The sequence below is a fragment of the Citrobacter youngae genome, assembly GCF_003818115.1.
Lineage (GTDB): Bacteria > Pseudomonadota > Gammaproteobacteria > Enterobacterales > Enterobacteriaceae > Citrobacter > Citrobacter youngae.
In genome coordinates this window covers 1-57,671 of record NZ_RPOI01000006.1, presented here as the reverse complement: position 1 = coordinate 57,671, position 57,671 = coordinate 1, and the positions used below count along the sequence as shown (strand labels likewise).

51 protein-coding genes (1 of these 51 running past the window's edge) are annotated in these 57,671 nt (G+C 49.4%); 30 read left to right on the top strand and 21 right to left on the bottom strand.

Going from position 1 to position 57,671, the window contains the following annotated elements; all coding sequences use genetic code 11:
* The 4 genes in view from EHN13_RS05765 to EHN13_RS05750 are tightly spaced (at most 40 nt apart) and all read left to right on the top strand, a layout consistent with a single transcriptional unit that may run on beyond the window.
* Positions 1-173, top strand: partial view of a DeoR family transcriptional regulator gene (locus EHN13_RS05765; RefSeq protein WP_124021033.1) — the 3' end only. The gene continues 529 nt to the left of window position 1, outside the view; the window shows 173 of its 702 coding nt (coding positions 530-702); the start codon falls outside the window, past its left edge; its stop codon occupies positions 171-173.
* Between the two features lie 40 nt (positions 174-213).
* Positions 214-450 carry a protein YpjK gene (gene ypjK, locus EHN13_RS05760; protein ID WP_015063050.1) on the top strand — a complete coding sequence of 79 codons (237 nt, stop codon included), beginning with the start codon at positions 214-216 and terminating at the stop codon, positions 448-450.
* Positions 450-893 (top strand): YfjS/YafY family lipoprotein, encoded by a 444-nt coding sequence (locus EHN13_RS05755; protein WP_057064437.1) that lies wholly within the window; start codon positions 450-452, stop codon positions 891-893. Before ypjK ends, EHN13_RS05755 begins: the two co-directional genes overlap by 1 nt.
* 24 nt (positions 894-917) lie before the next feature.
* Positions 918-1,385 (top strand): hypothetical protein, encoded by a 468-nt coding sequence (locus EHN13_RS05750; protein ID WP_015063048.1) that lies wholly within the window; start codon positions 918-920, stop codon positions 1,383-1,385.
* A 301-nt stretch (positions 1,386-1,686) separates the two neighbouring features.
* Here the strand turns inward: EHN13_RS05750 and EHN13_RS05745 are convergent, their stop codons facing one another.
* Positions 1,687-2,610, bottom strand: coding sequence for a phage exclusion protein Lit family protein (locus EHN13_RS05745; RefSeq protein ID WP_226999296.1), 924 nt, complete (start codon positions 2,608-2,610; stop codon positions 1,687-1,689).
* A gap of 573 nt (positions 2,611-3,183) precedes the next feature.
* On the opposite strand from EHN13_RS05745, the gene EHN13_RS05740 reads away from it, so the two are divergent.
* From EHN13_RS05740 to EHN13_RS05705, 8 genes are all read left to right on the top strand, one after another.
* Positions 3,184-5,493, top strand: coding sequence for a tellurite resistance TerB family protein (locus EHN13_RS05740; RefSeq protein WP_108168718.1), 2,310 nt, complete (start codon positions 3,184-3,186; stop codon positions 5,491-5,493).
* A gap of 3 nt (positions 5,494-5,496) precedes the next feature.
* The gene (locus tag EHN13_RS05735; RefSeq protein WP_015063045.1) at positions 5,497-6,813 is read left to right on the top strand and encodes an ATP-binding protein; all 1,317 of its coding nucleotides are present in this window, start codon (positions 5,497-5,499) and stop codon (positions 6,811-6,813) included.
* Complete coding sequence (locus tag EHN13_RS05730; RefSeq protein ID WP_124021032.1) at positions 6,810-9,005, top strand: DEAD/DEAH box helicase; 2,196 nt, start codon at positions 6,810-6,812, stop codon at positions 9,003-9,005. The genes EHN13_RS05735 and EHN13_RS05730 overlap by 4 nt, the downstream gene beginning before the upstream one ends.
* A gap of 853 nt (positions 9,006-9,858) precedes the next feature.
* Positions 9,859-10,338, top strand: a complete 480-nt coding sequence (locus tag EHN13_RS05725) for an antirestriction protein (protein WP_081014411.1) — start codon at positions 9,859-9,861, stop codon at positions 10,336-10,338.
* Between the two features lie 15 nt (positions 10,339-10,353).
* Positions 10,354-10,830, top strand: coding sequence for a RadC family protein (gene radC, locus EHN13_RS05720; protein WP_057064440.1), 477 nt, complete (start codon positions 10,354-10,356; stop codon positions 10,828-10,830).
* A gap of 8 nt (positions 10,831-10,838) precedes the next feature.
* On the top strand, positions 10,839-11,060 hold the full coding sequence (locus EHN13_RS05715) for a DUF987 domain-containing protein (RefSeq protein ID WP_001548165.1): 222 nt from the start codon (positions 10,839-10,841) through the stop codon (positions 11,058-11,060).
* Between the two features lie 17 nt (positions 11,061-11,077).
* Entirely contained in the window at positions 11,078-11,395 is a 318-nt protein-coding gene (locus tag EHN13_RS05710; RefSeq protein WP_007870247.1) for a type IV toxin-antitoxin system YeeU family antitoxin, read from the top strand.
* 20 nt (positions 11,396-11,415) lie between these two features.
* Positions 11,416-11,745 carry a TA system toxin CbtA family protein gene (locus EHN13_RS05705; protein ID WP_057064441.1) on the top strand — a complete coding sequence of 110 codons (330 nt, stop codon included), beginning with the start codon at positions 11,416-11,418 and terminating at the stop codon, positions 11,743-11,745.
* A gap of 334 nt (positions 11,746-12,079) precedes the next feature.
* Here the strand turns inward: EHN13_RS05705 and EHN13_RS05700 are convergent, their stop codons facing one another.
* Both EHN13_RS05700 and pdxR read right to left on the bottom strand, forming a co-directional pair.
* The gene (locus EHN13_RS05700) at positions 12,080-12,805 is read right to left on the bottom strand and encodes a GNAT family N-acetyltransferase (RefSeq protein WP_121584942.1); all 726 of its coding nucleotides are present in this window, start codon (positions 12,803-12,805) and stop codon (positions 12,080-12,082) included.
* Positions 12,806-13,033: 228 nt separating this feature from the next.
* Positions 13,034-14,503, bottom strand: coding sequence for a MocR-like pyridoxine biosynthesis transcription factor PdxR (gene pdxR / locus EHN13_RS05695; RefSeq protein WP_116360818.1), 1,470 nt, complete (start codon positions 14,501-14,503; stop codon positions 13,034-13,036).
* Positions 14,504-14,629: 126 nt separating this feature from the next.
* Between pdxR and EHN13_RS05690 the strand changes: the two genes are divergently transcribed.
* A complete protein-coding gene (locus EHN13_RS05690; RefSeq protein WP_048212960.1) occupies positions 14,630-15,088 on the top strand; it encodes a GNAT family N-acetyltransferase in 459 nt (152 codons plus the stop codon).
* A gap of 864 nt (positions 15,089-15,952) precedes the next feature.
* On the opposite strand, the gene EHN13_RS05685 is transcribed toward EHN13_RS05690, so the two are convergent.
* The 4 genes from EHN13_RS05685 to dpaL form a co-directional block, all read right to left on the bottom strand.
* Positions 15,953-17,239, bottom strand: a complete 1,287-nt coding sequence (locus EHN13_RS05685; RefSeq protein ID WP_048212961.1) for an MFS transporter — start codon at positions 17,237-17,239, stop codon at positions 15,953-15,955.
* Between the two features lie 78 nt (positions 17,240-17,317).
* Positions 17,318-18,910, bottom strand: coding sequence for an N-acyl-D-amino-acid deacylase family protein (locus tag EHN13_RS05680; RefSeq protein ID WP_061068407.1), 1,593 nt, complete (start codon positions 18,908-18,910; stop codon positions 17,318-17,320).
* A gap of 68 nt (positions 18,911-18,978) precedes the next feature.
* Positions 18,979-20,163, bottom strand: a complete 1,185-nt coding sequence (locus tag EHN13_RS05675; RefSeq protein ID WP_048212963.1) for a YgeY family selenium metabolism-linked hydrolase — start codon at positions 20,161-20,163, stop codon at positions 18,979-18,981.
* Positions 20,164-20,196: 33 nt separating this feature from the next.
* Positions 20,197-21,411: a diaminopropionate ammonia-lyase gene (gene dpaL, locus EHN13_RS05670; RefSeq protein WP_124021042.1), complete on the bottom strand. Its 1,215-nt coding sequence runs from the start codon at positions 21,409-21,411 to the stop codon at positions 20,197-20,199.
* Between the two features lie 380 nt (positions 21,412-21,791).
* Here dpaL and EHN13_RS24270 point away from each other — a divergent pair, with 380 nt between their 5' ends.
* From EHN13_RS24270 to galE, 8 genes are all read left to right on the top strand, one after another.
* Positions 21,792-22,406 (top strand): PAS domain-containing protein, encoded by a 615-nt coding sequence (locus tag EHN13_RS24270; protein ID WP_232034679.1) that lies wholly within the window; start codon positions 21,792-21,794, stop codon positions 22,404-22,406.
* 6 nt (positions 22,407-22,412) lie between these two features.
* Complete coding sequence (locus tag EHN13_RS24455; RefSeq protein ID WP_269149343.1) at positions 22,413-23,540, top strand: sigma-54 interaction domain-containing protein; 1,128 nt, start codon at positions 22,413-22,415, stop codon at positions 23,538-23,540.
* A gap of 335 nt (positions 23,541-23,875) precedes the next feature.
* The gene (gene melR / locus EHN13_RS05660) at positions 23,876-24,814 is read left to right on the top strand and encodes a transcriptional regulator MelR (protein ID WP_048212965.1); all 939 of its coding nucleotides are present in this window, start codon (positions 23,876-23,878) and stop codon (positions 24,812-24,814) included.
* 194 nt (positions 24,815-25,008) lie between these two features.
* A complete protein-coding gene (gene nhaC / locus EHN13_RS05655) occupies positions 25,009-26,469 on the top strand; it encodes a Na+/H+ antiporter NhaC (RefSeq protein ID WP_124021031.1) in 1,461 nt (486 codons plus the stop codon).
* Positions 26,470-26,610: 141 nt separating this feature from the next.
* The gene (locus tag EHN13_RS05650; protein WP_124021030.1) at positions 26,611-27,783 is read left to right on the top strand and encodes a MalY/PatB family protein; all 1,173 of its coding nucleotides are present in this window, start codon (positions 26,611-26,613) and stop codon (positions 27,781-27,783) included.
* A 155-nt stretch (positions 27,784-27,938) separates the two neighbouring features.
* Complete coding sequence (locus EHN13_RS05645) at positions 27,939-28,574, top strand: carbonic anhydrase (protein WP_005122990.1); 636 nt, start codon at positions 27,939-27,941, stop codon at positions 28,572-28,574.
* Positions 28,575-28,727: 153 nt separating this feature from the next.
* Positions 28,728-29,666, top strand: a complete 939-nt coding sequence (locus tag EHN13_RS05640; RefSeq protein ID WP_124021029.1) for a glucosamine inositolphosphorylceramide transferase family protein — start codon at positions 28,728-28,730, stop codon at positions 29,664-29,666.
* A gap of 65 nt (positions 29,667-29,731) precedes the next feature.
* Positions 29,732-30,748, top strand: coding sequence for a UDP-glucose 4-epimerase GalE (galE, locus tag EHN13_RS05635; RefSeq protein ID WP_061068412.1), 1,017 nt, complete (start codon positions 29,732-29,734; stop codon positions 30,746-30,748).
* Positions 30,749-30,795: 47 nt separating this feature from the next.
* Here galE and EHN13_RS05630 read toward each other — a convergent pair whose 3' ends face one another.
* From EHN13_RS05630 to tctD, 13 genes are all read right to left on the bottom strand, one after another.
* A complete protein-coding gene (locus EHN13_RS05630; protein WP_115601614.1) occupies positions 30,796-32,187 on the bottom strand; it encodes a DUF4832 domain-containing protein in 1,392 nt (463 codons plus the stop codon).
* A 31-nt stretch (positions 32,188-32,218) separates the two neighbouring features.
* Complete coding sequence (locus EHN13_RS05625; protein ID WP_101742956.1) at positions 32,219-32,626, bottom strand: hypothetical protein; 408 nt, start codon at positions 32,624-32,626, stop codon at positions 32,219-32,221.
* Between the two features lie 2 nt (positions 32,627-32,628).
* On the bottom strand, positions 32,629-33,741 hold the full coding sequence (locus tag EHN13_RS05620; protein ID WP_048212972.1) for a glycosyltransferase family 4 protein: 1,113 nt from the start codon (positions 33,739-33,741) through the stop codon (positions 32,629-32,631).
* A 1-nt stretch (position 33,742) separates the two neighbouring features.
* Entirely contained in the window at positions 33,743-34,954 is a 1,212-nt protein-coding gene (locus EHN13_RS05615; protein ID WP_124021028.1) for a glycosyltransferase family 4 protein, read from the bottom strand.
* 14 nt (positions 34,955-34,968) lie between these two features.
* The gene (locus EHN13_RS05610) at positions 34,969-35,958 is read right to left on the bottom strand and encodes a glycosyltransferase family 2 protein (RefSeq protein ID WP_048212974.1); all 990 of its coding nucleotides are present in this window, start codon (positions 35,956-35,958) and stop codon (positions 34,969-34,971) included.
* Positions 35,948-37,333 (bottom strand): hypothetical protein, encoded by a 1,386-nt coding sequence (locus EHN13_RS05605; protein WP_048212975.1) that lies wholly within the window; start codon positions 37,331-37,333, stop codon positions 35,948-35,950. The genes EHN13_RS05610 and EHN13_RS05605 overlap by 11 nt, the downstream gene beginning before the upstream one ends.
* Positions 37,330-38,541, bottom strand: coding sequence for a lipopolysaccharide biosynthesis protein (locus EHN13_RS05600; RefSeq protein WP_124021027.1), 1,212 nt, complete (start codon positions 38,539-38,541; stop codon positions 37,330-37,332). The genes EHN13_RS05605 and EHN13_RS05600 overlap by 4 nt, the downstream gene beginning before the upstream one ends.
* On the bottom strand, positions 38,538-40,655 hold the full coding sequence (locus EHN13_RS05595) for a GumC family protein (protein ID WP_124021026.1): 2,118 nt from the start codon (positions 40,653-40,655) through the stop codon (positions 38,538-38,540). The genes EHN13_RS05600 and EHN13_RS05595 overlap by 4 nt, the downstream gene beginning before the upstream one ends.
* A gap of 2 nt (positions 40,656-40,657) precedes the next feature.
* Positions 40,658-41,215: a polysaccharide biosynthesis/export family protein gene (locus EHN13_RS05590; protein ID WP_048212978.1), complete on the bottom strand. Its 558-nt coding sequence runs from the start codon at positions 41,213-41,215 to the stop codon at positions 40,658-40,660.
* 1 nt (position 41,216) lies between these two features.
* Positions 41,217-42,503 carry an outer membrane beta-barrel protein gene (locus EHN13_RS05585; RefSeq protein ID WP_048212979.1) on the bottom strand — a complete coding sequence of 429 codons (1,287 nt, stop codon included), beginning with the start codon at positions 42,501-42,503 and terminating at the stop codon, positions 41,217-41,219.
* Positions 42,493-43,908 (bottom strand): undecaprenyl-phosphate glucose phosphotransferase, encoded by a 1,416-nt coding sequence (locus EHN13_RS05580; RefSeq protein WP_061068418.1) that lies wholly within the window; start codon positions 43,906-43,908, stop codon positions 42,493-42,495. The genes EHN13_RS05585 and EHN13_RS05580 overlap by 11 nt, the downstream gene beginning before the upstream one ends.
* A 450-nt stretch (positions 43,909-44,358) precedes the next feature.
* On the bottom strand, positions 44,359-45,771 hold the full coding sequence (locus EHN13_RS05575) for a sensor histidine kinase (protein ID WP_124021025.1): 1,413 nt from the start codon (positions 45,769-45,771) through the stop codon (positions 44,359-44,361).
* Entirely contained in the window at positions 45,758-46,432 is a 675-nt protein-coding gene (gene tctD, locus EHN13_RS05570) for a transcriptional regulator TctD (protein WP_048212982.1), read from the bottom strand. Before tctD ends, EHN13_RS05575 begins: the two co-directional genes overlap by 14 nt.
* Positions 46,433-46,585: 153 nt before the next feature.
* Here tctD and EHN13_RS05565 point away from each other — a divergent pair, with 153 nt between their 5' ends.
* From EHN13_RS05565 to EHN13_RS05555, 3 genes are read left to right on the top strand one after another with little or no spacing between them, the layout of a single operon-like run.
* Positions 46,586-47,563, top strand: a complete 978-nt coding sequence (locus tag EHN13_RS05565; protein WP_061068421.1) for a Bug family tripartite tricarboxylate transporter substrate binding protein — start codon at positions 46,586-46,588, stop codon at positions 47,561-47,563.
* A gap of 14 nt (positions 47,564-47,577) precedes the next feature.
* On the top strand, positions 47,578-48,012 hold the full coding sequence (locus tag EHN13_RS05560) for a tripartite tricarboxylate transporter TctB family protein (RefSeq protein ID WP_086523429.1): 435 nt from the start codon (positions 47,578-47,580) through the stop codon (positions 48,010-48,012).
* A 10-nt stretch (positions 48,013-48,022) separates the two neighbouring features.
* Positions 48,023-49,537, top strand: coding sequence for a tripartite tricarboxylate transporter permease (locus tag EHN13_RS05555; RefSeq protein WP_115601608.1), 1,515 nt, complete (start codon positions 48,023-48,025; stop codon positions 49,535-49,537).
* A gap of 91 nt (positions 49,538-49,628) precedes the next feature.
* On the opposite strand, the gene EHN13_RS05550 is transcribed toward EHN13_RS05555, so the two are convergent.
* Positions 49,629-50,525 carry a LysR family transcriptional regulator gene (locus EHN13_RS05550; protein ID WP_124021024.1) on the bottom strand — a complete coding sequence of 299 codons (897 nt, stop codon included), beginning with the start codon at positions 50,523-50,525 and terminating at the stop codon, positions 49,629-49,631.
* Positions 50,526-50,623: 98 nt separating this feature from the next.
* Here EHN13_RS05550 and EHN13_RS05545 point away from each other — a divergent pair, with 98 nt between their 5' ends.
* The 6 genes from EHN13_RS05545 to EHN13_RS05520 form a co-directional block, all read left to right on the top strand.
* A complete protein-coding gene (locus EHN13_RS05545; RefSeq protein WP_048212986.1) occupies positions 50,624-51,226 on the top strand; it encodes a short chain dehydrogenase in 603 nt (200 codons plus the stop codon).
* Between the two features lie 259 nt (positions 51,227-51,485).
* Positions 51,486-52,463 (top strand): glutarate dioxygenase GlaH, encoded by a 978-nt coding sequence (gene glaH, locus EHN13_RS05540; RefSeq protein WP_048212987.1) that lies wholly within the window; start codon positions 51,486-51,488, stop codon positions 52,461-52,463.
* Between the two features lie 19 nt (positions 52,464-52,482).
* A complete protein-coding gene (gene lhgO / locus EHN13_RS05535) occupies positions 52,483-53,751 on the top strand; it encodes an L-2-hydroxyglutarate oxidase (RefSeq protein WP_124021023.1) in 1,269 nt (422 codons plus the stop codon).
* Positions 53,752-53,774: 23 nt separating this feature from the next.
* Complete coding sequence (gabD, locus tag EHN13_RS05530) at positions 53,775-55,223, top strand: NADP-dependent succinate-semialdehyde dehydrogenase (protein WP_048212989.1); 1,449 nt, start codon at positions 53,775-53,777, stop codon at positions 55,221-55,223.
* Positions 55,224-55,248: 25 nt separating this feature from the next.
* Positions 55,249-56,532: a 4-aminobutyrate--2-oxoglutarate transaminase gene (gene gabT / locus EHN13_RS05525; protein ID WP_124021022.1), complete on the top strand. Its 1,284-nt coding sequence runs from the start codon at positions 55,249-55,251 to the stop codon at positions 56,530-56,532.
* A 142-nt stretch (positions 56,533-56,674) separates the two neighbouring features.
* Positions 56,675-57,671, top strand: a 997-nt coding sequence (locus tag EHN13_RS05520) for an amino acid permease (RefSeq protein ID WP_124021021.1), incomplete at its 3' end; no start/stop codon positions are given.

Sequence of the window (57,671 nt, the reverse complement as noted above, 5' to 3'; positions counted from 1 at the left end):
TATTCACCCTGGATGAGATCCATCTGGTTCAGCTCCTGCAGGAGAGTTTCCGGCGTAACGACAGTCTGTGTCGTCTTGTTGAAGACCCGGTCTTTATTCAGACCTTACCCCATTTTCGCTTTATCCAGCAGTCACTGCTTACGTTTTTTCCGGCCGACAGCCCACCAGAATAGCGTAAGCGTTGTTATCAACCCGGCAACAGGGAGGAGCCCTATGCCCGTAATTGCCATTATCGCCATTGTTGCCATCGTCATCATTCTGAACAAAACCGGGGTGTCCGACAGCCTCACGGCCCTGACACTTGCCACCGTTGCTGCACTGTTGACGGGCGGAGGTGCAGCCGGTGCTGCCAGTGTTGCACTGACGCCGTTCGCCGGTGTACCGGTGGGTATTTTTGTGGGGATTTATGTCTTTGCCAAAGTGGTTCGTCTGATTTCAGGAAAAAAATAATGAAACGTAAAACACTACCTCTGCTGGCACTGGTTGCCACCACTCTGTTTCTGAGCGCCTGCGATGACAGAAGTGATGAACTGAAGGCCATCAGCAAGTTCAAGGATCTCACCCCGCCGCGCTTCAGCGATGTGGTCAGTCGTCAGGATGATGTCAGCGAAGAATGGTCACAGGTTGGCTTCTCATCCGGTCTCACCCTGCAGGTCTTACGTACCCGCCAGTCGCCCGATGGCTGCGAGGGCGGTAGTTACTACTACCTCGTGGATATGCAGGAAAAAACCGTCCAGCCGCTGATGAATGCGCTTTGTATTGCCGACAATATCAAACTGGAATACCACGAGGTTACGGACCGGTATACGAAGGAAAAATACTTTGAGTACTCCCATGACGGAAAACTGATGGGTCGGCTGCTGATACCCTCAAACCCTGAGAACCACGAATAAAAAACAACGATAAAGGAGACAGAAATGACAATAGGTTCACTAAGCCGGTTTGTACTGGCATGTTCACTGTTTACCAGTTTTACAGCCTCTGCGGTTCCTGGACTCTGGCAGCAGGGCTATGGACAGGGCAATACGGAATACAACGTGACGGATGCCAGTGGGAAAATGTTTACCATCAATTGCACGGGAAATCCGGACCAGAACGGTTTCTACCAGCATTCTGTTTTTCTGACCCAGACGGATAACAGGATGGTCAGTTCGCACGATGACGGCACCACGATCACCGTGGTAATGAATCACCAGCAGTACGTTATTCCGTCCAGACTAGGCTGGCGAAATGGGGATAACGCCTGGTATGACTTCATCAGCGATATCCGCAAAGCCCGACAGTTTGAGGTCTACGTCAATGACCGCAAAGCGGGCTCTTTCAGTGCTGACTCGACGAATGCAGCGAAGGTCCTGCCCACTCCCGGAGAGTGTGGTAACGACTGATACCCGCATTTTCTCCCACAAACCAACCCCGACAACCTCCTGGCTGCCGGGGTTTTCTTTTACCCATAGCCTGAAATGTCCCGACCGGTATTATTTACATTATAAGAATGAGCTTTGACCCGTTGAACTCACAGCACAGAGCGGACAGAAATCAAGGTCAATAAGGTCTGCTTCAGACAAAGAGCGGTCATTCAATGATAGAAGATTCTATTTCATTTTTGTGCCAGAAGCTGCCGCTCAGTAACTCCCGCAATAAACGGCGCGAGGAATGAGCGTCCGGCGACCGAATTTGATTACCTTGTTATATGCCATTTTCAAGATCTGCGATTAGGTCAAAGCATAGCGATTTATAATCCTTTACGATCTTCGGCTGAATGGTTATTGAATGATATTTCAGCAACGCAAGGGCGAATGAGGAAAAATACAGCCAGAACCAGTCATCTTCCGGTAAATTGACATCTTGCACAGTCGCCGACCAACGCCCGTAAATGGGATGATGAGTCTCTGAACCCGCGAGGCGGTTTCTTCCTGTTGCGAAAAGGATAAAGGCGGATGCTAGAGTGATCCCCATCATACGCTTCATCCTAACCTTTTCCGGGGGATACCCACTGCTTGCGGCGTACTGATCGATCTTGGATATCATCATATCTTTAGCGAACTGATCACACAGATATTCTTCGTCCTTCGCGTCTTCCGGTGCATTTCCTTCAGCTGAGAAAATTACGTGCTTCAGTTCATGTAAAAATACATATGCCGTAGCCATGCACGTGAGATCATATACTGCAGCGCGCTCTGAATCTGACGGCCTACCCTTCTCAGGATCAGGAATAGCCACTGGCCATTCAAAGTCGTCTTCATGAAATGCAGTGCTCAGGTCTTTCACTGCATCAAGTATCGACTTGAAGGCTTCATCTTCTGCTGCCTGATCTGGAATCTTGTTGATTTCGTTTATGTCGAGAGTGGTACCGAATGATTTGAACAATACGATCAACGAAGAATAACAATGTAACGCCTGCCTTCCCGCATAACCGAAAAGCCACATTTGACGCATTGATCTGCTGGTGTACTGGATTGCGGAGAACCCTCCAGCATCTAAGTTAAATCCTTCGCGGTCAGCAATCAGTCGGAACTGGGCATCATAATCGTTAGCGATAGATTCAATCTCTGATGCTCTCTCAGGAACAACACCGTCAAAAAGTTTTCGAACAATGTCTGTCGTTTCCACTAGTCCTCCTATAGCATATAACAGTGCGTTATACCGGTCCCGCAAGGTCGGCTTCCTTGCAAGCCAGATTACTTTGTAAGGTCAGAAAGTCCAATGACAGCTTTATGTACGAAGCAGTCATTGAGCTACTACGTATAAATGACCGCTCCTGGCCCACAGCAGACAAGCTTAGGATGCTGAAGGTCTGCTGAGAGCGATAAACGGAAATTCGAGACGGTATAGTCTCTAAAAGCTTCCCTGCCATAAAGTTGCCGACATTCTCAGCGAATAGGTAAGTATCATCATACAGTGGTCAGATGTGCATCCGCAGTACATTTGCTCGCATGTTAACGTAGCAGTAGTACAACATCATTTAGAGACGAATGGCCTAACAGGTTTTAACACCTTAAGATTTCACTGCTGGTTAAACACATTATTAAATGATTTTTATCATTTAAATCATTGGGTTAATTTTAATTGTGATTTGCTTTTAACCCTCGCAATTTAGAAGTATTATTTTGAGATTAATCCACTTGCCCTGCCTTCATCACTGCTTGTAAATATGCGTGAAGAATGATTTTAAGGTTATATATCATGGAGTTATTGAAGTTTTTGGCGGTGATTTTTGTCATTTACTTGTTGTTTTTTAGAAAGAAAAAACGTAAATCTCCAAAGTCTTATGCTTCAGACCCCGTGAAAGCACCGCCAAAAGAATGGCTCGCTGACATCAAGAAAAAAGAGGCGGTTGTGCGAAACGATGATAGTGAAGACGATAACCTTGCAACTTTTACATTGAGCGGTGGCCGGGGTGTTGAACTTCGGGTGACAACCAATCATTACCGCAACACCTCAAAGTCAGCAGGTGCTCTAGCTCGATGGGTACTTCCGGGTGAGATGATAACTGTAGCTGGTGTAGCAATTAGCGGTGGCCACATTTACGTGGGGCAACGTATGAAGCCCTCCGGTCAGGAATCAGGCGGCTATTATGACGATGGAAGTGAGGCATCATTAATTGATGACACATGTAAGATAAAACCTACTTCTTATCTTTACGAGGACAGTTCATTAGGATACTGGCCCAGTTTTTCCTCTCTTTCCCCAGAAGCACGCGGTGCGTATGTCAGTTGGCTTGCCAGCGATAGGTCTGATCCATCGTGTCCTATCGGCTATGTTTTTATCTACCTCTACGGCCTGGAAAGAAAAGCGCTCGTAGATTCCACTGACCCAAAATTCCCTGATGCTGAGTTCCGTAATCTGTTCAATGAAGTCGCTCGGTTAAGATCGGTATTCATTGAGAACCGCTCCTTCCGTGGATATTCGACCCAATTACTCGAAGCCATGTCTATTCTGCGCCCGAACATGGGCTTAGCCACTGAGCTCGATAGCAATTCAGGTTTCAGCAACAGCATGCAATTTAAGCTGGCTCTGGCAAAAACTGTACATGAAGGAGTTCCTGTATCAGCTGAACTGGCGTTGAACTGGGTAATAAACCACACCGAGTATTCGCTGCGTACCCCGGCTCGCCGCTGTGCTAAAGAGTTTGCTGCGCTTTTCAAACGGCGTTACACCCTCAAATATGGTGAAGGGATGGTCGTTAAGGCGAATAAAACACGCCTAAGGTTAGATTACACACCAGCAAGTCTTAGTTTGCGAGGTGTTCGACTTCCTGTTCCCGACCTGCCTGATCCAAGTGCGTTGAAGAGCCCTGTCCAGAAAATTATGGCTCTTGCCGATATATGTACAGATGAACTTGATGCTTATAGTCGCTACCTTGGTAGGAAAGGTACGTCAGTCAATGATACGGCTGCAATTATGCTGCTCCCTTCAGAGATCGTTAATGAAAGCGCAGAAAAAATATTAAGCTCATTCAAACGCTGGGCTGATGAGGCGATCCTCGTCAAGGAGGGGCTAGTCTCAGTTGCTGACTTTTGGGCACATATGAATGCCAGTTGCCCCAATAAGATCAATAAAAAAGAGGCCGATTTGATGCAGGCCTTTGCTCTGAAGATGGGTTACGGTCTGGCACCTGACCCGTATTATCACCATGTAAAGGCGGATGTTGATGGGACACTTGTTCTATTCCCTGCCGCCGAAGGTGGACGCTTCTCACCTTCTCCTGAATTTATCTCAGCCGTAATGACGCTCAGATTAGGGGCGATGGTCGCCTTGATTGACGATTCTCTTGATCAAGCTGAACAGAAAGTGCTTGAGAATGCCATCAACAACAATCCTGGCTTCACCGATGATGAAAAACGCTCTCTACATGCGTATTTAACGTGGCAACTTCATACCCCAGCCAATATGACAGGAATGAAAAGTAGGATTGAGTTGATGGGGGCCGCGGAAAAAGCTGCTGTGGGTAAGGTTATCGTTAGTGTTGCCTGTTCGGATGGGACAATAGCGCCTGCCGAAATCAAACAGCTTGAGAAGATTTATTCAAGTTTGGGGCTGGATCCCTCATCTGTCTCGAGCAATATCCATCAGCATTCCGCAACTGAACATGATCTCGTCTCGTCTGTACCAACTGATCAGCCAGCAGCAGGGTTCACACTGGATGCTAATGTACTTGCCCGCCACGAATCTGCCACGGATGATGTTCGTAAATTGCTGAACACAATTTTCACCGAAGAAGAACCGGAAGAGCCAGAAAGAGCTCCAGCCTCATCAACGGAGGCGGGGGGGCTTGACTCCGCACATAGCCAGCTTTATCGCAGTTTGCTGGAGAAAGAACAGTGGTCCCGAAAAGAGGCGACAGAATTGTGCGGAAATTTGAATTTGATGCTCGGCGGTGCGCTTGAGGTGATCAATGACTGGTCCTATGCGGTGGTTGATGCTCCAGTACTGGACGATGCCGATGATGATATCTGGGTTGACCTGGAAATTGCCAAAGAATTAGAGGGATAGTGAATGTCTGTAACACGTATAAGAGTGAAAGAACGTGACGCTATTATTCAGTCACTTAAGTCAGGTGTAACGCCAAGGATAGGCATTCAGCATATCCAGGTTGGCCGCGTGAATGAGATCACCGCTCTCCACCAGGATATTGAGAGGACTGCTGACGGTGGTGCAAGCTTCAGACTTATCATCGGTGAATATGGTTCTGGTAAAACGTTCTTTCTGAGTGTTGTGCGCTCTATTGCGCTAGAGAAGAAGCTGGTGTCAGTCAGTGCAGACCTTTCTCCTGACAGACGCATTCACTCATCGGGAGGTCAGGCTCGTAATCTCTATTCTGAGCTTATGAAAAACATGTCCACCAGAAACAAGCCGGATGGTAATGCGTTACTTAGCGTTGTTGAAAGATTCGTTACGGAGGCAAGAAAGGAAGCGGACACGGACGGCTCCGAGGTTTCATCAGTTATTCATAAACGCCTGGCAGCTCTGTCAGATATGGTGGGTGGATATGACTTTGCGAAGGTCATTGATGCATTCTGGCGCGGGCATGAGCAGGATAACGAAACGCTAAAATCCAATGCTATTCGCTGGTTGCGGGGAGAGTACACCACCAAAACTGATGCCCGTAACGATCTCGACGTTCGGACTATTATCTCAGACGCATCATTCTATGATTCTTTGAAGCTGATGAGCCTTTTTGTCCGCCAGGCAGGCTATGCCGGTCTTTTGGTCAGCCTCGACGAAATGGTGAACCTCTTTAAGCTGAATAATACGCAAGCAAGAACAGCGAACTACGAACAGATTTTGCGGATCCTGAATGACTGCCTGCAAGGCTCAGCCGAGAACATTGGTTTTATCCTCGGGGGTACGCCAGAGTTTCTTTTCGATCCGCGTAAAGGTCTTTACAGCTATGAGGCGCTCCAGTCGCGTCTGGCGGAAAACCGGTTCGCGCAAAAAGCAGGAGTGATTGACTACTCATCCCCCACTTTGCATCTTGCCAGCCTCACCCCTGAGGAACTGTATATTTTGCTGAGAAATCTTCGTCATGTTTATGCCGGTGGAGATCCAGAGAATTATCTGGTACCAGATGAGGCACTGACTGGATTCCTGCATCACTGTAGTAAAACCATTGGAGACGCTTACTTCCGTACCCCCCGTAATACCATAAAAGGTTTCCTGGACATGCTGGCCGTGCTGGAACAAAACAGAACGATGAACTGGCAAACACTAATCGAGGGTGTGGCGATTGAAGAGGACCGGCCCAGCGATATGGATGACACCACTACGGAGGAAAGCGATGACGACGACGGACTGGCGAACTTCAAACTATGAGCAGTGCCTACGATAGCCTCGATCCCCGCGTCCGTAAGTGGGTTTACAAGCAGGGGTGGTCGACATTAAGGCCCTTGCAGGAGAGTTCTATCCCGGCAATTTTAGCCCGTGATCGAGACGTGCTAATCAGTGCAGGTACAGCAGCGGGTAAAACAGAGGCTTTCTTTCTTCCTGCCTGTTCGGCAGTTGCAGATCTCACGAATGGATTTGGCATCGTCTATATCAGTCCGTTGAAGGCATTGATTAACGATCAGTACCGTCGTCTTGGGAGCCTTGGAGATGCATTGGAAATGCCAGTGACTCCCTGGCACGGGGATGTACCACAAAGCAAAAAGAAGAAGGCTCGGACGAACCCTGCTGGCATTTTACTGATTACACCTGAGTCACTTGAGTCTTTGCTCATAAATTCAATGGGCTGGCTCAAACAGGCGTTTTCTTCAGTCGCATACATCGTTATTGATGAGTTTCATGCTTTTATTGGTTCAGAGCGTGGTGTACAGCTGCTTTCTCTGCTCAATAGAATTGACCATGTGCTAGGATGCCAGGTAAATCCAATTCCCCGCGTTGCGTTGAGTGCCACGCTGGGGGAACTGGAGAAAGTGCCCGAAATGTTGCGCCCGGACAAACGACTCCCCTGCGTAACTGTTACAGATAGTAATAGCATGGCCACTCTTCAGGTTCAGGTCAAAGGGTACCTGGAGCGAGTGATCCAAAATGAGGAAGAACTTCAGAGTTCAGCTGAACATGACGTCTGCGCTGACATTTTTAGACTTTGCCGTGGCGATTCTCATTTGGTCTTTGCAAACAGCCGAAAACGCACTGAAAGCATTGCGGCAACGCTGAGCGACATGTGTGAGGAACAAATTGTTCCGAATGAATTTTTCCCCCACCATGGTTCCCTTGCCAAGGAATTACGTGAGGTGCTTGAATCTCGTCTTCAGAAAGGAAATTTGCCCACAACAGCTGTTTGTACAATGACGCTTGAGTTGGGAATTGATATCGGTAAGGTTAAGTCGGTTATCCAAGTTACGCCTCCGCATTCTGTTTCCAGTTTGCGCCAGCGTATGGGGCGTTCTGGGCGACGCGATTCCCCGTCAGTACTCAGAATGCTAATTACAGAAAATGAGCTTACTGTGAGTAGCAGTATCGTTGATCACCTACGACTCCAGTTGGTGCAGTCGATGGCAATGATCAGGTTGATGATCTCTAAACAATGGTTTGAGCCTGCCGATTCCCGGCAGATGCATTACTCCACGCTGCTACACCAGATTCTTGCAATTACCGCACAATGGGGTGGAGTTCGTGCCGACCAGCTCTGGTCACAACTATGCCAGACAGGGCCGTTCAGAAATGTAGATTTAAACGATTTCAAAAGCCTGCTTAAACATATGGGAGCATGTGGCCTACTCACTCAACTTGCTAGCGGCGAAATGGTTGTTGGGGCAGAGGGGGAGAAACTGACTAACCATTACACTTTTTATGCCGTGTTCAATACACCCGAAGAGTTCCGCATTATCACCGGAAACAGAACCCTTGGAACAGTGCCTGTGGACTCCCCACTGCTACCAGACCAACACATCATCTTCGGTGGGCGGCGCTGGAAAGTGACAGAGATCGAGACAGAGAAAAAAGTTATCTATGTAGAGGCAACCAAAGGCGGTCAGCCACCACAATTTAGTGGGGGGGGTATGTCTGTTCATGATGCCGTTCGTCAGGAAATGCTCGCTATCTATAGGGAAGGTGATTACCGCATAGCAATAGGTAGCAAGAAAGTAGATTATGCCGATACTGCCGCCAGAAACCTATTTGCGGAAGGCTGTAGTAACTTTCAGCGTTTTAAACTTCAAAATGAGTGTTTTATTACGAGTGGACAACACTGTTACGTAATACCCTGGATGGGGGATAAAGTTGTCCATACGATTACAGCCTTGCTCATACGTTGTGGTTTTAAAGCAAATTCATTTGCTGGCGTTATAGAAATCGATAACTCCAGTGTAGCTTCCGTTCAGCACGCGCTCAAAGAAATGCTGTTGTCAGGCTTGCCATCTGCATTTGATCTTGCCACAGATGTTCCAGAAAAGTACTTAGATAAATATGACGAGTATTTACCAGAGTCCCTTCTTGCGAAAGGGTATGGTGCAAAGGCGTATGAAACAGAAGGTACGCGCATCTGGTTGCAGAAACATCTTTAGTAATCTGGATATGTAATCAGGGTATAAATAAGACATATATACCCTGAATTTTTTATTTCCCTGTAGATTTACTAGGCTTTAGTCCCGGGGTATTACCAGGAGTATCTTTATTATCACGTCGACGTTGATCCGGTTTTCCTGTCGATTTAGCAATTGGTTTTGGACCAGGTTTAAGACCCATGATAGTTATCCTTTAGAGGTGTAAGAGGGAAGCCTCAACATTGATATATTGGATAATGTGAAATTTTTCAATGGGAGCGATCAACATATCCAATGATTAACTCGATATTGTGAACAGTGTCCACTTTTGGCACATGGCTGCCAGTCACCCACGATCTGAAATTTATAATTGACGCAACTACAGCTTTAAGTTATCTGCTTGAATTATAAATTATTTCATATAGATATTATCTCTGTGAATCCCTCGCATCCATTATTGGTTGCGAGGTTTTTTATTTTTCACGCAGAGATCTCCGTATGCAAAAATCTGGCTGCTCTCAGGCCTTTGAGCAATTGCTGACTTCGATACCTCACACCCTAAGCAGTACGAGCCGATGATCGCCCCTTGTCGGTGGATAAACATTTTATCGTAACGTCACGCTGGCGTATCGACGGGGATGTGAAGCTCAATAGTGCACTGTGGTTGATGACGGAGAACATGCTCGTTCTGTTCATTCAGCTGCAGGCAAAAAACACACCGGTACTTGGGGCCAGATAGCCTGACTTTACGCTCTCCATTCTCTCCAAATCCATATCCCGTTCGCGGGAATTTCTCATATACCGCATTGTAAGCCCTGACAGGAAACCCGCCTGCGGCATATCTGCGGCTGTAATAACCGAAAGGAAAATCACTATGTATAACGACACAACGTCAAAACACAATGATCATCATAATCACAGCCAGAAAGAGCCGACCGGAGATCAATTACTTCATGCCACTGTGATGCCTGATGGAATGCGTATCAGCTTCTGGCCGCAGCACTTCGGCACTATTCCGCAGTGGATAACCCTGGAGCCCCGCATCTTCGCCTGGATGAACCGCGTCTGCGCGGATTACAGCGGTGGCATCTGGCAGTTTTACACGCTGAGCAACGGCGGGGCCTTTATGGCACCCGATGCTGACCGCAATGAGACATGGAGTCTGTTCAATAATTTGAACGGTAATGGCGTGGAAATGAGCGCAGAAGCCGCAGGTATTGCCGTCTGCCTGATTGAGTACAGCCATCACGCCTGCCGTACAGAGTGTGACGCGATGACCGCGCACTATTACCGTCTGCGGGACTACGCCCTGCAGCATCCAGAAGCCCACGCCATTCTGCGCATCATTGACTGACCGGAGGAACAACAAATGAAACAGCTTTCCTTTTTACCCGGCGAGATAACGCCACAGGACCGGCGTCTCATCCAGCGGGCACTCAGGGTTCTGGACAGACATCTGCATGAGCCCGGGGTGGCCTTCACCTCCACACACGCCGTCCGTGAATGGCTGCGACTGCATATGGCCGCGCTTGAGCGGGAAGAGTTCCGGGTGTTGTATCTGGACAACCAGAATCAGCTGATTGCCCATGAGACGCTCTTTACCGGCACGATTAACCGCACCGAGGTGCATCCCCGGGAGGTGGTTAAACGTGCCCTGTACTTTAACGCGGCAGCAGTGATACTGGCCCATAACCATCCTTCCGGCGAGACGACACCCAGCCAGGCCGATAAAGCCCTCACGCAGCGACTGGTGCAGGTGCTTCAGCTGGTGGATATCCGCGTCCCTGACCATCTGATTGTCGGTGGCAGGCAAATCTATTCGTTCGCAGAACACGGTCTGCTGTGAGGTATTACATGAAAATTATCAGTAAACGCCGGGCAATGACGATATCTCGCCAGCATCCTGAGTCCCGAATATTTCGCTACTGCACTGGAAAATATCAGTGGCACGGTAGCGTCTGCCATTACACCGGAAGGGATGTTCCGGATATCACAGGAGTCCTGGCTGTGTACGCCGAACGCCGCCAGGACCGCAACGGGCCTTACGCCTGCCTGATGAGTATCACCCTGAACTGACAATAAAGAGGTTATAAATGAACAACACCACATGGGGTCTGCAGCGGGATATCACGCCGCGCCTGGGAGCACGTCTGGTGCAGGAGGGCAACCGGCTGCACTATCTGGCTGACCGGGCAAGTATCACCGGTAAGTTTAGTGATGCCGAATGCCTGAAGTTGGATGTCGCATTCCCGCATTTTATCAGTCAGATGGAATCAATGCTGACTACTGGTGAAATGAATCCTCGCCATGCCCACTGTGTCACTCTGTACCACAACGGTTTTACCTGCGAAGCCGATACCCTTGGTAGTTGCGGCTACGTATATATCGCCATTTATCCCACTCAACGCTAACGAATTTCACGAGAGCAAACATGAAAACTCTACCTGCTACAATTTCTCGGGCGGCGAAGCCTTGTCTGTCGCCCGTTGCAGTCTGGCAAATGCTTCTTACACGGCTACTGGAAAAACACTATGGTCTGACCCTGAACGATACGCCGTTCTGGGATCAAACTGTTATTAAGGAACATATTGATGCAGGGATCACCCTGGCCGATGCAGTCAACTTTCTGGTGGATAAGTACGAACTAGTTCGTATCGACCGGAAGGGATTTTCGTGGCAAGAGCAGACCCCGTATCTTTCCGTAGTGGATATTCTGCGAGCAAGGCGCTCTACCGGATTGCTAAAAGCCAAGGTGAAATAAACGCTTAAATACAGAGCAGACTAAAGGAAAGCAAAATGCTAATCTCGCAGACGAAGAAGCTCCTGCTGTAACCTCCCCTCCCCTGCAAAAAAACCTGACATTTTCTTTTAGGACCAACAATAGGACCAAAATAAAATTTGAATTGAAAGTTAAAAATTATAAAACAACAAGTTACATAACCAATTCAGACTCCGCCAGCCCACCAAAATCCTTCGAAGATGATTCCAGAGTCATCCGTAGAAGTCCTGAAAGCCCGCGCGGCACAAGCCCTGCGGGCTTTTTTGTGCCCGTTACAGACCGAGAACATCCAGCCAAATCCAGAGAAAATTGGCACCTATGCCGTCGTGCTTTCATTGTTTATCAGCGTTGCCAGGCGCTTAATCTGTTGTCCTTTGCTATCAAAATTACCCTCATCAAGCCACAGAGTGAACGCTTCGCGTAGCGCTGGGTATTCACTATCAATGATCGAATACCACGCGGTGTCCCGATTACGCTGGTGCACAACAACGGCCTGCCGGAATATGCCTTCAAAGGTAAAACCAAAGCGTGTTGCTGCCGCACGAGAAGGCGCATTAAGCGCATCGCATTTCCATTCAACGCGGCGATACCCCAGCCCCTCAAAAACATAGTCTAACAGCAGCGACATGACCTCCGTTGAAACCCGCGAACGTTTCATGCGTGATGAATAGGTCACCCAACCCACTTCTATTACGCCATTCGATGCATCAATGCGCATAAGTGCCAGCGTGCCGACAGCCTGCATGCTGGCCAAATCGATTACGGCAAAATGCATGGGGTCGGTCTGCGCCGCAATCTTCGTTAAATAGCTTAAGAAAGAATCAAAGGTCGTGAATGGCCCTGTCGCGAGATAGGTCCAGTCGCGAGAGTCAGGCGTATCGCAATAGGCGTCATAAAGCGTCTTTGCGTGGCGTTCGACGTTAATACGCTCAAGTTTGCAATAACGACCGGTGATCTGCTGAGCCGTAGGAAATCGCGCACCTTGCCAGTCAGGTAACGCTAAACCAACGGGTTGCTGGAATTCATTAAACGTGGATGACATGCTATTTACCTCTCATAATAGAGTGTCAAATGACTGCAGAGTAAGAGACAACTGACAGGGTAAAAAGAACCACAATGGATGTTTTTAACAGATCCACATGACGATGCTATACCGAACATCAGCACCGTATTGCTTATCCGCAATTAAAAAATGCTGGTCATGCCACTGTTGTGGAAATAAGAAATACTGACATTATTACGTGCCATCGCTATCAGCATCAAAGCGACGCTACATGGCATGGGCAAGACGACGAATTCCCTCAACAATAACCTCTGGCGGGTGATTCGCAAAACCGATCATAATCCCCTGCCGGGAGATATCACCATGATAATAATGACTCAATGATTGAATCCCCATCCCCAGCATTCTGGCTTTCAGTTCGACCTCATCTCCGGTCAACCCGGCATGCAACCAGCAGACAATATGCACCCCAGAATCAGAAGGCTGAACGGTCATTTTATCGGCAAGATAGCATTGAATAGCATTGACCAACGCCGTTCGCCTCTCGTAGCATGCCTTACGAACCCGTCGTACATGGCTGGCGTAATGTCCTTCTTCAATAAAACTCGCCAGTACCGCCTGCTCAAGATAACTGGAGCCAATATCGGAAAAATATTTTGTCACGATAAACTGTTCTTTTAATCCTGGCGGAACAACTAAAAAACCTAAACGAAATTCTGGGTACATCATTTTTGAAAATGTCCCTGAATATATTACCCGCTGATGCTGATCTAACCCCTGCAAGGCTTGCAAAGAGCGTGCGGCATAACGAAACTCACTATTGTAATCATCTTCAAATATCCATGCCCGGTTAACCCGAGCCCATTCCAGTAGCTCAAGTCGTCGGGATAAACTGAGTGTCCCGCTAAGCGGGTACTGATCGGAAGGAACAACATAGGCCAGTTTCGCATGAGAGAAATGATCAATGCCGTATTGAACATTCATTCCTTCGTTATCCACCGGCACAGGTCTCACAATTGCCCCTGTTGACATAAATACCCCGCGCGCACCTTTATAACCAGGGTCGTCCAGCCAAACGTCATTTCCTTTTGTAAGCAACGCCCGGGCAGTAATATTTAACGCCTGCTGAATACCGTTTACGATAATTATCTGATCTTCACTACAGTTAACCCCTCGCGTTGTTTTCACGTAGTGACAAATTGCTTTCCGTAAGGGATAAAAACCGCAGGGGCTGGTATGAGAGCCGAGTTGATGCCGGGATTGTCTCCAGACTCGTCCCAGTAACTTGCCCCATAATGAATGAGGAAAGAGATCGGTACAGCCCACACCGACGGCAAACAGACGGTTCATTTCACGCCCTTCAACATCGCCAGACCATAAACCACGAACGGATACGATATCCGCATTTAGCTGCCCATCAACAGGCAGTTCATCCCCTTGCTGTAATTCAGGATAAAGACCGCTGATGCTGCGGTCAGGAAGACTTGGCGTGACAAAGGTTCCAGCACCTTTGCGCGTCTGAATATACCCTTCGTCTAACAGCCGGTCATAACCCGCAATTACCGAGTTCCGTGAAATTGACATCATCTCGGACAGTCCCCGGGTTGAGGGTATCTTTGTCCCTGGCGGCAAACGGCCTTCTACGATTGCGTTGCGTAGCGCATGGTACACCTGTTCCTTAATAACGCCTTGCTCTAAAAAAAGCTCCTGAAATAAAGGTGCACTATTTTTTTTCATTGCACTCACTCTTACGTTAAAAGTGGATCCTGGAAATATTTGCAAAGTGTCTCTTTGCGGTGGCTTACGCAATATTTAGGATAACCGCCATAGAAAACCACTCTGACTAAAATTATCAGGAGACCTATGAGTAACCAAAACACAACTGCGCCGATTACTATCGAACCCGTCACCCAGCAAGACTACGCGGGCTGGCTACCGCTTTGGATAAATTACCAGATTTTTTACCGTACTGAAATTTCAGACAAGGTCACACAATTAACCTGGGGGCGTTTTCTCAATCCTGTGGAGCCTGTTTTCTGCGCTGTCGCAAAATCTGACGGTAAAATTGTCGGTCTGGTACATTATCTCTTTCACCGCTCAACCTGGGCGGAGTCTGATTATTGCTATCTGGAGGACTTATTTGTTAGTGAAGAAACCCGGGGCAAACACATCGGCAAGCAGCTTATCGAGTATGTTCAAAAACACGCCCGCAAGCGCCATGCTGCAAGATTATACTGGCACACACATGAAACAAACCTCCGCGGTCAGCGCCTTTATGACTGGGTTGCCAGCAAGAGTGGGATGATCGAGTACCGTATGTAAAATAAATAATACCCATTTAATCGGGTAGTTCTATGTAAACATCCCCCCGTACTGTACCTTCATTTTTCAACACATCGTCTGCGGCTCTGTTTCGCAAAGCCGCAGAATCCGAAATCATCAGATTTCTGAGACCAAATACCCGCTACGCTAAAAAGTGACATATTCATATATTTTAAACTTCCCATCAATAAACATTAATTCTCAACACGTTGCATATATCTTACTGCTCATGAGTTTTATTTTCACATAAAATGTCCCTACACTTGTTTTGCATCTCTATATTGCCGGAGCGGCCTCTAAACAAGCCGCCGGGTTGCATCGGTGCGGCATGAGATAATATATCAGTAAATATATTTTCTCATACTTTTGGGTGATATCAATTTGGCTAACTGGCGATCTGGAGATGTTTGAGGAGCTGGGTAGTGAAATAATAGTGTAACCAGGCGGGATGTTTTCCCAACATTAACGCGTTACTTTCACACATAAAGGAGAAAAACAGGGTGCCGGAATAGCAACTTACGCAGCCCTGGCTTTGTCATAGTCTCCTGTTTTATTATTAATAATTAACCCTGAAAATATCGAGTGACAATGCAATTGTTCTAAATGTAGTTCATCCACCAAAGAGATATATAAAATAGCCAGAGTTTTAAATCACCTTGACGCCTATACAAATTGTTACCCTAATAACAATGTTATATGCACCTATCCCGACCCAGGAGAAATAAACAGTAAGACATCTTATTTTTGCAGTTTAAAAAAACTACTATTGTTTTTCTTAGAGAGAGCGATTAAAGGTTTAATTTAACAGCATAACTGTAAATCCTGTGGCTCTGGAACAGCAGAGCCACAGGCGTTTGACACTAATCAGGCTTTACTGGGTATTGCACCTACGGCATGCGAACCTTTTACGGTCAACGTCACCACAGCGGAACATAACAGGGCGGCGATCATAAAGATAAATGCACTGTTGTAACTTCCGCCGCTGCTTTGGATAAGCCAGCCAATAATCGGCGCAGAAACTACCCCCGCCATCTGACCGCCAAAGTTAACAATACCGGAAGCCCGCCCCATGATATTGCTGGGGATGGTATCCATTAAAATGCCCCAAAATGTCGCCATGGCAAAAAACATAAACAGCGCAGAGATACACTGATAAACCACCGCCATATCCGCGCTGCTGACGCTGAAGGTCAGATACAGGAAGCCCGCCGCAATAACCGACGTCACGACATACAACGTCTTGCGCATCGGTTTGAATTTATCTGAGCAATATCCGCCGATTAATGTCCCACCCGCGCCAAACAGGAACGGAATTGCCGCCATCACTCCCGTTTTCGCCAGTGAAAATTCACGCACGGTAATCAGGTAGCTTGGCAACCAGGTTGAAAACCCCCAGAAGGTGATATCAAACAAGAACCAGATACTGGCCATCTGCCAGAGCACCGGCATCTTGAGCACGTCTTTAAACGCGATAGCGCTCGTATTTTGCAGGCCGCCCTGATCGTCAGCGGCTAAATCGGCCAGATCCTGTTGCGTAATCGCAGGGTGATCTTTCGGGTTGTCACGTGTGAATAAGTAGATACCCGCAGCAATAAACAGGCCCGGGATCCCCAGCACAATAAAGACCATGTGCCAGCCAAACGCCCCGATAATACTTGCAGCGACCACCACCGCCAGTGCGGGGCCTAAGGTATTTACCGTTGACTGAATTGCTGTAGCTCGACCGCGTTCTTTCGAAGGGAAATAGGTGGAAATCATTTTCCAGGAAGCTGATGGGAAGCACCCTTCGCCAATACCGAAGAAGAAGCGAACAGCCAGCATCAACGGCAGCGTTAATACCGCACCGGTTAAGCTGGTGAAAACTGACCACCAGGCAATACCAATAGCCATAATTTTACGTGAGCCAAACTTATCCGCCAGTAAACCACCGGGGATTTGGAACGCGGCATAACCAATGAAAAAGGCGCTAATAATTAAACCTTGTTGAGTTGTATCAAGATTTAAATCTTTGCCGATATAAGGCAACGAAACGCTCATGACCATTCTGTCGAGGAACGAGAGTAGCCATGCCAGCCAGATTAATGTCAGGACGGTATATCTTGCTTTCCAGGTCTTAGGTTTACCTGAAGGTAAAGATGTTTGTAGGTTCATTGTGATGTCCTTGGGGTGTAGTGATCTACCGCGGCCATAAATGGTCGCGATAGATCCATGCGTGTTTAGCGTTATTTATTAATATTGTTTTCTGATAACAGTACCGCTACAGGCATAACTTTCCGTGCCATTAATTAAGGCTATGCGTCCATTAACCATCACGATTTCAATCCCTTCCGGATACTGATTAGGTTCAACAAATGTCCCCTTATCCGCAATAGTCTTGGGATCGAACATCACAATATCCGCCGCATACCCTACCTTCAGCAGTCCGCGATCCTGCAGACCCAACACCTCAGCGGGTTTGCCTGTCATCTTGCGGATTGCCGCTTCCCAGCTCAGGCATCCTTCTTCACGCACGTATTTACCCAGCACGCGCGGGAAGGCGCCAAACACACGTGGGTGTGGTTTACCCGCGCCCATCAGTCCGTCAGTGCACACGTTCTGTTCCGGCCGGCAGAGAAACTTAATGACGTGCTCTTCAGTGCCGTAAAAATCGACCATGCCAACGGCGTTTTCTTCTTCAAACAACAGATCGAAGGTGGCGTTGTACGGATCTTTACCGCGCAATTCCCCCAGTTGAACAAGGTTCAGACCAACAGCATCCTGATTTTTCTCTGTCTTGACGCTGGTGACAAAAATCTGATCCAGGCCTGCAAAATCAATGAAGTTATCCCAACCAGGAATGCCCTGCTGGATATCCTCTATCATTTTGGCGCGCAATTCAGGCGAGGCCAGACGCTCAAGTAATTTGTCCGTCCCGCCAGAGTGGACCCACGGAGGCAGGATCACGCCGAGCATGGTGCTGCCCGCCACATACGGATACTGGTCGTAAGAGATACGGATCCCCTCTTCCTGGGCCTGCTCCAGCATGCCCAACATCTGGTCAATCAGCCCCCAGTTTTTCTTCCCACAGACCTTCATATGTGAAATATGCAACCAGACGCCGGTGGCTTTAGCGATATCGATCAGTTCCTGCGTTGAACTGATGATATCGTCAGCCTCACTGCGCTGGTGTACCACAAAGATCCCGTCATATTTCGCCGTGACCTTGCACAACTCAATCATTTCAGCGGTATCACCAAAAGCACACGGCATATAGATAAGCCCAGTTGAAAGACCAAACGCGCCGGCTTTTAGCTCACGTTCAAGGACTTCACACATCTTCGCCACATCTTCACGCGTGGAAGGGCGTCCATCCAGGCCCATCGCTTCCATGCGTACGTTACCGTGTGGCACCAGATATGCCAGGTTTGTCGCCGGATGTCGGGATGCCAACAGGTTGAGATAACCGTCCGTGTTTTTATATTTCCAGTCAATTTTGTCGGTGTCGCCGTCCAGTCCAGCAATATTTTTACGCCATGCCGGAATATATTCCTCCGGCAATGGTGCCAGCGCTACGCCATCCTGCCCCAGCAACTCGGTAGTAATCCCCTGGCGGATTTTCGCTGACAGCGCAGGATTAATAATGGCTGACAGATCAGAGTGTGTGTGAGTATCAATAAAGCCCGGACAAATAATTTTCCCTGTTGCATCAATAACCTGTTCATTGACGCCAACATCAATTTGACCAATTTCGACAATATGCCCTTCATCAACCATTACATCGGCAATTCGGCCTGGATTACCCGTTCCATCAATCACATTTCCGTTTTTAAAAATGGTTTTCATCGTTATTCTCCATTGCGGTGCCGCGTAGCAGCACCACCTGTAAGGTAAGAGGTATTTATCTTTATTTTTTAACGGCGATAGAGTGTCTGGATGATGCTGTAATAGCCGCGGGCCGATCCGGTCAACTGATCAATCTCGATATACTCGTCGATGGTATGCGCCAGGTTTTCACGCGACGGCCCAAACCCGATGGTTTTGATTCCCGCTTCGCCCGCATAGTGGCTGCCGTTAGTGCAAAATGAGTACTGAGTAATCGTTGGCGAGAAACCCGCTTCGCGAACGCCTGCCAGAGCGGCCTGCACGAACTCGTCAGACTCGTCGTACACCCAGCCAGGGAAGAACCGCTCTCCCTCAATGGTGGCGCCGGTATAGCAAGACTCCTTGCCAACCGCGTAAGAGACGCGGGCTTTGAACTGCGGGTCCTGGGCGGTTAGCTCTGCAAGTGCATTTTCCAGTGGCGCAATAACACTTTCTTTGGTTTCGCCCACCAGCAAGCGGCGATCGTAAGTGGCGCGGCAGTAATCCGGCACCACTGATGCGCCAGGATACGGCGACGATTTAATGTCTGTCAGTTCCAGGATACCGGGGCCAAGAACCGGGTGGGTTGGCGGAGTGATGGTGCGAATTTTGTCGATCAACTGCGCCATTTTGTACACCGCGTTAATTCCTGCCTGCGGGTTGGCGGAGTGGGCAGGTTTACCAAAGGTTTCAACCACAATTTCAGCACGACCACGCTGGCCGATTTTCAGATTCAGTTCAGAAGCTTCGCCAATAATGACGTAATCAGGCTGATAGCGCTCACTGACCAGACGAGCGGCAATGCCTTCAAAACACTCTTCATGAACGATACAGGCGACGTAAATTTTCCCGGCGAAATTACGCTGAGTATCCTGGCCGAAAAAACCTACGGCGGAGATCATCGCAGCAACAGCACCTTTCATATCGGTGGTGCCACGACCATAAATTTTGCCATCGTCAATATCACCGCCGTACGGGTTGCGGGTCCACTTCTCTTCGTTCACCGGCACAGTATCGATATGACCATCCAGAACCAGCGTTTTCCCCGGCTGATTTCCCACAATACCGCCAACGATATTGCCGTATTTATCAACATGGATGTCGTCGAACTGGTAATGCTGCATCATTATTTTTATGGCATTTACCACGTCCCCTTCCTGACCTGAATAACTTTTTTGCTGGATCAGCGCCTGGCAATTTTTAATAACTTCTTCAATACGGGTTGCAGATAACATGGGGTTTCTCCGTTAATACTCTCAATCAGGAAATTATTTATTGATGCCCGGGTACTGACCGCCCCAGACAATATCCAAATATTGTTGCGGGTCGGTATCACCTTCAGTACTTATCAGCAACACGCGGGAATGCTCATCCAGACCCAGTTGCTCACGGGTTTGGGCCAAATCCGGGGAGGTCATCAACAGCGCCAGAAGACCTGCCGTGACGGCCCCAGACTCGCCTGAAATAATTTGTGGGTCGCCCGCCAGCGGGTTGCCCAACATACGCATGCCCAGCGCCGCAACTTCATCAGGGCAGGAAGCAAATGCGGTGGCATAATCACGCAGTAACTTCCAGCCAATGCTGTTTGCCTCACCACAGGCCAGACCCGCCATCACGGTCTGTAAATCGCCGCCTACCGCAACAGCATCCCCCTCTTTTGCACGGGCTGAACGGTAGAGGCAGTCGGCAATTAACGCTTCGGCGACGATCACTTTCGGACGATTTTCGCCCCATGCGGCCGTCACCATACCCTGCACCATTCCCGCAAATGAACCCACACCGGCCTGAACGAAAACATGCGTCGGGGCGACCTGATGGAGTTGATCAATCGCTTCCAGCATCAGCGTGCCGTAGCCCTGCATAATCCACTGCGGGATCTTTTCGTACCCTTCCCAGGCCGTGTCCTGCACAACGATCCAGCCATACTTTTGCGCCTGATCTGCGGTCATACGCACGGCATCGTCATAGTTCATATCCACGATTTCAGCGGTAGCGCCTTCATTGCGGATAGATGCCAGCCGCTGCTGTGAAGATCCTTTCGGCATGTAAACCACCGCATTTTGCTTTAGCTGGCGCGCCATCCACGCCACTCCGCGCCCGTGGTTACCATCGGTGGTGGTGGCAAACGTCACGGTCTTCAGGTCATGGCGTACTGCTTCACTGGTCATGACATCAAACGGCAATTCACTGATATCCTTCCCCACTAATTCCGCGATATGGCATGCCATCGCGTAGGCGCCGCCCAGCGCTTTGAACGCTTTCAGGCCAAAACGTTGAGACTCATCTTTGAGGTAAATATTTTTTACGCCCAGTTTTTGTGAAAGTGCCGGCAACGTATACAGCGGTGTTGGAGCGTATCCCGGAATAGACCGATGAAAATTCAACGCTTTTACCAGTTCCTGGCGACTAAAGGGGGCCAGAGGTGCGTTAGGGTGCTCGGTAAACGGCGTCTGGTTGATAAAAAATGATAAGTTTTGCTGCATCATAAAACCTCATTATCCTGGTAATTCATTCCCTGTAATCGGTGTAATACAGAGTTATTTACGCTATCGGTAATCCATAAAAGCAAAATGCTTACCAGTTTTTTAGAAAATGAGGAAAAAACTAGAAATAATTTAATAAATTCTTTTATTTCAATACATTAATCAATTTTTAATGATAGCAAGGTAAAAACAGCCGTCGTTAGTTTATCGCCTGGTTTTGATAAATTCTCATAAATGATAAATAGTGTGATCACGAAGGATAAAATTAAAAAAACATCCAAAAACAATACGCTAGATTGATTTTTCGCAAATCAATTTTGCAATGATTCGCCTATTTATCATTTTCCTTGAGAAATGAGACACCTTACCGGAGAAGTATCATGATTTCAGTACTGAGCAATATCCAGGATGATATATGCAATTATGCCGACGCTATTTCCGGCATTACCGGGACTGATGTAGAAATCATTGATGAATCTTTAATGCGCATTGCTGGCACCGGTAAATACCGACATATGCTCAATGAGAACGTGGCAAAAAATGGTTATATCTATCGGCATGTTTTGCAGGTCCGTGAGACGGTTTTGATCAAAAACCCCGGTGAACATCCTCTATGTCAACTGTGTGAAAAACACCATTACTGCTCTGAAATGCTGGATTTGAACGCCCCTATTTTTCTCAATAACCGCGTCATTGGGGTGATCGGCATTATTTGCTCAACGCAAACACAGCGTGACACTTTGCTTAGCCAGATCGATAAATTTGTCACGTTTATAGAGCAAATTGCCGTCATGATCTCCAGTAAGGTCTTTGAATGCCTGGAACGCTTACGCGCGCAGGAGACGCTCGGTGCCTTTCGCCGTCTGATTGATGCAATGGATCGCGGCGTTGTGGCCATCGATGGCAAGGGCCGCATCTGGCATGCCAACCATTCAGCAGATCGCATACTTAACCGTGAAGTTCAGGGATTACCTCTGACCATTGAAACGACCTGAGACAGTTTGTATGGCGATGAGGAAGCATGGCTGACACTTGAAGGGCAAAAACACCATGTGCTGTGTAAACAAATCTCGCTCTCGTCACTGGATAACGACCGATTAACTATGGTTATCTTTCGCGATGCGCACGACTACCTGAGCACGATTGCTCCCTCGCCCTATGAGTCTGACACACAGGTACGTCTTATTGGCCATTCCCCCTCAATGGAACAACTCAGAAGTACCATTAGCAAAATCGCCAACAGCTATGCCAGTGTACTGATCACCGGGGAAAGTGGTTCAGGTAAAGAAGTTGTGGCATTTGCTATTCATCAGAGCAGCCCGCGTAAAGCCGCCCCTTTCGTGACCATCAACTGCGCCGCTATCCCTGAACAACTCCTGGAAAGCGAACTGTTTGGCTACGTACGCGGCGCATTCAGCGGTGCCGATCCCAAAGGCCGTGTGGGGAAATTTGAGCTGGCCAATGGGGGTAGCCTGTTCCTCGACGAGATTGGCGATATGCCACTGCATTTGCAGGCCAAGCTGCTCAGGGTACTGCAGGAAAAAGCCATCACCCGTGTGGGGTCTAACAACACCATCAATATTGACGTGCGGATTATTGCCGCAACCAACAAAAACATCAGCGCGATGGTCGAGAATAATCAGTTTCGTGAAGATCTTTTCTATCGCCTGAACGTGGTCCCTCTGGTACTTCCTTCCCTGCGTGAACGCCGGGCGGATATCGCCGTCCTGGCACAATATTTTGCCGATGAATTTTCGCTAAGCTATCAGCGACCGCCGCAAAAACTTCCCGATGATGTTATTAACCGCCTTTATGCCTGGCACTGGCCGGGCAACATCCGTGAACTGCGCAATGTCATCGAGTACATTTTTGTCATGCGCGGAGAAGCCGCCGGGATCAACGCCAGCCATCTGCCCCCTTACCTGCTTACCGCAGCCGATGGCAGAAAAAGCACAATGATGGCGCAACCTCGCCAGCTTGCCCACCAGGGCAAACAAGCAGAGAGAGATGCCATTGAAAACGTCATACAGCGATTTGGTTCAAGCGTTGAGGGTAAGAAACAAGCCGCGACAGAACTGGGGATCAGCATTGCGACGCTGTACCGAAAACTAAAACTCTATGGCTTATGAGCCTCGCCTTCTCAACGACAAAATCTGCATTATCCAATACTGCCGATCATCAATGCTCGCTTATCAGGCCTACGTCTTACAAGCTTTAGTAGGCCGGATAGGGCGTCAGAGCCGCCATCCCACAGGTACAGCAAAGTCCCTTATGGTTGAGCGCTTTTAAAATTAAAACTCGCCATTCCCGCTATCTCAGATCGGCAATCAACAGGCACAGGATCTGAGTTTTTGGGAATAATTTCGCGAAAATGGAGAGAAAACGGTGATTTTTTTCGGTTAAGCTATGTGCATGCTTTGGCGCTACCACAAGGTCAAATTCACTCTTCAGGAACCAACCCGTAATGGCTAAAAGTATTCCGCAGCTGCCGCATGATCCCCATATGTGTCGCAGCTATGAAAAAAAGACTCGTAGCCCACTGGCACTCTATTCAGAGTATCAGCGTATGGATGTCGAGTTGCGGGAGCCGCTGGCCATGACTTACAGTCACTGGCATGGCCAGGTTGAAGTGAATGTGCCATTTGATGGTGATGTTGAGTACCTGTTCAATGACGAAGTGGTACAGAGCAAACAAGGCTTTATCACACTATTCTGGGCGTGTACCCCTCATCAGCTCACGAATGCCGGGCACTGTAAGCAAATGGCTATCTTCAACTTGCCCATGCATTTATTTTTGTCCTGGCCGCTGGATAGAGAGCTGATTAATCACGTGACGCACGGCAGGGTGATTACCTCATCGGCATCCCAGCAGCTTAGCGTTTTTGAGGTTCAACGTTGGCAAAATGAACTCAACAGCGATAACGAACAGATTCGTCAGTTAGCCATTGATGAAATCGCCCTGATGCTCAAGCGGTTTAGCCTCTCAGGCTGGCGGACAGTATTGGGAAACCAAACTGCACGAACCCAGAAGAACAGCATTTCGCGGCATTCACAATTTTACGTCAGCCAGATGCTGGAATTTATTGCCGCCAACTGTGACAAATTGCTGACCGTCGAGGCCATTGCCGATCACGTCAAACTTAATCCTAATTATGCGATGGGTATCTTTCATCGCGTAATGCAACTGACGATGAAACAATATATTACGGCGATGCGCATCAACCATGTACGGGCATTACTCAGCGACACCGATAAAACCATTCTGGATATCGCGATGATTGCGGGTTTTCGCTCCAGCAGTCGATTTTATAGCTCATTTCATAAATACGTCGGTATGCCGCCTCAGCAGTATCGCAAGCTCAGCCAGCAACGCCGAAATCATCCACCTTATGCGGAGGGATAATTGACTATCAAATCTATCTCTTATTTTACTGCTGAAATATGAACATCATAACAGCAGGCCAGAAAAGATCGCCTGAAACAGTTAATAAAATAGAGTTCGTTCAACAACTCACGTAACTACGCCACTCCATTATTGATTGGCCTGTAGCAGGTATTTCTTTGGCTTGTTCAACCGTTAACGATTGGGATGGAATTATGGAACAAAATAGCTGTACCTCACACTACAGAAAAAAACTCTCTTTCTTTTGGTCAGTATTACCTATGGTGATCATGCTGGGCGGGATTAGCATAGGATATTTTATATTCAATATTCGTGCCGAACCTATGATCCTGATGGGAACGGCAGCCGCTTCATTTATCGCCATTGCTCATGGTTATACATGGGATGATATTCTGCAATCGATTTGCAATAAAATATCAGAAACACTGCCAGTCATTCTGATTGTCGCCAGTATCGGGTTTTTGATTGGCTCCTGGATGGTATCAGGTACCATCCCGATGATGATCTATTATGGTTTGAAGTGGATTAACCCTCAGTATTTTTATATTTCAGCATTTATGCTGGGGGCATTGATCTCAGTGTGTACCGGCACCTCATGGGGTTCCATTGGTACCGTCGGAATTGCCATGATTGGTGTCGCCATTGGCCTTAATGTCTCTCTGCCCATCGCCGCTGGAGCCATTGTTTCAGGTTGCTGGTTTGGCGATAAACTCTCGCCGGTCTCTGATTCAACCAATATGGCGGCACTGGCTGCCGGTGTAAATCTGTACTCCCATATTGGCCATTTGCTGTGGACTACCGGTCCGGGATTCATTATTTGCTGCGTGGTTTATAGCTATATGGGAATGGGCATTGATGCCGCTGTCAGTACACCAGAAAATATCACCCAGTTAATGAACGCTATCGGCCAAATTTATCAGTTCAACCTTCTGTTGTTGCTACCACCGATTATAGTTTTGTACGGCTCACTGTCGAAAAAACCGCCTATCCCGATGTTGTTTTTGTCCACCATCGTATCAATGATTCTGGCTCTGGTTTTTCAACAATTCAGCGCATCTTCGGTCGGTGAATCCGTGGTCAGCGGCTTTAAACTCGCGATGCTTACCGGAGACCCTGTTCCTGCACTGTCATCTGATGTCTCGCGCTTATTAGAGCGAGGCGGCGCAATCTCTATGTTCAGCAGTTTTGTGACCGTCTTCAGCGCCTTTAGTTTTGCTGGTGCCATGAGTGCGACTGGCTCCCTGCACACGGTTATTAACGCGCTGACAAAAGGGGTTAAATCAACATTCCGCCTGGTCGCTACCACCATTGTTACGACGTTCACCATCTGCGCCTGTACCGCCAATGGAACCTTACCGTTGTTATTGTGCGGCGATGCCTTTAAAGATGAATACAAAAAACGTGGACTGGCCGCGAAGAACCTTTCGCGAACCACCGAAGATGCCGGAACCGTTGTCGAACCTATTATTCCATGGTCTGCTTCTGGTGTTTATTGCGCCACGATGCTGGGCGTGACAACTCTTGATTACCTGCCATGGGCAATTCTATGTTACAGCGGCGTCATCTTTGCATTGCTGTGGGCAGCAACCGGTATTGGCATTGCTAAATATGAGTCTAATGAACTGACTACCAATAGAGTTGAACAAGAATCATAAAGTGATAAATAGCTAAAGACAGCTATCACCAGGGGTATTTTACTATATCAACCAGATATGTACATGACGTGTGCATAAAAATCTCTGGTTTATTTCACGCGGCTTAAATTATTTATTTCAGAGACTATCCAGGAGTTAGCAATGTCTTTGTTTGATGATATTGTCACAAGGGATGTTAATTGTCGTAAATACGGACAATTACAACAAATGTACGGTACCAGCGATGTATTACCACTATGGATTGCGGATATGGATTTTGTGACGCCAGAACCCATCATGGATACATTACGCACAGTAGTAGAGCGGCCTGTTCAGGGCTATAACCTGGATTATCCGCAATGGAAAGAATCCGTTGTCCAGTGGTACGCAAAACAATATGATGCCGAGATTAAATCGCACTGGCTGCATTTTGTTCCCGGTGTCATAAAAACCATTGTCATGTCCTTGCTGGCACTCACCCGCACGGGAGACAATATATTAACCTGTACCCCAATATATGACCCCTACCCTAACCTGGTGAAAACCAGCGGCAGACATTTACTCCAGACCCGCCTCATTGAAAAAGACGGTTGCTATGAATTTGACTGGCAAGATTTCAGCGAGAAACTTAAACAGTGCAAAATGTTTCTTTTTCCCTCGCCACATAATCCTGGTGGAATGGTGTGGTCACGGGAAACGCTTGAAAAGATCAGTCACTATTGCCAGCAGGCCGGCGTCATCATTCTCTCCGATGAAGTGCATAGCGATTTAACCCTGCCAGGTAAGCAACACCGGCCCTTTTTTACCCTTGATGACGCAGCAGGGTGTCAGTCAATCGTACTGACCTCTGTCAGCAAGACCTTCAACACGGCGGCGATACAGGGAGGGATAGCCATTATAAAGAATGATGAACTGCGTCACCGGTTCTATCATTTTCTCGATAACTGCTATCTTGCAGAGACTCACTCACTGCAACAGGCAACGATTTATAGCGCCTATACCCATTGCGGTGACTGGCACCGGGAATTATTGGCTTATCTGGCTGATAACGTGGCATTTGTTAGAAATGAAATCGAAATGCACTGTCCGTTGATTTCAATTGTCTATGGTGGCGCATCCTATCTGCTCTTTCTGAATGCCGAAAAAATGGCGCTTAGCGAGACGCAGCTAAGCGATTTTTTTGTCCATGAAGCCAGACTTGGCCTGTCACCAGGGTCACAATATGGTCCAGGCGGAGAGGGGCACATGCGTCTGAACGTTGGCTGTCCGCGCACCGTACTGGTAGAGGCGATGAACAGGCTAAAAGCGGCATACCAGAAACGGCTGAACGCATAACGCAGGCCGCTACGCTTGCTCTGCTTCGTCAGGGCAAAATTGCCCAAAGATATTGACCGAACTGCTATAAAGTCTTTCCCTTCTGTCGGCTGGTGTTAAACTGGAAAGTGTGATCTTCATCATAACCTGCTTAAACAGAGAAAAGAGACACTGCTATGCAACATATCATTGAGGGCTTCCTCAACTTCCAAAAAGAGATTTTCCCTCAACGTAAGGAACTCTTCCGCAGCCTGGCATCCAGCCAGAATCCTAAAGCGCTTTTCATCTCCTGTTCTGACAGCCGTCTGGTGCCAGAGTTAGTGACGCAGCAAGAGCCAGGACAGCTTTTCGTTATCCGTAACGCCGGTAATATCGTACCGTCTTTTGGCCCGGAGCCTGGTGGCGTGTCTGCTACCATTGAGTACGCGGTCGTTGCTCTAGGCGTGACTGATATCGTTATCTGTGGTCACTCCAACTGCGGCGCGATGAAAGCCATCGCAGAAAGCCAGCCCCTGGATCCGATGCCTGCTGTCGCCCACTGGTTGCACTATGCCGATGCCGCGAAAGCCGTGGTTGAAAAGAAAACCTGGGCTAACGAAATCGATAAAGTGAATGCCATGGTGGAAGAAAACGTAATTGCCCAGTTGAACAACATTAAAACGCATCCTTGCGTGGCTGTTGGCCTGCGCAACAACGCGATTCGTCTGCACGGCTGGGTCTACGACATCGAAAGCGGAGAAATTCGTACTCTGGATAAGAACAGCAAGACTTACGTTTCGCTGGCCGATAATCCACACGTCCATTTCGAGTAAAGCTGCACTGGAGCACGGATGCTCTGGCAATCCTCTCACTACGATTTCTGTTAGTAGACAAACCCCCCTCATGCGACTAGCTTTTACACTAGCCATCGGTGTGGCTGTCGTGGAACCCGCAATAGATTAAGCGATAAAAAGGAGCAGGTACGCATGCGAACGAAAAATAACAGACTGATTAATATGTTATTTTTTCATGAGTCGTGGGATATTATGATCCTGAAAAATAATGGTTCGCATACCTTTCCCACTAACACGCTGGACATTCTAAACCGCACCCGAGCCCAACAGCTCAAAAAGAAATATACCTTTCAGGCCGATCCTTTCATTATTGAAAAAGACAATAAAGTTTATGTTTTTTATGAAGCATTAAGCTTTCGTAATTCGCAAGGTATCCTGCGCTGCCGTATCCTTGATGCTAACCTGGTTGAGCTTGAGGATGTGAAACTCGACGGTTTTGATAACCTAAAATGCCATCTATCATTTCCTTTTTTATTTTACAACAACGATCAGCTTTTCATGATCCCGGAGTCTTCAGAAAGGAAAGAGGTTATCTTATTCCAGTCGATAGATTTCCCTACGCGCTGGAAACAGGTAAAAGTATTAGTACCTGATCAGGCGCTCACCGATAACGTCGTCGTTTCGTTGCATGAAAATCTTTATCTTTTATCCACCACGATGGAAGATAAGTTAGTTATCCATACAGCCAGTGATGTAACCGGGCCATGGCAAAAAATAGTGCCAACGCTTAACCTGTCGAATCAACACCCCCGAGGCGCTGGCGCACCACATTGCGTTGAGAATAGACTCTATTTCCTCACCCAGGAATGCACACCAGAGACGTACGGAAAGTCGGTTTATATCAAAGAGTTAATCACGATTAATGCATCCAACTTTGATGAGCGTTTGATTGCGCAGATCAATGCCAGCATCAACCAAAGCGAGGGCGTCCACACGCTGAACTTCACCGATAACTATATCGTGTATGATAGTAAGATAAGCAAATTCAGCCTGTTTTCTATACTTAAAAAAATATCTTATAAATGCAGGGTGAAATACCGGAATTATTACCTTAACCGACGCCGCCAATAACATTTATTTATGCCGGTGGCATTAATGAATTAATGATTGTTTGCAAAAAAATATCTGGAGACTGTATGGCAATTTTAGTCACTGGTGGTGCTGGTTATATTGGTTCACATACCGTGCTGACGCTTCTGGAAAGAGGTGATGATGTTGTGGTCATCGATAACCTTTCCAACTCCTCACAAACATCCCTGGACCGGGTTGCGGAACTGACCGGCAAAGCGCCCATTGTTTATATTGCTGATGTGCTGAACAACGATATTCTGAAAACGATTTTCTCTAACCATAACATCACCGATGTCATTCATTTTGCTGGATTAAAATCAGTTTCAGAATCAATAAAAGAGCCGCTTGCCTATTATGACAATAATGTCACCGGCACGCTGGTTTTACTGCGTGAGATGTTAGCTGCGGGGGTGAAGCACTTTATTTTCAGCTCTTCCGCCACGGTATACGGCAACCCGGAAAGCGTTCCATTAAGTGAACAATCGCCAACCGGTGGTACCACCAATCCGTATGGCACATCAAAATTCATGGTCGAGCAAATTCTGGCAGACTTTTCCCGCGCACAGCCCGATTTCCGAATCACCTGCCTACGCTACTTTAACCCAGTTGGCGCGCATCCATCGGGCAGGATTGGCGAAGATCCGAATGGTATCCCCAACAATCTGGTACCGTATATTTCTCAGGTGGCGATTGGCAAACTGGAAAGCGTGTCGGTCTATGGAAATGACTATCCAACCCCTGACGGCACCGGTGTGCGTGATTACATCCATGTGATGGATCTGGCAACTGGCCATTTAGCGGCACTGGATTGCCAGGAAAAAGGTGCGGCATACAAAGTCATCAACCTCGGTACCGGTATCGGGTATTCCGTACTTAACCTGATTGCAGCCTTCGAGAAAGCGGCGCAAACCCGCATTAATTATAAGATTGTGGCCAGAAGGCCCGGGGATATTGCCGAGTGTTGGTCAGACCCGTCGTTAGCACGAAAAGAGTTGGGATGGCAGGCCATCTATACCCTGGATGAAATGATACGCGACACCTGGAACTGGCAAAAAAACAATCCAGATGGCTATCACGTTTAATTTTTAACGATAAGGAGCCTGGTTGCCAGGCTCCTTACTATGGCAGGCTATTTCACCGTTACCGCAGAGACGCGATACCAACCGTTGCTCTGCTTCCCTTCATTGGCAAAGTGAATTCTTGCCGCACCGGTTTTATCCACTATCGCCGTCTCAATAGCATATTTCCCTTTCGGCAGCGTCCCGGGCATCGGCATCGGGTAACTCAGTGAGTACTTTCCGGGCAGCCAGTGACGTATATCTTCCGGGGCATTCCCTTGTGCCACCACCTTATTGGCCTCATCGACCAGACGAAATGCCAGCGTGTAGGGCAAGTAAATCGGCGCGTTACCCTCATTATACCAGGTGCTTGTCAGGGTGAATTCTTGTCCACCTTCCCAGACGGACTCGTGGCTCAGAGATGCTAAGCGAAACCGATAGCCCAGTTTTGTCAGTGCCTCGTCGACAATCGGACGATACTCACGGGGCACTGTTCTCGATTTCAGGTTAATCGTACTGGTATGTTGCTTCACCGCCCAGTCAAAAATCCCCTGCACTTCCGCTCGCGTATAGTGAAACGTATTTTTCCAGTCCTGCATGTACGAGCAGATCTCAAAGCTCACTGGCGCATGTTTCCAGGCATCATTAAATCCTGAATAGCTTTTCTGTGCGGCCTGCAGCCGTTGCGGATAATCATCCGCCATATGGTTCCAGGAAGCAGAAAACACGCGGAGATCGCCCAGGCAGTCCGCACGCCAGCCTGCCCCGCGCGCGACCGCATTCGCCAGACTTTGCCCACCACTCATCAGCATGATTTTTGGCGTACTGGGGAAAGCCGTAAAATGCATCGTCACATAGCGGTCCAACTGCGCCGTGGTATAGCGCTCCAGCAATGGCTTCAGCATCGGGAAGTTGCTGTTATGCCACTCTCCCCACGACCCCACCATGCCGATATCCACGAAAGCCAGGTTCTCGTTACCATCATAGCGTTTACCCATCGCGTTCAGCAGGCGCTGGCTATATTCAATAAATAGGGGATCGTCTAAATCAGGGATAAAGGTTTTTTTGTCAGGCGTCCAGGTTCCCTTTACGCCTTTGTTAATCAACCAGTCAGGAATTTGTGAACCGGTTTCCGGCTCAGCAAGCGCCATAAACCGCAGTCCGACGTTCATCGCCGGTCGATGCGCCGCGGCATACTTAAAAGCGTCATCAACCAGTGCAAAATTGTACTGGCCTTCGACAGGCTCAAGGTCACGCCAGTAAAAGCGCTCATATTCAAAGCCGGTGTCGGGATAATCCGCCAGTCCAAGCGTTTCACCATATCCTTGATGAAAACTGGCGACCCCGATACCTGGGTTTGTCAGTGGGCCCGTCAATGCTTTGGGGGTTACGGTCGTTAATGCGGCCAATACCGTCAGCGGACAGAACAGACACAACAGCGCAGAAAACCATTTACACTTCATCGCAGTGACGCCCTCCACAGGTTTGATAACACTAGCGGTCTTTCAGGCTTAACCACCAGTCCCAGATACCAACGTGAAAATGTTGGAATACATCAATACCCAATGCGGATTTGATCATATATAGCGTCAGCAATACGCAGCAGGTGACAAACAGCGTGCCTAGCAGCAGCAAAAAAGTGAGCAACATGGTCGATAAGGTCGACTCCTGACGATGCCGCTGACGTAAGTCTCTGCCGAATAAAAAAACCAGATAAAAGCGTTTACCGAAAAATGGAAAACTTCTGCGAATATCGATCCGATGTCTTGATGCCAGAGTGCTGGCGACGATCGCTTTCTCGATCCCGTCTTTTTGTTCCGGAGTCAGTCCCTCCGATATATGCTCATCAAGTTGCGCATAAAATCGTTCGATGACGGGGGGGCGATTCTGAGGACTGGTCAAAATTAACCTATATCTTTATCAATTGAGTGATAGACATTGACTGTTTTTCTGGCAATTTCCTGCCAGTCATAATTTTGCAAATAGACACGATAGTCCACGCTATTTGCGCTGGCCCAGGCGGTTAATTTCTCAGCAAGGCTGGACAATGAGCCGACCCGAAAATAGGCCTCAGACGGCAACTGCACTTCCAAATTTGCGGGAATGTCGCTCACCACCGCCGGAAGGGAATACGACATCGCCTCCAGAAGTGCAATCGGTAGCCCTTCATGGTAGGAAGGCATAACGAACAGCCTGGCCTGCGAAAACACCGCCTGAAGTTCATCTCCCCTTAAAAAACCGGTCATCACCACACCAGGGGTATCAGCGGCAAGTTGCTTGAGTCGAATACTGTATTCCGTTGGGTGATCTGCATCGCCAATGAGCACTAGCGGCTGTTGCAAACCACTTAGTTTGTACGCAGAGATGGCATCATGCATCCCCTTTTCTTCCACAAACCGTCCGACCACCACGAAATAGTTTTTCGCCTCGAGTCCAAAGCGGGAAAGCGTGGCATGAAGGGTTTGATCTGACAACGGACGGGGCTTATTGACGCCGTTGAAAATCAAATGCGCATCATAGCGAGCATGTTTTTTCTGAATTAGTTGGTTAATAACCTCAGAAATCACTATCACCTCATTGGCATATCTCACCGCCCAGCGTTCACCCAGCAGCAATATTTTTTTGGCGACGAATCCCCATTTTTGACGATCGTAATCAGGTCCGTGGTGGGTAAAAACCACCTTCTTACCTAACACGCGTAATAATGGGATCACCAAACCCGGTCCTATCGCATGGACATGCACAATATCAGAACGGTCGACACAGGTTCTAAACGCCGCTAAAACGGAATGCACAATCGCTTCCAGTGACCGTTTTTTGGGAGCCCATAGCGCATAGGTCTCAACTTTCTTATAAGAAGATCGTTTGTAGCTAACATACGGCGAGCGGGCGATAACACAAATATCAACGTCAAACTGTTGTTTAATCGCCGGATAAAGATTCTGGCAGTGGGTTTCCACACCGCCCAATACATCCGGAATACCGCGGGTACCAAAAACCGTTATTTTTTTACTCATTCTATGGCCTGCCCAGAAGTTCTTTATATAACGCCTGTAAGGTATCCATATGTTTGCTAAGCGCATATTTTTCACTCAGGCGTGCGCGCCCCCGTAAGCCCATGACACGAGCTTTATCCGGGTCATCAACCAGAGTATCCATCGCCTTCGCCAGTTCCTGCGCATTACCCGGCTCAAATAAAACCCCTTCAATACCGTCACGTATTTGTTCGGGGATCCCGCCAATGCGCGCCCCGATCACCGGTTTCGCGAAAGACATCGCCTCCAGCACCGCCATTGAGCAGTTTTCATAACATTCAGAGGGGAGGATCACCACACGGGCATGCTTAATGAGCTGATTGAGGGCATCCCCTTGTTGTACATAACCTAAAAACTCAGCTTCCGGGTATTTCGCCACTAACTCGTCATGCAACGGACCGTGCCCCACTATTTTCAGCGGAGCCGGGTTACGCATTTTCTGATGAGCGGCCAGCAACGTTGCCACACCCTTTTCACGACTCAGGCGGCCGAAGTACAGTATATAACCGTCATCAACGACCTCATCGATGGGCTGGCTATCATCAACACCATTGACGATCACATCGATTCGTGATTTCGGCAACGTGCGGAGTAACACGCCGCGTAGAAAGACGCTCGGTGAAACAATGACATCCAGAGCCTGATAATTTTGGGCAATGTATTGCCAGGTCGCTTCTAACGAGAGCAGCAAACTTTTCGAGGCAGAGCCTTCCTGACAGCGATAGCGGAAGGCATTGAAAACGGTACCAGTGATACAGGCATCACACACCTTCCCATCGCGTAACATAGAGTATGCAGGACAGACAATCTTATAGTCGTGCGCCGTCAGCACCGTTTTACAGCCAAAATTGCGCGCCACTTTAATCAACGCCGGCGTCAACTGATGGTAAATATTATGAAAGTGAACGATATCAGGGCGTTCTTTTTGTAAAAGCGCCAGCATTTTTTTGCAGGCCTGGGTGTTATGAATAAAGTTAACCGCGGTTTTGATGCCCCCCAACAGATTACTCTCTTTATGGTAATCGACATTGCTGACGAAATAATCCGCATAATCAGAGGGGAAATTTTTCTCATGCTGCATGGAAAAATCAATGACCTGCACACCAGCATGTTTCAGCATGTCGCGTTCTTGAAAATAAACCGTTTCCGCGCCGCCTTTGATGAAAAAAAACTTGTTAACTAATAATACTTTCATGGCGCCTGCCCCGGTTATTCATGAATGATTTTATTGCTGGGCGGAGTCAGCGGATCGCGTACCGGATAAAAAATACCTTTGATCAACCCCGCTGAACGTACGATTAAATTAATAACGCTTTGCAGCCCATCTGTTAACGAGCGGTTTTGCACAATCTTCAACAAGGCAAATGCCAGTAAGGGTAGAAGCGCAACGGCAAACACGTTGATATTAAAGGTGAGCAGCGCAACAAATAAGAGAATAAGGTAGAGCGCAAATACCGCCTCATTCCTCACGATGTTGAATGACTGGGAAAACCAGGGTTTCCCCCAACTACAACGCAAAAGCTCACCCGGAGCCTGGTAATAACCGCTGGTCCAGCGGCGCGCCAGCATCTTAAACGTCGACAGCGTGTGTGACGTATGGCTGAAGTAAGGAATATCCAAACGCCGCAGTTTATAACCCGCTTCGATTAAACGCAGACCCAGCTCAGCTTCTTCATAAGCGTGCAAATTACGGTTGGTCAGATAACCAATTTTTTCAATTGCCGACCGACGATACAGTCCACCGCCTCCCAGATGATCGCTATCGCCAAGAGGATAGATTTTATTGATCCGCTGCTTACGAGACTTAAACTCATAGTTAACGGCATCATCCATTTCGACGGTACCGGCCACCCCGGCATAGTCCGGTTCCGCCTGCAAAAAGGCAACAGCCTGGTCAATGAAGCCATCTTCCAGCTCCATATCTCCATCCATCAGCAATAAATATTCCCCTTCGCTGTACAGATAGCCCAACTGATGGCCCACCCCACAACAGCGATCGCCTGGATCGGTGAGCGACACTACCGTAACGCCTTTATTGGCTGCCAACTGCTGGGTGTTATCTGTCGACAGACTGTCAGCCACAATAATTTTATGCGGATACCCGACCAACTGACGCCGAATGCTGTCGATCGTTTTCTCAATACCTTTAGATTCGTTGAGCGTCTTAATACTCACTGAAATAAATGGCTTATTGTCCATACCATCCCCCTGCACTGCGAAGTACGGTTCGACGAATCACTAAGCTCGCCCCCAGCGATAAATAGAACAGGAACTGTAACATCGGCGTAATCATCAATATCTGGCTGTAAGGTAAGCTGATTAAACAACTGATAGCGAAAGCGTTAAACGCGGGCGCAAAGCTCAGTAACTGCAGATCCTGTTTATCCAGCTGTTCAAGCATCAATACTGGTTTTGGCTGACATACTTTCAGAATATAAATAAACAAGCCAATAAACAGCAGCGTGCCAATAATGCCAACTTCCCACAGCAGCATACTCAGCGCAGTCGAGTCTAAAATCAGGTTATAGATAATGTTCAAAAACCCAGGGGAGACCGTACTACCACTGTTTGTGGCATTAAGCCCATAGCCAAATAATGTGCCCGACAGTCCCCATAGATCGTTATTTTTTAACCAGAACAGAAACGTTGTGAAACGCCCCAACTCTCCGGTCGACATGATGTAGTTCGGATCAAAGATATAGCTCAATGAATCAATAAAAATGCTTAATGAGCCTTTTGTCGGATCGCTGCCAAAAGCGGAAGAGTAGTACCAGGCCAGTATCATAATCGACAGGCCGATGAGCACCAGCATTCCTGCCACAATGATAAATAACGTCTTCAGGTTTACCTTACTGACATCTTTAACATAGCTCGGCGATATCCACACCCATGCAAGAAATATCGGTGACAGCAGGATGACAAACTTGACCTCGCCAATGATGCATAACCCTATTCCAAGGATGATATGCAGCGCTGCGGATTTAAACGTCGCAAGCCCGTGCTTATATTCAGAGAGTTTCAGCAACATAATTAACAGGCAAAATAACCCCATCGCCGCCGTATTGCCGCCACCCATTGGGTCTCCGCCGAATGTTCCGACCACGGAGTCCCATTTTTCATCTTCCCCGCGTACGGCCACACGCTGAGGAACAACCAGCAAAACCTGATAAATCATCACCGGGATTTGCGCATAGAACACCCAGTACAGATAGCGCGTCGCCCGATATATCTGCGATTCACGGCAAAAACCTAACAGCAAACAAACCATCACCAGTGATAACGCGATTTCGTTTTTGAAGGCCACAATTGCCACGGTGACCCCGCCCTGAATCAGGGTCGATGTTCCCGCCAGCACCAGAAAGGAAAAATACAGCGCAAGGATAATGGTTTCCTGTGCATCCAGACGCAGCGCCCCATCTCGCGTCTGCATCACCAGTAATCCCACCATCAGCAATGTCAGGAAAAACGGGATCCACAACACGGACTGCATGCCGGTGAAATACTGCACCAGACCACACAGGATCAGCGTTATAAAGGTGTAGACCTGTAAATAATTTCCGGTATTCAGTGTCATGGCGTCACCGGCTTGTTTTTCAGGAGATTGGCCCGCTTGTTCATTTTCAGGTAAATGAACGCATAGCGAATAAATGTCAGTGAAGAGAACAATATTACTGACGCCGCATAATCATGGTAAAAATAGGGAACGACCACAAACGCCAGTAGCACAATCGCCAACTGTTCAAGTTGGATACGCAGAAAATAGCGGTGCGAGCCAAAAATAAGCTCAATCACCGTTAAAGGACTTATCGCCAGCGCCGGGAACAAATAGGGCAGCATGTAGCGCGACGTCTCAATGGAGTTAATCCAGTCTTCGCTAAAACCCAGGCGCATCACAATGGGATAGATAATAAAGACGCCTAAGGTACAGACAACCCCCAGCACTAGCAGCAGCATACGCACCTTCGTATACTCCTGATAATTGAAGGTGTTATTTCTAAAGTCGATGGACCATTTAGAAAAAATGGTATTGCGTACCGCGTTGCCGATAATCACTACCGGTGCCAGACAGAACCGGCTTACAACGGAAAAATATCCCGCCGTCAGCGCCGAAAACCAGAAATTAATCAGCATAATAGGCAAGTTACTGCTCGCCATTGCCAGCACCTCAGCACTACCAACTTTAGTGATATGATGAATATTCTGTTTAAAAAATCGCAAATTACTTGCCGGGCGCAAATGCTGCGACGTCACCGAACGAATATCAAACGAATGAAAAATACAGCTAGTGGTCAGCAAAATCATGGCGCAGGCCCACGACCAGTAAAATGTCTGTACCTGGTGCGTGAGCAGTACCGAGAGCACCACCACCACGGAGACAGAAATACGCTGAAAGATTAGAAAATAAAAGTTGGCTGTCCGCAGCGATAAGTTTTCCGATATTAACGCCCACGCCGTTGAAAGCGTCAGCAAATAGAGAAACAGTATGTTCTGGTGAAACAACCACGCGGTCAGGACGGCATACGGTAACGCAATGAGCGCGCTTTGCAGCAAACAGAACACCACATTTTGCGCCAGCTCGTCATCCTGCTGTTTGGGAATCAACAGCTGTGAGGCAAAGGTACACACCTGTGCCCCCACCACCGCGATACTGTAGTTGAGCGCATACAGCCCAACCTCTGCCATATCGTACTTATGTGAGATCAACCAGATAGACAGCGCACCAATCAGTTGCGAAACGACTGATGAACTGGCTATCGTAGAAGCGCTCTTCAGTAAACTCATACACGACCTGGCGTAGTCATCAGTTGGTCAGTATTGAAGTTCAATGAGCGCAACCCTTCCTGCGTTTCAAGGTTTTTTTCTTCGACCGCATTCAACACTGCGCCAATCACCACGCCCTGATTATCCTCAATCTTATCCAGTGCGCTGGCGATATTCTCCGCAGAACCGGTTCCGGCTTTCACGATAAAGATAACCCCATCAACGGCTCGTTTGATCAGTTGGATATCCTGACTTTGATTCACCGCTGCAACGTCAATAATAATGCGTTGATACTGCGACTTCAGTTCGCGCATCACGGGTTCAACGCGCTCTGACGACAGCATCAGTAACGAGGAAATAGTCGTCTTACCGTGGGGAATGAAATCAAGATTTTCAGCGATCTTAACCCGTACCTTTTCAAGTGGAGCCTCTCCCTGCAACAGCTCCGCCACACCAGCAGAAGTCGCTGATGCCAGTTCAGAAGACAGGCCGTTGGTATTGAAGAAATCAGCATCAATAAGCAACGTTTTCTGATCGAAGCTGAATGAACTGGCCAACAGATTCGCCAACAGGGAGCGCCCTTCACCCTGCTCCGCCGAAGTAATAGCGACCGTCTGCAGCGATCGATTATCCAGCATAATTCGGGTGCGAATACCGTGGATGATATCGGCATTCAGCGGGTTCTTCAGTATCATATCCCGCACCTGCGCGCGTCCCGAAGTGCCGGTAAATCGACGAATTTCGCCCAATGGCTCGACATTGAGACGTTTCTTCAGACGGCTCAGGGTACTAATTGAATTATCCATTGCCGCTTTGACGATGAAATACATGATGCTGAATACCACAACCAACATCACCACCATCACGAGCAGCAACGATTTATTCGGCTTAGACGGCTTTAACGGGGGAACGGCTGGATCATACAGCACCGCATCCGCATTAACCCCGGACAGCGACAATTCCTGAGTCCGCTGATAAAGCGTCTTATACAGATCTTCCATTTTATCTAACGCCAATTTTTGGCTGTTCCAGGCATCCCGTTTTGATGCCATCTTCTGGAAGATCTCTTTTTGCTCAGCAACCTGCTGCTGGTAATTCTTTTCATCGGTCAGCGCAGCCAAATACTGCTGACGTAAGCCAAGTTTTAACTCACCCAGTACCCGACCCGTTTGATTTTGGATTGATTGCACATCGGCTTCTGCTTTTAAAATATTGGCACTTTTAGGCCCATACACTTTGCGCAGTTCCGACAACGTGCGCTGCGCCTGAATCAGCGCAATGCGTAAATCCTGAATTTGCGCATGATCAGAAACTGATGGCAGCGAAATGATATCGCCTGAAGATTTCCCTCGGCTATTTACTTCATTATAAACAGACTCCGCGGCGACACGGCGTTGGGTCGCATCGGCAAGACGGTTGGTCACAATGCTTAACTGCTCTGTTTCAAAACCATCAATACCACGGAAGGTCAGCAGCCCAGAGTTTTTCAGGTAGCTATCCATTTCCTCTTTTTGTTTCGCTATCGATTTCTGAATCTCTTCCATTTTTTCAAAGTTGAGATTGCGAGCCTGCTCTGCTTTCAGACGCTTTTGTTCTACCGTGTAGTTGATAAAGGCCTGAGCGACGCCATTGGCTATCTCAGCTGAAAGTTGAGGCGATGAAGATTCATAAGAAATAGAGGCCAGATTAGTGGTACGGATACCGATGACCTTCAGATCTTTCGACAATGTTTTCAGCGCCTGATCAACCCTCAGTTGCTGATCTTCACTACCAGAGCCGGGCTTCGCCCCGGTAAAATCCGGGTTTTCATCCAGCTTCAGATCGCGGACCGCCTGCTCGAGGATAATGCGTGACTGCATCAGCGCATATTGCGTTTCGTAATATCCACTACGCGTTGAATCAAAACCATCCACCTGTGGAAACGGCGAAACGTTATCAGCTTGTGCCTTAATCAGCACCGTCGCCGTCGAGACATATTTTGATGACATCATGCTGATCAAGGGATACGCCACTACCCCGGCAATAATGCCGGCCAGCGCGATTTTCCAGGCATTCTTTTTCAGTTCTTTGGCAAAGCGGGAGAAATCGACGGAGTTTTCTCGTTGCTTGCCGTTTTCCACTATAGATAGTTTCATCGTTAGAAGAACCCCATGCCAATAATCACGACATCCCCAGGACGAACAGAGTGCGTTAAATCAACATTCTCAAGTAGCTGATTACTACCGGAGAGGCGAATGTTGATATCTTTGCGATCTGCACGGTCAGTAAATCCCCCCGCCTGAGCAATAGCTTTCTCTACGGTAAGTCCCGGCTCCCAGGCGAATCCATTCGGGCTTTTTACTTCCCCTGACACGTAGAATTTGCGGAACTCGGCAAGACTCACGGTCACCATGGGATTAACCATGTACCCGTTGCGCAAGCGTTGAGTTAATTCAATATTCACCTGTTCTGGTGTTTTATCTTTTAAACCCAGCACGCCGATATAAGGGAAGTTTATTGTTCCACTCTTATCCACGATAAATTTCATCGTCATTTCGGGTTCCCCGTAAACAACGATATTGACAGTATCCCCCGCCCCAATTCGGTAATCCTCTGCCACCGCAGCAGGATCGTCCATTAATGGTGGCCTGGACGTTGTGCATCCGACCAACAGGATACTGAATAGCAAAAACGCGCACAGTTCTATTATTTTCATTTTAGATCTGAACCTTAGCTTTAAGCATAATCATAGAATTATCATAACCCAACGTTCTAATGACTTCCTTACTGTCGTCGGGACCGATATAAAACGAATCAGTATCCTTATTTGAATTCAAGGTATCTAATTGATATTTAATCTCAAAATTGACAGACGGCGTGTAGTCATAGCTCATGGTTACACTAAATACACCATTTTTATCATGTCGATCCTTGTTCTGTTTTTTATAGTCTTCCGTGGTGTATGAGTAGTCCAGCAAAGTAGAAAAACGATTGCCCAGCCAGAAATGCTGGTAAGAAATCCCATACTCAGTCACTAAGATATACCCCCCAACTTCCGAGGGATCTTTAATACTTTGAGCAGAATGGGCGGTGAAGACTGACTGATTTAACGGCTTCCACTCCCCCTTTATATCCCAGTTTAGACCATTAAAATCACTCGAGTTTGCGGCATTTTCAAATGTTTTGTACAGCCATGAAATATTCATGTCGACGTTGGTTTTCCCCGTCAACTGCGATTTCAGACCGTAAAGCAAATAGTATTCATTACTGTCTTTTTCTGAGTTGTTATCATAGTGACGCTGATTAGTAATAAAACTATAGCGAAAGCGCGTTCTGGAGGTGTATTGGTCAAAAATTTCAGCCACCAGACTATTTTCATGCCATTCCTGCTGCTGAATATAATTGTAAAAATCCGGGCTGGTATCCTGCACATCCGAGGTATTCCCGAACGTCAGTTTTTTATACAACAGTGCCAGTTCCGCTTTGCCGCGTCCATCTGGTGCGCCATAGCTATAGCGCAACTCACTGTTGATAAAATTATTCGTCAGCGGAGAGTTAATTCCATACTGGCGGAACTGGTTCGGCAAAAAGCCCTCTGTGATATCGCGGCCGCGAGATTCATGCCCAATTGAATCTTCCAGATTCAGGGTTAAGCCGTGCATTTGCCCATAACGCCAGGCACCGTTAAAACGGAAAAAATGGTCGTTATAGTTATCGGCAGAATCGCTTGAGTAGTTACGATAATCGCCTGAATACATTAGCAAATACTTATCCTGTCCGCGCTCACCGATCATACTAAACACAGGTGCCGCGCTCTGGAACGCTGAACCTATCGCATCGCGGTTATGGGGCTGATAAGTTACGTTATCATCATAACCGTAATCCACAGCAGCTTGGCCCTGGAAGTCGATCCCCGCAAAGCCAATGTGTGATTTCGGCGTTAGATCAGCCCATGCGGACTGCGATATCACGATTCCGGTAATAACTATTAATTTAGTATGCATTCTTACCGACAAATCCTTTGAAAATAGTTTTAATAATAATTTTTATATCCAGCCATAACGACCAGTTTTGAATATATTCAATATCATACTGAACGCGCTTTTCCATCTTATAAAGTGCATCGATTTCCCCACGGAAACCGTTAATCTGCGCAAGCCCGGTGATCCCCGGCTTAACTTTATGGCGGATCATGTAGTTTTCGACCTGTTTGCGGTACTGTTCATTATGCGTAACCGCATGAGGTCTGGGACCGACAATAGACATACTTCCCTGCAATACATTAATGAATTGCGGGAGTTCATCAAGAGAGGTGCGTCGCAAGAAACTACCAAATTTTGTCACGCGCGGATCATTCTTAGTGGCCTGGATAACCGTATCGGAATTCTCCATAACTCGCATCGAGCGAAACTTCCATACCTTAATTTTTTGTCCGCTCAGGCCGTATCGATCTTGTTTGAAAAACACCGGACCACGGGAGGTAAGTTTAATACCAATAGCAATCGCTAACATCAGTGAGGAGATCATCACCATAATGATACTACCGAGAATCAGGTCTTCCGCACGTTTAATAAATGAACCGGCCCCTTCAAACGGTGAGCTAAAAATGCCAATGGTTTGCAGGTTGTGGATCGAGCGCAGCTTGGACATATTGTTACTGTAGGTATAAAAATCAGGAACAATATAGGTATCTACCGTGGTATCTGACATCATGGCCAAAAAGTGACGAATACGATGTAATGCCACCATCGGCAATGCGATATAGATCTCGTCGATATTCCCTTGCTTAGCCTCTTCAACCAGATTAATGACAGGACCGCGAAAGGGACTTTTTATCTTATCCACGATATCACCACAGCGGGACAACGCGCGTTCATCATAAAAAGCCAAATCTAATTTGATATTGGAGTATTCAGCTATCAATGCATTTTCTGCTGCCACGCCGTTGTCGGTAAGACCAATAATCGCCACACGAATATTTTTTTTCGTTGAATATTTAAAAATGAAAAAGCGAATAAAATAAAGAAAAGGTAAAGGAATGAAATACCAGTAAACAATAGGGGATAAAAATGACGGTGTCAGACTTGTCAGGTATCCAAGTGACTCCGGTTCGGCCACCGTCATGCTGATCACTTCGTTGAACGAGATTGCCAGCAGCGTACAGAAAAGCAGCCGTTTTTGGTTACGTATGCCGATGGTTTTTATCTTCTGCTGGTACATTTTTGTGTATTCAGCAAGCAACAGGAAAAACACTGAGAAGAGGATGCTCAGAATGACAATGGTCTTAAACGGCACCATATTTAACAGATGGGCGCTAAAAATTAATGTAATATTGATTACAATAAAATCGACCAGTTTTAAAAAGACTGGATATCCTTGACTGCTAATCTTTAGCGAATTTTTAAGCATATCTCAGCCCATTATTTATTGATATTTAATTGTTTTTTTCTCTTTTCATGTTGCTAATTATATCACAAGTCTAAAAAACGCAATGGTACATTGTCAGTAAATGTAAAAAATAATGTTGACTAGTGTGACTATCACCCACATTCCATTTATATCATTATGATTTTCATCATTAATTTCCGAATGAACGTTTTATCACCACCGCCAAAAAAGATGAGAATTTACAACACAACCGTTATTGACAGATAGCACTTCGTAGACTATGAAAAGCCGTTATATGTATGACGAATAGCATAAATCGTTTCTCTTTTTCCCCTAAATAGCCGTTGAAATTAATTAACTGCACCGCAATACAGATGAGATCAATAAATCACTTTCCGTTATTATTAATAATGATCGGCTTTCTTATCTGTAATTTTCTTAAGAATAATCTGCACCAGTGAAATAAAGATATCAGTTCGTGATGCTTAAAAATCGTACTCGTACGCTCAGTCCTCCTAACGTATCGCTGCGCGACAACTGCGGGTGTGTACGGTGTAGACGCGCAATATCGTTGACCAGAGCCAGGCCTATCCCTGCCCCCGGGACGTTGCCGACGTTATCCAGACGATGAAAGGGCTGTAACGCCTGATGCACCTGTTGTGCATCAATACCTGGCCCGCTATCTTCAACCACCAGCACCACAGCTTCTCCCTCGCACATTAAACGCGCCGTCACCACGCCCTGCGCTGGCGTATATTTCAGCGCATTATCCAGCAGATTTCCGCACAGTTCACCGAGTAGCACCTCATCCCCTTCAATCCACAGCGCCTCCTGCTTCCCTTCATACCCCAGATCGATAGCTTTACTGCGCGCCTGCGCCAGACGGGTAAAACAGCTGGTTTGCACCACGTCATACAGATTAACGGGCGAAAAGTGCCTTTCCCCTTGCTCTTTACGCTTCACCGCTGAAAGCTGTAACAACCTTTCCGTCAGCTGAATAGTGTTATCCAGCGTGGTACTCATGGCTTGCAGACTCTCGTACCACTGCTGCGGCTGCTGACTGGCGAGAGCCACCGCCGCCTGAGTTTTCAGCACTGCCAGTGGTGTTTTGAGCTGATGGGAAGCATCTGCGCTGAAGCGTTCCTGGCGGGAGATAAGCCCTCGCAGTCGATCGATATAGCGGTTGAACGCGACAATCAGCAAACGGGTTTCCGACCACGGCAGCAGCTCAGGCAGCGGCGTCAGTAGCCCCGGCTCACGACGCACCATCAGCGAAGACAGCTGGCGCATCGGGCGTAACACCCGGCGCAGCAGCCAGCCGACCAGAACCAAGGTGAGCAGCACCAGCAGCCCTTGCGAAACCCACGAGGAAAACAGCAGCTGTCGCGCCAGATAGCGCCGCGATTGCAGCGTTTCGGCGACATAAATTTCAGCCATGCCGACAATACCGCCCTCATTGACCGGCTGGAGCAGGCGTGCCACGCGGATCGCCTCACCGCGATATTCCGTGTGATAAAACCACGCTAACGCCGGATACAGCCGGGTACGCGAGGTCGCGGGCGGCATGGCCGGTAAATCGTCATAGCCCGAGATAACCTTCCCCGCCGGATCGACCACCTTGTAATACAGCCTGTCGTTCATGTTCAGTTCAAAGCTGTCCAGTACCACCCACGGCACGTTGACTTCCAGGTGTTTATTGCGCACCACCAGCCGCTCAGAAACCGTTCTGGCCGATGAGAACAGCGTCCGGTCATACGCCTGCGTCGCGGCCTGTAATGCGCTAACGTAGCTGTTAAACGCCGAGAGTCCCCACAGCAACAGCAGCGGTAGCCCCAGAAACATCAGCAGTTGCAGGTACAACGACTGGGGCTTAACCCATCTCATCGCAGCGTTCCAGCACATAACCCAGGCCACGCAGCGTGGCTATACGCACGTCGCTCCCTTGCAGTTTCTTCCGCAACCGATGGATATACAGCTCAATGCTTTCGGGGCTGACCTCATCGCTCAAACTGAACACCTGCTCAAACAACTGTTGACGTGAAACCGGACGCAGTCGACGGTACATCAGGACTGTCAGCAGGGCCTGCTCACGCGGCGTAAGCGCCAACGGTTGTCCTTGCAACAGAAAGTAACCTTCATCATGAAACGCTAACGCCCCCAGTTGCTGTATCCCTTGCACCTGGCCTGCGCTACGCCGCAGCAAGGCCCGCAGCCGGGCATCAAGCTCTTCAATCTCAAACGGCTTAGCCAGATAATCATCGGCCCCGACGTTCAGTCCCTTCACCCGATCGGCTACCGCGCTGCGCGCCGTCAGCAACAAAACCGGCAGCGTCTGCCCGCGTTTGCGTAGGCGCTGGACGACTTCCAGACCATCCAACCCCGGCATGTTGATATCCAGTACCGCCAGCGCGTAGGTTTCACTGTGTAAAAGATGATCGGCCGACTGGCCATCAAACACGCAGTCGACGGCAAAACCGTTTTGCACCAGCGCTTTCTCCAGCCAGTGAGCTAACTCACGGTTATCTTCCGCTAATAAGAGACGCATATCACATCCTGTAAAGTTTCTGCCGCATTGAAAGGGAATTGAAAGGTTAATGTTTTAACAATCACGCAACCGAACCGCTACACATCGGCTCACATAATCACAAAAATCTTCTTCCGTACCCGAAAATCCGGTTTTCCGGCGTGAGGATAAACAATGAAAAAACAATTACTTCGTACCCTTACTGCAAGCATTTTATTGATGAGTACTTCTGCTTTAGCCGAACAAGCGCCATCGCGCACCGAATGCATTGCTCCGGCAAAACCCGGCGGTGGGTTCGACCTCACCTGTAAGCTGATTCAGGTGAGCATGATGGAAACTGGCGCCATCGAAAAACCGATGCGCGTGACCTATATGCCCGGTGGCGTGGGTGCCGTGGCCTATAACGCTATCGTCGCGCAACGTCCTGCCGAAGCCGGAACCGTCGTGGCCTTCTCCGGCGGCTCCCTGCTAAATCTGTCGCAAGGTAAATTCGGCCGCTATGGCGTCGATGACGTGCGTTGGCTGGCAAGTGTAGGCACTGACTACGGCATGATTGCCGTGCGTAGTGATTCCCCCTGGAAGACGCTGAAAGACCTGCTGACTGCCATGGAGAAAGATCCCAACAGCGTGGTGATTGGCGCGGGTGCTTCTATCGGTAGCCAGGACTGGATGAAGTCGGCGCTGCTGGCGCAAAAAGCCAACGTTGATCCGCACAAAATGCGCTACGTCGCCTTCGAGGGGGGTGGCGAACCGGTGACCGCGTTGATGGGCAATCACGTCCAGGTGGTTTCCGGCGATCTCAGTGAAATGGTGCCCTATCTCAGCGGCGACAAGATCCGCGTACTCGCGGTGTTCTCTGATGAACGTCTGCCGGGCCAGTTAGCCAATGTCCCTACCGCCAAAGAGCAGGGCTATGACCTTGTTTGGCCGATTATTCGTGGCTTCTACGTTGGGCCAAAAGTGAGCGATGCGGATTACCAGTGGTGGGTTGATGCCTTTAATAAGCTCCAACAGACCGACGAATTTAAAAAGCAGCGTGATCTGCGTGGCCTGTTCGAGTTCAACATGAGCGGTAAGCAACTCGATGACTACGTGAAGAAACAGGTCACCGATTATCGTGAGCAGGCAAAAGCCTTCGGTCTGGCGAAATAAGCCCGGGGGCAAAGATGATGAGCGATCGTATTTTCGCGGGTATCTGGCTGTTGCTCTGTATAGCCGGGCTGTTCGTGGCCTGGCAAATCAGCAGCGAATACAGCTATGAACCCGTTGGGCCGCGTCCCTTTCCGCTTGGCATTATTAGCTTGATGCTCTTGTGTGCCGTCGCGCTGCTGTTGCGCCACCCGGACACCATCAGTTGGCCTCGCCGCCACGTGCTGAAAAAGTTGCTCACGATGGTGATTGTGCTGCTGATGTACGCCTGGGGGTTTGAATGGTTGGGCTTTCCCATTGCCACTGCCATTCTCACCGTGGTGATTGGCATGCTGTTCGGCGCAACCATCCCGGCAGCGGGCATTTCCGGTTCGGTTCTCGGCATTCTGTTGTGGTACGCCTTCGACCGACTGCTTGACGTCACCTTACCACTCGGCGCCTGGCTGGGTTAACGGAGAAACGATGGATACCTGGATTTATCTTTCTCAGGGTTTCGCAGTGGCGATGACACCGGAAAACCTGGTTATTGCCTTGATCGGCTGCTTTGTCGGCACCATCGTTGGGTTGCTGCCGGGCCTGGGGCCGATCAATGGCGTGGCGATCCTGCTGCCGCTGGCCTTCGCTTTGCATCTCCCTGCGGAATCTGCGCTGATCCTGTTGGCGACTGTTTATATCGGCTGCGAGTACGGCGGGCGCATCTCCTCTATCCTGCTCAATGTTCCTGGCGATGCGGCAGCCATTATGACCGCCCTTGACGGCTATCCAATGGCCCAACAGGGACGCGGCGGCGTGGCGCTTTCTATCTCAGCGGTCAGTTCTTTCTTCGGTTCGCTTATCGCTATCGGCGGCATCATTCTGTTTGCCCCGGCGTTAGCACAATGGTCGCTGTCATTCGGTCCTGCAGAATACTTTGCCTTAATGGTCTTCGCCATTGCCTGTCTCGGCAGCATGATGGCGCAGAACCCACTGAAATCATTTCTGGCAGCGCTTATCGGTCTCGGACTCGCGACCGTCGGCGTAGACGCCAACACCGGGGTTTATCGCTTCACCTTTGACAGTGTTCATCTCTCCGACGGTGTGCAATTTATCGTGGTAGTGATTGGGCTGTTCTCTGTCTCAGAAATATTATTAATGCTGGAACATACCAGCAGTGGTCAGACGCTGGTACGTAAAACGGGCCGTATGTTGTTCAACGCCAAAGAAGGCGCGCAGTGCGTAGGGGCCACCCTGCGTTCATCGGTGATTGGCTTTTTCGTCGGCGTCCTGCCCGGCGCAGGGGCCACCATCGCCAGTGCTATCACCTACATGACCGAGAAGAAGCTCAGCGGTAACAGCGACAGCTTTGGGAAGGGGGACATTCGTGGTGTTGCCGCACCTGAGGCGGCCAACAATGCCTCGGCCTGTGGCTCGTTTATCCCAATGCTGACGCTCGGCGTACCAGGTTCGGGCACCACGGCGGTAATGATGGGTGCGCTGACGCTGTACAACATCACGCCAGGCCCGGCAATGTTCACCGAACAACCGGATATCGTCTGGGGACTGATCGCGGCGCTGCTGATTGCCAACGTGATGCTGCTGGTGATGAACATTCCGTTAATCGGTCTGTTCACCCGCATGCTGACCATTCCGCTGTGGTTCCTGGTTCCGGCCATTGCGGCGGTTTCGGCGGTCGGCGTGTATGCCGTCCACAGTACGACCTTCGATCTGGTACTGATGGTCGGTCTCGGCGTACTGGGATACATTTTGCGTAAAATGCACTTCCCGATGTCTCCGTTAATTCTCGGATTTGTGCTCGGGGAAATGCTGGAGCAGAACCTGCGTCGCGCCCTGTCCATCAGTAATGGCAGCATGGATATTCTGTGGGCCAGCGGCGTGGCGAAAGTCCTGCTGGTGATGGCGGTCATGGTTATCGTTATCCCGCCAGTGCTGCGCCTGATCCGCAAACGCAACAATAAGCCGCAGGTGGACATCGGCTAACAAATTGCCGGATGGCGGCGCTATTGCGCCCTATCCGGCCTACAATTTGGCTCGGTTGTAGGCCGGATAAGCGCAACGCCATCCGGCATTTTTATTTTCCGCGCAGCCCCAGCGTTCCTTCCAGCACATGTTCAACAAACTGCGTCAACTTGGGCAGTGGACGCAAATCCTGGCGCCACAACAAATGAATTGGCCGCGGCTCTGGCGTAAACCCCTCCAGCACCCGGACCAGCCGACCATTCGCGAGCTCTTCTGCCAATAAAACCTCTGGTTGTAACAGCAGCCCGGCTCCCGCTACCGCCGCCATACGCAGGCCGTGGCCATCATTACAGCGTAGAATCGCATCACGTTTCCACCTGACCTCACCCACCACACCCGGCAGTTTCCATTCATTACGTGCCGTCCACACGGTATGCGACAAACACAGATGATCCACCAGATCCACGGGCGTTCGAGGAGTGCCGTATCGGGCAAGATAGTCCGGCGACGCACAGATGGCCATACGGTACGGACACAGATATTTCGCCACCACATCCGTCTGATGAATATCACCAATACGTATCGCCAGATCGACACCTTCATCGACCAGATCCACCATTCGGTTAGTCAGATCTAACTCAATGCGTACCTCTGGCCAGGTTTGCAAAAAACCCGCGGCCAGCGGCGAGATAACACAGGCGCCAAAAGACGTGGGCGCGCTTATGCGTAGCGTCCCTGCTGGTGCCAGCCGCAGACGCTCTACCGAACGTTCGGCTATCGATACCTGCTCCAGCACGCGACGGGCTTCTTCAAAATAGACGCGCCCGGCGTCGGTCAGACTCTGACGGCGTGTGTTACGTTCCAGCAGACGCGTACCGAGCTGCGCTTCCAGCAGGGCGATATATTTCCCCACCATCACCGCAGATATCTCCAGTCGCGTTGCCGCACCGGTAAAGCTTCCACTTTCCACCACCGCGATAAACGTTTCCATGCTGCGCAGCTTATCCATATTACAAACCTCTGGTTAGCAATCATCTAACTTTTAACCAGTTTATCTGATTTCATTTTCATTAAAGAATAGCGACTCACACTATTGCGGAGGTGGTTATGAAAATCGTCATTATTGGTGCCAGCGGTACAGTGGGTCGTGCAGTCACAGAGACGTTGAGCCGTAAACATGAGGTTATCCGCGTGGGCCGCACGCAGGGTGATTACCAGGTCGATATCACCTCACAAGAGAGCGTACAGGCGCTATTTGAAAAAACAGGACGCGTGGATGCGATTGTTTCCGCCACCGGCAATCTGTTCTTTGGCCCGCTATCAACGATGACCGACAGTGAATTTAATCAGGGCCTGCAGGATAAGTTGTTAGGCCAGGTGCGTCTGGCCTTAACCGGGCAACATTACCTGAATGATGGCGGTTCCATTACGCTTATCAGCGGCATTATCGCCCATGAGCCCATTGCCCAGGGGGCAAATGCGGCAACGATCAATGCCGGGCTGGAAGGATTTGTGCGCGCGGCTGCCTGTGAGCTGGAACGTGGTCAGCGTATTAACCTGATAAGCCCGACCGTACTGAGTGAATCTGCTGAAGCCTACGATGGATTCTTCCCAGGCTTTGAAAGTGTGCCAGCGGCAACTGTGGCCAACGCTTACCGCCGCAGCGTGGAAGGCATTCAAACCGGACGTATTTATAAAGTCGGTTACTAACATTTTTACTGCCGCTGTGCCCCTGCAGCGGCAGTATTATTAATCCTCTGTTTCTAAATAACATTCTCCAGTTTATCTCCCGCGTTTTTCATTTAACCTCACCTTTTATAATGTTAAATATTTGTTGCTTTTGATCACAAATAATAAACAAACAAGCTCATTATGTGCGCGTTTTTCAAAAATGTAGATATTTTTAATTTATGGCTACGAAACGAGCTGCGCCATATCTCCCTGACAATCTACTGAGAGGAACGATTTGATGAACGCACTGACTGCCGTAAAACCGAACGCTGAAGATCCAGCCCAGCACTACAGCGGTTTCACGCTGAAACCATCAGCCCAGTCCCCACGCCTGCTGGAGCTGACTTTTTCCGCTGAGACCACTGAGCAATTTCTGCAGGCCGTGGCGCAGTGGCCGGTACAGGCCCTGGAATACAAATCTTTCTTGCGCTTCAAAGTCGGCAAAATCCTCGATGACCTGTGCGGCAATCAGTTGCAGCCTCTGTTGCTGAAAACGTTGCTCGATCGTGCCGAAGGCGCACTGCTGATCAATGCCGTGGGCGTGGATGATGTGGCGCAGGCGGAAGAGATGGTCAAGCTGGCCACGGCGGTAGCGCATCTTATCGGACGCTCGAATTTTGATGCGATGAGCGGGCAATACTATGCGCGTTTTGTGGTGAAAAACGTTGATAACTCAGACAGCTATCTGCGCCAGCCGCACCGTGTTATGGAGCTACATAACGACGGAACCTACCTCGAAGAAATCACCGACTATGTGCTGATGATGAAAATTGACGAGCAGAACATGACCGGCGGTAACTCGCTGCTGCTGCACCTTGACGACTGGGAACATCTGGATCAGTACTTTACCCACCCGCTGGCGCGTCGCCCCATGCGCTTTGCCGCGCCGCCAAGCAAAAACGTGAGCCAGGACGTGTTCCATCCGGTATTTGACGTTGACCAGCAGGGTCGTCCGGTGATGCGCTACATCGACCAGTTCGTCCAGCCAAAAGACTATGAAGAAGGCGTCTGGCTGAGCGACCTGTCCGACGCGCTGGAAACCAGCAAAAGTATTATTTCCGTACCGGTTTCAGTGGGTAAATTCCTGTTGATCAACAACCTGTTCTGGCTGCACGGTCGCGATCGTTTCACCTCGCACCCAGACCTGCGCCGCGAACTGATGCGCCAGCGTGGCTATTTCGCTTACGCGACAAACCACTACCAGACTCATCAGTAAGCGCGAAGGAAAAAAGCGGATGTATGATTTTGTGATTATTGGCGGCGGCATTATCGGCATGTCGACCGCCATGCAACTGATTGATGTCTATCCGGACGCCAGAATCGCGCTACTGGAAAAAGAGTCCGGCCCGGCCTGCCACCAGACGGGCCACAACAGCGGTGTCATTCATGCCGGGGTCTATTACACCCCCGGCAGCCTGAAGGCGCAGTTTTGCCTGGCCGGAAATCGCGCCACCAAAGCCTTTTGCGACCAAAACGGCATCCGCTATGACGTCTGCGGAAAGATGCTGGTCGCCACCTCAGAGCTGGAAATGGAGCGGATGCGCGCGTTATGGGATCGCACTGCCGCTAACGGTTTAGAGCGCGAGTGGTTAAACGCCGAAGAATTGCATGAGCGTGAGCCAAACATTACCGGGCTGGGCGGGATTTTTGTCCCGTCGAGCGGGATCGTCAGCTACCGCGAAGTCACCGCCGCGATGGCGAAGATTTTCCAGGCCAAAGGCGGTGAGATTATTTACAACGCCGAGGTCAGCGCGCTGAAAGAGCACGCTGCGGGCGTGATTGTCCATACCCGTCAGGGCCAGGAATATGAAGGCGCGACGCTGATTAGTTGTTCTGGCCTGATGGCGGACCGACTGGTGAAAATGCTCGGCGTTGAACCTGGCTTTATCATCTGTCCGTTCCGTGGCGAATATTTCCGTCTGGCGCCAGAACATAATCAGATAGTTAACCATCTGATCTACCCCATCCCCGATCCGGCGATGCCGTTTCTCGGTGTTCATCTGACCCGGATGATTGACGGCAGCGTCACGGTCGGCCCCAACGCCGTGCTGGCATTTAAACGTGAAGGCTACCGTAAGCGTGACTTCTCGCTCAGCGATACGCTGGAGATCCTCGGCTCTTCTGGTATTCGCCGCGTGCTGCAAAACAACCTGCGATCCGGGCTTGGCGAAATGAAGAACTCGCTGTGCAAAAGCGGATATTTGCGGCTGGTGCAAAAGTATTGCCCGAGCCTGACGCTTAAGGATCTGCAACCGTGGCCTGCGGGCGTGCGGGCACAGGCGGTATCACCTGATGGCAAGCTAATTGACGATTTTCTGTTTGTCACCACGCCACGCTCAATTCACACCTGTAACGCGCCTTCTCCGGCGGCAACATCGGCAATCCCTATCGGTGCACATATTGTCAGCAAAGTTCATGCGCTGCTGGAGAACCAGAGTAATCCCGGACGCACGCTGCGTGCGGCACGTAGCGTGGAGACATTACACGCCGCATTCACCCGTTAACCTTTTTAAGACAGGAAGCAATTATGCAACTTAACGATCCCACCTTGTTTCGCCAGCAGGCACTGATCGACGGCCACTGGCGTGACGCCAACAGCGGCGAGACCCTCGCGGTGACCAACCCCGCCAACGGTCAGAAATTAGGTAGCGTACCGAAAATGGGGGCGGATGAAACCCGCGAAGCGATTAACGCCGCGAATCGCGCCCTGCCCGCGTGGCGGGCGCTAACCGCCAAAGAGCGGGCCAACATCCTGCGCCGCTGGTTCAACCTGATGATTGAACATCAGGACGATCTCGCCCGTCTGATGACCCTGGAACAGGGCAAACCGCTGGCGGAAGCCAAAGGCGAAATCACCTATGCCGCCTCATTTATTGAATGGTTTGCCGAAGAGGGCAAACGCATTTATGGCGATACGATCCCTGGTCATCAGGCCGACAAACGCCTGATCGTCATTAAGCAGCCGATCGGCGTTACCGCCGCGATTACGCCGTGGAACTTTCCCTCAGCGATGATCACCCGTAAAGCCGGTCCGGCGCTGGCAGCAGGTTGCACGATGGTGCTTAAACCCGCCAGCCAGACGCCATTCTCCGCGCTGGCGCTGGCAGAGCTGGCTAATCGCGCCGGGATCCCGGCAGGTGTTTTCAGCGTGGTGACCGGTTCTGCGAGCGCGGTCGGTAATGAGCTGACTGGCAACCCGCTGGTACGCAAGCTGTCGTTTACCGGCTCAACCGAAATTGGCCGTCAGCTAATGCAACAGTGCGCCAAAGATATCAAGAAGGTGTCGCTGGAACTGGGCGGCAATGCGCCATTTATCGTCTTTGACGATGCCGACCTTGATAAAGCCGTGGAAGGTGCGCTGGCCTCGAAATTCCGTAACGCCGGGCAAACCTGCGTCTGCGCCAACCGCCTGTACGTTCAGGACGGCGTGTATGAGCGTTTTGCCGAAAAACTTCAGCAGGCGGTGAGCAAACTGCATCTCGGCGATGGTCTGCAACCAGAGGTCACTACCGGACCGCTGATCGACGATAAAGCGGTTGCCAAAGTGCAGGAACACATCGCTGATGCTCTGGATAAAGGCGCGCGCATTATCGCGGGCGGTAAACCTCATGCGCTCGGCGGTAACTTCTTCCAGCCCACCATTCTGGTAGATGTGCCTGACAACGCGAAAGTCGCCAAAGAAGAGACGTTTGGCCCACTGGCGCCGCTGTTTCGCTTTAAAGATGAAGCGGACGTCATTGCTCAGGCCAACGACACCGAATTTGGGCTGGCGGCCTACTTCTACGCCCGAGATTTAAGCCGCGTCTTCCGCGTTGGCGAAGCGCTGGAGTACGGCATCGTCGGGATTAATACCGGCATCATCTCAAATGAAGTTGCCCCGTTTGGGGGAATCAAAGCCTCCGGTCTTGGCCGTGAAGGATCAAAATACGGCATCGAAGACTACTTAGAAATCAAATATATGTGTATCGGCCTTTAATAAAATAAATACTGGAGAACACCTGATGAGCACCAACAAAGAACTCATGCAACGTCGCAGCAACGCCGTTCCCCGTGGCGTAGGCCAGATCCATCCAATTTTCGCCGAGCGTGCAGAAAACTGTCGGGTCTGGGACGTTGAAGGCCGTGAATTCCTCGATTTTGCCGGAGGTATTGCAGTGTTGAATACCGGGCACCTGCATCCGCAGATTGTCTCTGCGGTAGAAGCGCAGTTGAAAAAGCTGTCCCATACCTGTTTCCAGGTACTGGCCTATGAGCCATACCTGGAGCTGTGCGAAATCATGAACAAGAAAGTGCCGGGTGATTTCGCCAAGAAAACACTGCTAGTCACCACCGGCTCCGAAGCGGTGGAAAACGCGGTAAAAATCGCTCGCGCCGCCACCAAACGTACCGGGACCATCGCCTTTAGCGGTGCTTACCACGGCCGTACCCACTACACCCTGTCGCTGACAGGGAAAGTGAACCCATACTCTGCCGGAATGGGACTGATGCCGGGCCACGTGTATCGCGCGCTTTACCCGTGCCCGCTGCACGGCATCAGTGACGACGATGCTATCGCCAGCATTCATCGCATCTTCAAAAACGATGCCGCGCCGGAAGACGTTGCCGCCATCGTGATTGAACCCGTTCAGGGCGAGGGGGGTTTTTACGCCGCCTCGCCGGCCTTTATGCAGCGCCTGCGCGCCATTTGTGACGAACACGGGATCATGCTGATTGCCGATGAAGTACAGAGCGGCGCGGGTCGTACCGGTACGTTGTTTGCCATGGAGCAGATGGGCGTTGCGCCCGATCTCACCACCTTCGCTAAATCCATCGCCGGAGGCTTCCCACTGGCCGGCGTGACCGGACGCGCCGACGTCATGGACGCTATTCCACCGGGCGGTCTGGGCGGTACCTATGCCGGTAACCCAATTGCCTGTGCCGCTGCGCTGGCGGTACTGAACATTTTCGAGCAGGAAGATCTGCTGCAAAAAGCCAACGAGCTGGGGCAAACCCTGCGTGAAGGCCTGCTGGCTATCGCGGAAACCCACCGCGAGATTGGCGACGTACGCGGGCTGGGCGCGATGATTGCTATCGAACTGTTCGAAGATGGCGACCACACGAAACCAGACGCTAAACTGACCGCCGAAATTGTCGCGCGTGCGCGAGATAAAGGGCTGATCCTGCTCTCCTGCGGGTCTTACTACAACGTGCTGCGCATACTTGTCCCGTTGACCATTGAAGATGCGCAAATCCGCCAGGGGCTGGACATTATCGCCCAGTGTTTTGCCGAGGCAAAACAGGGTTAAACCCGTATCAAAACGGGGAGTTTTAAGCCGGATAAGGCGGAGCCGCCATCCGGCAAACAGGGTCAATAACAATAATACGCGTGCCCCGGCGCGGGAATGCCGGGGTGCTCTCCCAAGTGAAATACTTTCGAGAGGTTTAAAGATGGGGCAACTGTCACAATCACATGATTTAGGGGGCGGGCTGAAATCACGCCACGTCACCATGCTGTCTATTGCCGGGGTAATCGGCGCAAGTCTGTTTGTCGGTTCAAGCGTGGCGATTGCAGAAGCCGGTCCCGCAGTATTATTAGCCTATCTGTTCGCCGGATTGCTGGTGGTGATGATTATGCGCATGTTGGCCGAAATGGCCGTCGCCACACCGGATACCGGTTCTTTTTCCACATACGCCGATAAGGCCATCGGCCCTTGGGCGGGTTACACCATCGGCTGGTTGTACTGGTGGTTCTGGGTGTTGGTTATCCCGCTGGAGGCGAATATCGCCGCCATCATTCTTCACTCCTGGGTGCCTGGCATTCCTATCTGGCTGTTTTCTCTGGTTATCACGCTGGCATTAACCGGCAGTAATTTGCTGAGCGTCAAAAATTACGGTGAGTTCGAGTTCTGGCTGGCGCTGTGCAAAGTGATTGCCATTCTGGCGTTTATCACCCTCGGCGCAGCGGCGATTAGCGGCTTCTATCCCTACGCTGAGGTCAGCGGGGTTTCGCGCCTGTGGGATCAGGGCGGCTTTATGCCCAACGGTTTTGGCGCCGTGATCAGCGCAATGTTAATCACCATGTTCTCCTTTATGGGCGCAGAGATAGTTACCATCGCCGCCGCCGAATCCGATACCCCGGATAAACATATCGTTCGCGCCACCAACTCGGTTATCTGGCGTATCTCCATCTTCTATCTGTGCTCTATTTTTGTGGTGGTGGCACTGATCCCGTGGAACATGCCGGGACTGAAAGAAGTCGGTTCTTACCGCTCGGTGCTGGAGCTACTGCATATCCCACACGCGAAACTGATCATGGATTGCGTCATTTTGCTGTCGGTGACTAGCTGTCTCAACTCCGCGCTGTATACATCATCACGCATGCTCTATTCCCTGAGCCGTCGTGGCGATGCCCCCGCCTTTATGGGTAAAACAAACCGCAGTAAAA

Excerpts from the sequence above, each read along its gene's own strand:
- EHN13_RS05580 (WP_061068418.1), bottom strand. The coding sequence starts at position 43,908 with ATGCTTAAAAATTCGCTAAAGATTAGCAGTCAAGGATATCCAGTCTTT.
- EHN13_RS05735 (WP_015063045.1), top strand. The coding sequence starts at position 5,497 with ATGTCTGTAACACGTATAAGAGTGAAAGAACGTGACGCTATTATTCAG.
- EHN13_RS05740 (WP_108168718.1), top strand. The coding sequence starts at position 3,184 with ATGGAGTTATTGAAGTTTTTGGCGGTGATTTTTGTCATTTACTTGTTG.
- EHN13_RS05715 (WP_001548165.1), top strand. The coding sequence starts at position 10,839 with ATGAAAATTATCAGTAAACGCCGGGCAATGACGATATCTCGCCAGCAT.
- EHN13_RS05620 (WP_048212972.1), bottom strand. The coding sequence starts at position 33,741 with ATGAGTAAAAAAATAACGGTTTTTGGTACCCGCGGTATTCCGGATGTA.
- EHN13_RS05750 (WP_015063048.1), top strand. The coding sequence starts at position 918 with ATGACAATAGGTTCACTAAGCCGGTTTGTACTGGCATGTTCACTGTTT.
- EHN13_RS05545 (WP_048212986.1), top strand. The coding sequence starts at position 50,624 with ATGAAAATCGTCATTATTGGTGCCAGCGGTACAGTGGGTCGTGCAGTC.
- radC (WP_057064440.1), top strand. The coding sequence starts at position 10,354 with ATGAAACAGCTTTCCTTTTTACCCGGCGAGATAACGCCACAGGACCGG.
- EHN13_RS05585 (WP_048212979.1), bottom strand. The coding sequence starts at position 42,503 with ATGCATACTAAATTAATAGTTATTACCGGAATCGTGATATCGCAGTCC.
- EHN13_RS05605 (WP_048212975.1), bottom strand. The coding sequence starts at position 37,333 with ATGACACTGAATACCGGAAATTATTTACAGGTCTACACCTTTATAACG.
- EHN13_RS05610 (WP_048212974.1), bottom strand. The coding sequence starts at position 35,958 with ATGGACAATAAGCCATTTATTTCAGTGAGTATTAAGACGCTCAACGAA.
- EHN13_RS05560 (WP_086523429.1), top strand. The coding sequence starts at position 47,578 with ATGATGAGCGATCGTATTTTCGCGGGTATCTGGCTGTTGCTCTGTATA.
- EHN13_RS05630 (WP_115601614.1), bottom strand. The coding sequence starts at position 32,187 with ATGAAGTGTAAATGGTTTTCTGCGCTGTTGTGTCTGTTCTGTCCGCTG.
- gabT (WP_124021022.1), top strand. The coding sequence starts at position 55,249 with ATGAGCACCAACAAAGAACTCATGCAACGTCGCAGCAACGCCGTTCCC.
- EHN13_RS05590 (WP_048212978.1), bottom strand. The coding sequence starts at position 41,215 with ATGAAAATAATAGAACTGTGCGCGTTTTTGCTATTCAGTATCCTGTTG.
- EHN13_RS05690 (WP_048212960.1), top strand. The coding sequence starts at position 14,630 with ATGAGTAACCAAAACACAACTGCGCCGATTACTATCGAACCCGTCACC.
- EHN13_RS05555 (WP_115601608.1), top strand. The coding sequence starts at position 48,023 with ATGGATACCTGGATTTATCTTTCTCAGGGTTTCGCAGTGGCGATGACA.
- melR (WP_048212965.1), top strand. The coding sequence starts at position 23,876 with ATGGCTAAAAGTATTCCGCAGCTGCCGCATGATCCCCATATGTGTCGC.
- EHN13_RS05575 (WP_124021025.1), bottom strand. The coding sequence starts at position 45,771 with ATGAGATGGGTTAAGCCCCAGTCGTTGTACCTGCAACTGCTGATGTTT.
- EHN13_RS05675 (WP_048212963.1), bottom strand. The coding sequence starts at position 20,163 with ATGTTATCTGCAACCCGTATTGAAGAAGTTATTAAAAATTGCCAGGCG.
- EHN13_RS05730 (WP_124021032.1), top strand. The coding sequence starts at position 6,810 with ATGAGCAGTGCCTACGATAGCCTCGATCCCCGCGTCCGTAAGTGGGTT.
- EHN13_RS05565 (WP_061068421.1), top strand. The coding sequence starts at position 46,586 with ATGAAAAAACAATTACTTCGTACCCTTACTGCAAGCATTTTATTGATG.
- glaH (WP_048212987.1), top strand. The coding sequence starts at position 51,486 with ATGAACGCACTGACTGCCGTAAAACCGAACGCTGAAGATCCAGCCCAG.
- ypjK (WP_015063050.1), top strand. The coding sequence starts at position 214 with ATGCCCGTAATTGCCATTATCGCCATTGTTGCCATCGTCATCATTCTG.
- EHN13_RS05595 (WP_124021026.1), bottom strand. The coding sequence starts at position 40,655 with ATGAAACTATCTATAGTGGAAAACGGCAAGCAACGAGAAAACTCCGTC.
- EHN13_RS05680 (WP_061068407.1), bottom strand. The coding sequence starts at position 18,910 with ATGAAAACCATTTTTAAAAACGGAAATGTGATTGATGGAACGGGTAAT.
- EHN13_RS05645 (WP_005122990.1), top strand. The coding sequence starts at position 27,939 with ATGCAACATATCATTGAGGGCTTCCTCAACTTCCAAAAAGAGATTTTC.
- EHN13_RS24270 (WP_232034679.1), top strand. The coding sequence starts at position 21,792 with ATGATTTCAGTACTGAGCAATATCCAGGATGATATATGCAATTATGCC.
- EHN13_RS05650 (WP_124021030.1), top strand. The coding sequence starts at position 26,611 with ATGTCTTTGTTTGATGATATTGTCACAAGGGATGTTAATTGTCGTAAA.
- EHN13_RS05755 (WP_057064437.1), top strand. The coding sequence starts at position 450 with ATGAAACGTAAAACACTACCTCTGCTGGCACTGGTTGCCACCACTCTG.
- EHN13_RS05615 (WP_124021028.1), bottom strand. The coding sequence starts at position 34,954 with ATGAAAGTATTATTAGTTAACAAGTTTTTTTTCATCAAAGGCGGCGCG.
- dpaL (WP_124021042.1), bottom strand. The coding sequence starts at position 21,411 with ATGCAGCAAAACTTATCATTTTTTATCAACCAGACGCCGTTTACCGAG.
- tctD (WP_048212982.1), bottom strand. The coding sequence starts at position 46,432 with ATGCGTCTCTTATTAGCGGAAGATAACCGTGAGTTAGCTCACTGGCTG.
- nhaC (WP_124021031.1), top strand. The coding sequence starts at position 25,009 with ATGGAACAAAATAGCTGTACCTCACACTACAGAAAAAAACTCTCTTTC.
- EHN13_RS05550 (WP_124021024.1), bottom strand. The coding sequence starts at position 50,525 with ATGGATAAGCTGCGCAGCATGGAAACGTTTATCGCGGTGGTGGAAAGT.
- EHN13_RS05705 (WP_057064441.1), top strand. The coding sequence starts at position 11,416 with ATGAAAACTCTACCTGCTACAATTTCTCGGGCGGCGAAGCCTTGTCTG.
- EHN13_RS05725 (WP_081014411.1), top strand. The coding sequence starts at position 9,859 with ATGTATAACGACACAACGTCAAAACACAATGATCATCATAATCACAGC.
- galE (WP_061068412.1), top strand. The coding sequence starts at position 29,732 with ATGGCAATTTTAGTCACTGGTGGTGCTGGTTATATTGGTTCACATACC.
- EHN13_RS05600 (WP_124021027.1), bottom strand. The coding sequence starts at position 38,541 with ATGAGTTTACTGAAGAGCGCTTCTACGATAGCCAGTTCATCAGTCGTT.
- lhgO (WP_124021023.1), top strand. The coding sequence starts at position 52,483 with ATGTATGATTTTGTGATTATTGGCGGCGGCATTATCGGCATGTCGACC.
- pdxR (WP_116360818.1), bottom strand. The coding sequence starts at position 14,503 with ATGAAAAAAAATAGTGCACCTTTATTTCAGGAGCTTTTTTTAGAGCAA.
- EHN13_RS05640 (WP_124021029.1), top strand. The coding sequence starts at position 28,728 with ATGCGAACGAAAAATAACAGACTGATTAATATGTTATTTTTTCATGAG.
- EHN13_RS05685 (WP_048212961.1), bottom strand. The coding sequence starts at position 17,239 with ATGAACCTACAAACATCTTTACCTTCAGGTAAACCTAAGACCTGGAAA.
- gabD (WP_048212989.1), top strand. The coding sequence starts at position 53,775 with ATGCAACTTAACGATCCCACCTTGTTTCGCCAGCAGGCACTGATCGAC.
- EHN13_RS05700 (WP_121584942.1), bottom strand. The coding sequence starts at position 12,805 with ATGTCATCCACGTTTAATGAATTCCAGCAACCCGTTGGTTTAGCGTTA.
- EHN13_RS05710 (WP_007870247.1), top strand. The coding sequence starts at position 11,078 with ATGAACAACACCACATGGGGTCTGCAGCGGGATATCACGCCGCGCCTG.